A 57,671-nucleotide genomic window follows, 5' to 3' on the forward strand; every position below is an offset into this window, starting at 1 on the left:
CGCATCCGGCGACAGCTCGCCCGCATAGCCGCCGTGGAGCATCTCCGCGAACCCGCTGATCGAGGTCAGCGGGGTGCGCAGCTCGTAGCTCATGTTGGCGACGAACGCGGTCTTCACCCGGTCGGCCGCCTCCAGCGCGTCGTTGCGGTCGCGCAGCGCCTGTTCCATGCGCCGGCTGTCGGTGATGTCGAGCATCGTGAACAACGCGTTGCCATCGGGCAGCGGCACTGCGGCGAACTCGAAATGGCGCCCGTCCGACAGCGCGATATGCCCGGCGCGCTGCTGCCGGTCGGCAGTCGCGGCGCGGACCAGCTCGGCGATCTGGCGCGAACGGCGCGGGTTGGACAGGCGCGGCGCGACCTTCTCCGCAATCGCATCGACGCGCGGATGCCCGCTCAGGAACTCCTCCTCGAAATCCCACAGCGCGCGGAAGCGGTTGTTCCACAGCTGCAATCGGCCGTCGGCGGAGAAGACGCCCAGCGCCTCGAACAGATTGTCGAACGTCGCGGTGCGCACCCGCAGCAGCGTGTCACGCGCGCTGGCCAGCTGCACCTGCTCCGTGCGGTCCTCGAAGATCACCATCAGCCCGCCGTCGGGCAGCGGCTGCGCCACGACGCGCAGGTGCGTGCCGCCGGGCAAATGCCAATTCTCCTCGACCGCGGTGTCGGTCTGGACGAACCAGCCGCGCCGTTCCGCCTTCCATCCGGGGAAGTCGCGTACCTCGGGCACGCGGTTCGCCTCGCGCATGCGTTCGAGCACGCGATCGAACTCCGGCCGGTCGGCGAGCCATTCGCGCCGCATCGCGAACAGGCGGCGGAACGGCTGGTTGCAGAACACCATGCTGCGGTCGCGGCCGAATTGCGCGACGCCGGCGGACAGGCGATCGAGCATCGCACGCTGCGCATCGGCGAAGCGGCGCTCGCGCAGGTTCGCCTGTTCCAGTTCCTCGATATCGATCGCATAGCCGGCGACGCCACCGACCGGCAGCGGCACGTCGTGGATCATCAGCGAGCGGCGCGCGCCGCCGATCGTGGCGGGCAGGATCCGCTGTTGCGGGTGCGCCTCGCTGCGCGCCAGCGCCGCGCCGGCGGACGGCCCGCCCTGCCCCGAGCCGTCGACCAGCTCGACCGAGCGCGCCACCACATCGGCGGCATCCTGTCCCTCCACCGCCGCGACATAGGCGGAATTGACCATCGCGAGGCGAAGCTCCGCGTCGCGATACCACATCGGCAGCGGCGCCGCCTCGACCAGCCCGGTCAGCGCATCGAACGCGTCCGACAGCTCGCCGCATTCGACGCGCAGCTGCCGCATCTCGCCCTCGATCGCGGTCGAATCGTGCAGCCAGACGATCACCGACTCCGCGCGGCGCTCGCCCTGCGCGGTCAGGGTGCGCCCGCCGTCGCGGGCATGGATGCTGCGCACGAAGCCGCGCGCGGAGCGCTGGCAGGCGGCGATGTCGCGCGACAGCGCCTGCGCATCCGCGCTCTCGACGCCCCAGCCTGCGGCATCCAGTTCCTGCAGGTAGCGCGGCACGCCCGCCAGCCCCAGCCAGTCGGCGGCGCGGCGCGGCATGTCGACATGACCGTCGGGACCGATGACGATCGGCTGCATCGGCGCCGCGGCGAGCAGCGCCTCCAGCGCGTCGCGCGCCTGTGCGGCGCCCGCCGCGGCGGCGCGGGCGCGCAACCCGGTCACCAGCAGCACCGCGCCGGCGACGATCAACACCAGCAGGACGGCCCCGACCGCCGCCGCGATACCGATGGTGAGCGTCATGACTCGGAGGGCGAACGGCGATGTGACGGCATGACGCCTGTCTAGGGTCCATCCCCATGAGCGGCAAGGAAGACGCGCAAAGGTTCGTATCGCTTACCTATGTTGCTATCTCACATTGTGGCACGCGCAACACGTTTGTAATTTTTCATTCATGTTCTGCAACAACATGGCTTGGTCACCCGCTGTGCCGGTCATAGGGAAGCATCCGGATTATAGGACAGGGTCCATGTCCTGGTCCGCGTGCATTTCAAGGGAGGACCACATGCACCATCACCGTTGCCGCCTGCTCGGCTCGTCGCTGCTCGCCGGCATTGCGATGCTCGCGACGCCCGCCTGGGCGCAGGACAGCGCGCAGGGCGCGACCGTCGAGGCCGCCACGACGCAATCCGCCAACGACCCCGCCGCCTCGCCCGCCGATCCTTCGGCGCAGGGCAACGAGGCGGGCGCCGACATCGTGGTCACCGGATCGCGCATCCAGCTGCCCTCCGCCACCTCGGCCTCGCCGCTCCAGGTCATCAGCGCCGAGCAGATCCGCCAGTCGGGCGTCATCAACGTGCAGGACCTGCTGTTGCAGAACCCGGCGTTCGGCCAGCCGGGGATCAGCCGCACCAACTCCTCCTTCGCCACGCAGAGCGCGGGTGTCGCGACCGTCAACCTGCGCAACCTGGGCGAGGACCGCACTTTGGTGCTGGTCAACGGGCGCCGCTTTGTCTCCGGCGTGCCCGGATCGTCCGCGGTCGACCTGAACGTCATTCCGACGCAGTTCCTGCAGCGCACCGACGTGCTGACCGGCGGCGCCTCCGCCGTCTATGGCTCGGACGCGGTCGCGGGCGTCGTCAACCTCATCTACAAGACCGACTTCGACGGTATCCAGGCCGATGCGCAGGTCGGCATCTCGGAGCGCGGCGACGGCTTCGACCGGCAGTTCAACCTGCTGGCGGGCAAGAATTTCGCCGACGGCCGCGGCAACATCATGCTGTTCGGCGGCTATTCGAAGCAGGGCACCGTCCTGAAGCGCAACCGCGAGACCGAGGGCGGCTCCAGCGCGGTCGATTCGATCAGCCGCGGCGCCTATGTCAGCGGCGAGGACAGCGAGCTGTTCACCCCGCAGCGCCCGTATCTGTCGGGCTTCGCGCCGCAGGGCCGCTATTATGCCGGTGATTCGGTATTCACCTATGGCCAGGACGGCGCGCTGCGCGATTGCGTGTCGACCAACGGCACTGGCGGCTGCGTCAACGCCGACGGCAGCGTCGCGGGGCCGGACGGCTTCAACCGCAGCGACTTCCGTTACCTCGCGGTGCCGGTCGAGCGCTATGTCGCCGCGGGCCGCGCGAATTTCGAGGTGTCGCCGGCGCTGAACCTGTTCATCGAGGGCAATTACGCCAAGACCAAGGTCAGCACCGTGATCGAGCCGTTCCCGCTCGATTCGACCTTCAGCAACCCGCGCAACAGCGGGCAGATCCCGATCGAGACGATCGTCGGCGGCACGCTGTACCGCAATCCGTTCGTCCCCGACACGATCTTCAACGCCGCCACCGACACCGATGGCGATGGCTTGCGCGACATCTATTTCGACCGTCGCCTCGCCGACTTCGGCCCGCGCACCAGCCAGGCCAGCCGCGACCTGTTCCGCATCGCGGGCGGCGCCACCGGCTCGATCCTGAACGACAGACTGAACTACGAAGTCTATGGCATCTACGGCCAGACGACCGAGAACCAGCGCGGCAGCGGGCAGTTCAACACCGCCAACTTCTTCCAGGCGCTCAACTCCTACCGCGATCCGGCGACGGGGCAGATCGTGTGCGCCGACGCGGCCGCACGCGCGGCGGGCTGCGTGCCTGCGAACATCTACGGCCCCGGCACGCTGGCCAACACCGCCGGTTATCTGGCGGTGGACACCACGCTGTCGACGCGGGTGACGCAGACCGTGTTCGGCGGCAACGTGTCGGGCAAGCTGTTCTCGCTGTTCGGCGCCGACCCGGTCGGGTTCAGCATCGGCACCGAATATCGCCGCGAAACCAGCCGCAACGACTTCGACCTGCTGACCCAGCAGGGGTTGAACGGCAACAACGCCCTGCCCGCGACGCGCGGCAGCTTCCACCTGTGGGAAGGGTTCGGCGAGGTCATCGCCCCGCTGATCCAGGATCGTCCGTTCTTCCACTCGCTGACCGTGCGCGGCGCGGTGCGCGTGTCGGATTACAACACGATCGGCACGACGTTCAGCTACAACTACGGCGGCGAATGGGCGCCGGTAGAGGACATCCGCTTCCGCGTGATGCAGGCGCGCTCGGTGCGGGCGCCCAACATCAACGAGCTGTTCCAGGCGCCGCAGCAGAACTTCCCGAGCGTGACCGATCCCTGCATCGGGGTGACGGCGACCACCGCCGGCACGCTGGGCACGCAATGCCGTGCCGCGCTGGGGCCGAACGCGATCATCACGGGGCCGGACGGCTTCACCCCGTCGCAGGCGGATATCCAGGGCGTCACCAGCTTCGAATCGGGCAACCCGCTGTTGCAGGAGGAGAAGGGCGACAGCTTCACCGCCGGCGTCGTGATCGCGCCGCGCTCGATCAACGCGTTGCGCAACCTCGTCCTGACGGTCGATTACTTCAACATCCGCATCAAGGATGCGATCGTCCAGACGCCGCTGCAATATATCCTCAACCAGTGCTACCAGGCCGGGAACCAGGATTATTGCGGTCGCATCACGCGGCGTCCGGCCAATATCGGGCCGAACACCGCCGGCTCGATCGACCAGCTGACCACCAGCTTCCTGAACAGCGGCGGCGTGAAGACGCAGGGCATCGATACCACGGTGACCTGGCGCCAGAACCTGGCCGATATCGGGCTGGCGGGCGACCTGGGGCTGCGCGGATCGTACACGCACCTGATCTCCGGCTATACCGTGCCGCTGCCGGGTGCGGACCGCGACTATTTCGCGGGTGAGATCGGTGCGTCGCGCGACCGCTTCACGGTCAACGGCTCGTATGACCTGGCGGGCGCGGGGCTGACCGTGACGGGCACCTGGCTGAGCAAGGCGAGCCTCGACGACCAGCTGACCGGCGCGGCGCCGGGCACCAACCCGTTCTACGACGTGCGGGCGCAATTCTATCTCGATGCGCAGGTGCGCTTCCGGGTCGACGAGCGCTTCGAATTCTACGTCGGCGGGTACAATCTGCTCGACAACAAGCCGCCGTACCTGGCCGATATCGGCTCCGACGCGGGTCAGGACACGCTGACCAGCACCTACGATCCGCTGCTGCGGCGGTTCTATGCCGGTGTGCGCATCGGGTTCTGACCTGAAAGCCCCTCCCCTGAAAGGGAGGGGCTTTTTTTTACATTACGCCGCCGATACGCCGTCCACCGTCACGCGGTCGCCCGACAGTTCGCCGACCACGCGCACCCTTTTCTGGACATGGTCGACCGGCACGCGGTGCATCTCCAGCAGCCAGCGGCCGCCTGCGTCGCGTTGCAGCACGAAGGCGGCGCCGTCGCGCACCAGCAGCCCCGTCTCGTCCACCCTCGTCATGCTGCGCGACATGGGCGCGACGCGACCGCAGCACAAGCTTGCCAGCACCGCCCGCGTATGGCTAACGACGCGGCACGCGGCGGAGGGGCCTGTAGCTCAACGGTTAGAGCTGGCCGCTCATAACGGCTAGGTTGCGGGTTCGAGTCCTGCCGGGCCCACCGCCGCGAGCACCTCGTCCAGCGTCACCGGCGCATAGCCCGCGGTGCGCAACGCCGCGATCACCTGCCCCCACCAGTCATGGAACAGCGCCAGATCGCGCGCGTCGCGGACATAGGGCGTGTTGCCGGGCACCAGCGACGGCGAGTGGAACGTCAGCTGGAGCAGGTCGTGGCGCCGCGCCGCCGCGACCGCCACCGCGGCCCGCGCGGCGGCGGCGGTGGTGCCCTCCGGCGTCAGCGGGACGCGCGACAGCAAGCCGCCGCGCGACAGCAGGCCCCGCCCCCATGGCACCCGTCCCGCGGCACGGTGGAGCGCGACGCCGTGGCGACGCAGCGCGCCGGTATGGATCGTCGACAACGGCAGCTCGACGATCCCGCCGGGCAGATGGAAGGCATCCGGGCCGACCGCGCCGAAGTCGCACCCGCCCGCAGCGCGATAGTCGAAGCGCGCGCGCATCGAGGCATCGATACGAAACCCGCGCGACGCCAGCAGCGCCAGCGTCGCCGGCCCGATGCCGTAGCGCCCCGCGCGATAGATCAGCGGCCGGCGCCCGAACGCGCGCTCGACCGCATCGACCAGCTGGTCCAGCTTCGCCGCCTCCAGCGCGGGGGGCAGGTTGCCCGCGAACGAGGCGAGCTCGGACGGCACCTCGACATGCGGCGGATTGACCCAGGGGTGCAGTTGCGCGCCCACCGTGCTGCCGTCGGTCAGCAACGGGCGCAGCAGCGCCGCGGCGGCGGGATCGGCGGCGACGGGGTGATCGACCAGATACACCGGCGCGATGCCCTCGCCCGCCATCGCGCGGTGCCATGCCGGCAGCGCCGCGATCGCGCGGACGCTGCGCGCATGACCGGAGAAGGGGCGCGTCCAGTCGAACTCCTCCTCGACATCGACCGTGACCAGGAAGCGGCGCCCGAACGACGCCGGCCAGCGCACGCGCGCGGCGGGCGGCGTGGCGAAGCGCAGGCGATGCGCGACGATCCTGTCCCCGGTGACCGCGGGCGCCGTCACGGCGCGAAGGTGGATGCCTGCCCCATGCCGACGTTCAACGCCGCCGGCAGCGTCAGTGTCAAGCGATCCGCGGCGAAGGCCAGCCGCCCGCCCAGCTCCACCGCGAGGTTGCGCGCGAGTCGCAGCGCGAACCCGGCACCCAGCAGCGGCGTGCCCTCGTCCTCGCCCGCATCCTCGTCGTCGAGCGCCAGCAGCGTGGTTTCGTCGCGCCCCGCCAGCGCGGCCGGGCGCGCCACCGACAGCGCCAGCATGTCGCCCGCCGGCTCCACCCGCACGTCCAGCATCTCGCCCGGCGCGACCGCGGCGAGCACCGTCGCCAGCAGCCGCGACACCAGCCGCTCCGACGCATGCGGATCGCTCGCCCAGGCGGCATCGCTCGCGGGTGGCAGCGCCAGCCCGCCGCCACGCATCCCCGCCAGTGGTGCCAGATCGTGCGCCACGCGCGACAGCAGCGACGACACCATCACGCGCCCGGGGCGCAGGTCCAGCGCATCGCCCTCGATCCGCGCGGCGAGGTCGAGATCCTCGATCGCGCCGATCAGGTCGGAGACGTGGCGGCGGATCGTCGCCGCGCGATCGCGATAGGCGGGCGCGACCGGCCCCAGCAGCTCCTGCTCGATCAGTTCGGAGAAGCCCGCGATCGCATTCGTCGGGGTGCGCAGTTCATGGACCAGCCGGCGCAACCCCTCCGCGCCCGTCGGCGCATCGGCGCGCGGCGGCCGCGCGGCGGTCTCCTCGACACGCGGGCGGCGCGCGCGGCCGCGGAAGCCGAGGAAGCTGCCGGTGGCGCTGTCGAACACCGGCACGCCGGAGATACGCCAGTCGCCCGCCAGCGCCGATTCGCCGCCCACCTGCAACCGCGCATCGGCGAACCCGGCGCGCTTGCGGAAGGCCCCCGCCGCGACGCCGTCGACGCTGGGCGACGGCGCGGCGCCGTCGTGGTTGAGCGACAGGCCGATCACCGCGCCGCGCGGACCGGTATCGACCCAGCGGATCGTTCCCGCCACGTCGGTTTCGAAGCGGAAGGCGATGACCGCGGCGGGTGCGGGCGCCGGCGCGAGATCGGGCGCCGCGGCACGGTCGCGCTGGAACGCCTCGATCCGGTTCACCAGGTCCGCGATCTCGAAGCGCGGTGCGGCGGGGGGTGGCATGTCCTCCGCCACCGGGATCGCCGCCTCGATCGCGCGCAGCGGCGCCTCGATCACGGAAGCGGGCGGGGGCGCCGGCGCGGCCGGTTCGGCGGTGGTGGGGGGCGCGTCGTGCGACAGCGCGAAGTCGGTGCTGCCGAACGACTCAAGCGCGCGCACCACGATCGGGGGCAGGTCGCGGCGGGTGCGCAGCACGCTGCGCCCGTGCGGGCTGAGCCGCGGCAGCAGCGCCTCCCAATCCTCCGGCTCCAGCCGCGCCGCGCGCAGCACCGCGGAGGCGACCTCCGGCTCGTCCTGTGCGAAGATCGCGATCAGCGCGGCGGGCGGATCGGCCAGCGCCAGCCCGCGTGCGCTGGCGGCGCGCACCGCCACGGGGACCGACGACGCCAGCGTGCGGACGCGGTCGAGCAGTTCCGCCTCCGCCGGCGCACGGCCGCGCCCGATCAGGTCGACGAGCTGGCGAAAGGCCGCGCGCGCGCCGAACGACGTCGAGACATCGGCGGCCAGGACGGTCTTCAGGCTGTCGTCGAACCGCATGCGCGCGCTACCTTTCCGATCGGCCATACCGGGACCACGCCGGGCCGCGGGAGGTGCGACACGAAATGTCATATGGAGAGGTTAAAGGAGGGGAAACCCTCCTGTTTCGTCGCTTTGCCCCGCCTGTCGCAGCTTGGCACAATTGCGCTGTCACGTAATTTTCATGTAGCGCGTCTTTTCAAAGCTATCGCGATCGTGCGCGATACATATAGTGGGGCGTCATGGCACTGGATCGGATCGACCGCGAAATCCTCTCCCTCCTCCAGCAGGACGGGCGCATGACCAATGTCGAGCTGGCGGAGCGCGTCGGATTGACCGCGCCGCCATGCCTGCGCCGCGTCCGCGCGCTGGAGCAGGCGGGCATCATCCGCGGCTATCACGCGGAATGCGACGGCACGCGGCTGGGCTTCCCCATCACCGTCTTCGCGATGGTCAGCCTGCGCAGCCAGGCCGAGCACGATTTGGCCGCGTTCGAAAGCCATGTCGCGGCGATCGCGGAGGTGCGCGAATGCCATATGCTGAACGGGGAGATCGACTTCATCCTGAAGATCGTCGCTCCGGATCTGGAGAGCTTCCAGCGCATCCTGACGACGAAGCTGACGCCCGCACCCAATGTGGCGAGCGTGAAATCGTCGCTGACGATCCGCACGTCGAAGGCGGTGCCGGGCGTGCCGATCGAGTGACGTCAGGGGCAGGCGTTCGACACGCAGACGTCGTCACCCCGGGCTTGTCCCGGGGTCCAGGGTTCCGCGCGCCCCGGCGCCGTTGGGTCTGTGGAACCCTGGATGCCGGAACAAGTCCGGCATGACGGGGCGGGTGACGGCACGTCGCGTGCCTTCACCCACGAAAAAGGGCGCCCCCGCGGGACCGCCCCTTTCCATTCCGAACCGGCGGGTTACGCGACCGGCGGGTGGTCGAGGAAGTCGACCCACCATGCCGCGATGTCGGCGCGCGGCTGGCCCTTGACCAGCGCGAAGGCGGTCTTGGCGCCTTCCTTGTCGCCCGAGCGGGCGAGCGCGATGCCGAGGCGGGTGTTGACCGCATCAGCATCCACCCCGCCCTTGGTCAGCGCGACGCGATACAGCTCGATCGCCTGCGGATACTGGTCCGACCCCAGATAGGCGTCGGCGGTGCTGGCGGCGAGCTTGCCGTTGGCCGCCGCCTTGGCGCGGGTCGCCAGCGTCGCCAGCGAGCCTTCGTTGCTGATCGAGGTGTTCGCCGCGGTCAGCAGCCCGGCCGCATTCTGGCTGCCGGCCGGGATCTTGCCCGCGGCCTTGCCCTCGTTGATGAGCGTCTTGGTCTCCCAAGGCAGGCCCATGTCGAACGCCCACTGCGCGTAGATCTCGTAATCATACTGGTCGGCCAGCGACTTGCCGGTGCGCAGCAGGCGATACATGTCGACCTTCTGCGGCTTGTCGAGCGTCGCCACCGACTGCGGCTGGATGCCCCAGAAGACGACCATGTCGCGCCAGTTCTTCTGCGTCGGATAGGCCGCGAGATAGCGGCTGATCCACGCCTTCGTCTCGGCGGTCATCTTCTTCTGGTTGGTCTTGGCAATGGCATAGCGATAGATGTCCTCGCTCGGCTTCTGCCCGGCGGCGGTCTGCGCCTCCACCATCTTGGCCAGTTCGGCCGAACCGCCGGCGATGTCGCCCGCGTCCATCTTCAGCTTGACGATCTGCAGCGGCAGGTTGGGATCGTTATAGCCCAGCTGGCGCGCCTGCTCGAAGTAGGTCGCCGCGCCGGCATTGTCCTTCTTGTTCGCCGCGATCACGCCGCGCTGATAGACGTAGCGCGCCTTGTCGGCCTGCGGCGTCTTCGGGTTGGCGATCAGCGCATCGAGCGGCGCGACCAGCGCGTCGCTGCTGCCGCCCGAATCCATGCGGATCGCCTCCAGGTTCAGCCGCAGCGCGCCGGCGATATATTTCTCGTCCTCGCTCTTGGCCGCGGCCTCGACCGCGGCGACCAGCGGGGTGGCGGTGGCCACGTCCTTCGCCGCCAGCGCGGTCTGCGCCTGTGCGGCGGGGCCGCGCACCTCGTTGCTGAGCTTCAGCTGCGGGCCGCCCTGCTGCTTGTCGTTCTTCTTCTGCGCGACGGCAGGCTGCGCGGCCAGCACGGTGGCGCCGCCGGCCAGCAGCACGGCCATCAGGGCGTTCGAAAGGCTCTTCATCGACACGTCTCTCCAGAAAAGATCGTCACGCGTAACGCTTGCCCGCCGCTCTAGTGCCGGGCGCGTCGCTGTTCAAGAAAGCGAACGTTGCTGTCGTGCGATGCCGGACGGGCGCTGAACCGCGATTGAACGCCCGCGCGCGGCGCGATACGGGCGCGGGCATGATCGCCGTCCTCTCCCCGGCCAAGACGCTGGACCTCGACACCCCCGCCCCCTTCCCCGCCACGCCGGCGCGCTTCGCCGACGAGGCGGCGACGCTGGCCAGGGCGGCATCGCACCTGACGCAGAAGAAGCTATCGGAGCTGATGAAGATCTCGCCCGCGCTGGCGAAGCTGAACGCGGACCGCTTCCGCGACTTTGCCACGGCGGAGGAACGGCCCGCGCTCTACACCTTCGCGGGCGACGTCTATACCGGGCTGGAGGCGAAGACGCTCGACGCGCCGGCGGTGCATTATGCGCAGGATCACCTGCGGCTGCTGTCCGGGCTGTACGGGCTGCTGCGTCCGCTCGACGGGATGCGGCCCTATCGGCTGGAGATGGGGACGCGCTGGGCACCGCGGAAGACGAAGCTGACCGACTGGTGGGGCGATCGCATCGCCGACGCGCTGGCGCAGGACGTCGCGGCGGAGGGCAGCGGCACCGTCCTGAACCTCGCCAGCAACGAATATTGGGAGGCGGTGAAGGGCCGTCTGCCCGCCGCGGTGCGCGTGATCGCGGTCGATTTCCGCGAGGGCGACGGGCGCTTCGTCAGCTTCCACGCGAAAAAGGCGCGCGGCATGATGGCGCGCTATCTGGTCGAGCATCGGGTGGGCGACGTGGACGGCATGAGGGCGTTCGACACCGACGGCTATCGCTTCGACAAGGACGCGAGCGAGGACGATCGCTGGACGTTCGCGCGCACCGCGGCATGACGCGCGCGGTGGTCGTCGGCGCGTCGGGCGGGATCGGCGCGGCGCTGGCCGACGCGCTGGCGGAGGAAGGCGCCGACGTGCTGCGGCTGTCGCGCCCCGAACTGGACCTGGAGGACGAAGCGACGATCGCCGCCGCCGCGGCGCGGGCGGGCACGCCCGAACTGGTCGTGGTCGCCACCGGATTGCTGCACGAGGGCGAGCACGGGCCGGAGAAGGCGATCCGTGACCTCGATCCCGCATGGCTGGCGCGGCAATATGCGATCAATGCGATCGGCCCGGCGCTGGTCGCCAAGCATTTCCTGCCGATCATGCAGAGGACCGGGCGCAGCGTGTTCGCCGCGCTGTCGGCGCGGGTGGGCAGCATCGGCGACAACCGGCTGGGCGGCTGGTACGGCTATCGCGCGTCCAAGGCGGCGCTCAACCAGCTGATCCGCACGCTGGCGATCGAGGACCGGCGGCGCAACGAGCGTGGCATCGTCGTGGCGCTGCACCCCGGCACGGTCGATACGAAGCTGTCGCGTCCGTTCCAGCAGAAAGGGCGCGACCTGTTCCAGCCGGGGCGGGCGGCGGTGCAGTTGCTGGACGTGATCGACGGATTGAGGCCGGTCGACAGCGGGAAGCATTTCGCCTGGGACGGGGTGGAAGTGCCGGCGTAGGCCAGCGCCGCCCTCCGTTCGTGCTGAGGAGGCACTGAGCTTGTCGAAGGGCCGTCTCGAAGCACAAGCGCCGCGCGTACCCCTCGAGACAGGGCTTCGACAGGCTCAGCCCTTCCTCAGGGCGAACGGAGGGGGGAGGATACGGGGACGAACCCCAATCGCATGACCGATCGGTCATCTTCCCGCCATTCCCCCGACAAACGCATGCGCGCATAGCAGCATCGACGGCACCCGCCCAAGGGCGCCGCACCGACAGGAGCGAATGCCATGACCAAGACCCTGCCCTTCGCGATCCTCGCATCCGCCGCGCTGTTCTCCGGCGGCGTCGCCGTGGCGCAGACCGCGCCCGCCAAGACCAACACGCATGTCGTCCAGCAACAGGTGACGAAGAAGACCACCACCCCCACCGGCAAGACCGCCGCCGCAGTGACGACGCGCAAGACCGCGACCACCACCCGCGCCGCCGCCAACGGCCATATGGTCACCACCAGGACCAGCACCGGCAAGACCGTGACCTATGATTGCAGCAAGGCCGGCAACGCCGCCAAGGCCGCCTGCAAGAAGTGACGTCCAAGCCGGCCCATTGGGTTGGCAATACGCATGACGCTGGGCTAGTGCATGTGTGTACTCCCACACACATGAAAGCCCAGCGTTGAGCGACGACACGGTCCTGGCGGACCCCTCCGATATCGCCCCCATCTCCATCGTCGAGGAGATGAAGACCAGCTACCTCGATTATGCGATGAGCGTGATCGTGGCGCGCGCGCTGCCCGACGTGCGCGACGGGCTGAAGCCGGTGCACCGCCGCATCCTGTATTCGGCGAGCGAGAGCGGGTTCCTCTACAACCGCCCGTATCGCAAGTCGGCGCGCATCGTCGGCGACGTCATCGGTAAATACCATCCGCACGGCGACACCGCGATCTACGACGCCTTGGCGCGCATGACGCAGGACTGGTCGATGCGCGTGCCGCTGATCGACGGTCAGGGCAATTTCGGCTCGATGGATCCCGATCCGCCCGCCGCGATGCGCTATACCGAGGCGCGGCTGGCGAAATCGGCCAATTACCTGCTCGACGACCTCGACAAGGACACGGTCGACTTCCAGCCCAATTACGACGGGTCGGAGCGCGAGCCGCAGGTGCTGCCGGCGCGCTTCCCCAATTTGCTGGTCAACGGCGCGGGCGGCATCGCGGTCGGCATGGCCACCAACATCCCGCCGCACAATCTGGGCGAAGTGGTCGACGCCTGCCTCGCCTATCTCGACAATGGCGCGATCACGACCGAGGAGCTGATGCAGATCGTTCCCGGTCCGGATTTCCCGACCGGCGCGATCATCCTGGGGCGGGCGGGTGCGCGCTCCGCATACGAGACCGGGCGCGGCTCGATCATCGTGCGCTCGCGTCACACGATCGAGGCGACCAAGGGCGCGCGCAGCGACGGGCGCCAGTCGATCGTGCTGACCGAGATCCCGTTCCAGCAGGGCAAGAACGCGCTGGTCGAGAAGATCGCCGAGGCGGCGAAGGACAAGCGCGTCGAAGGCGTCAGCGACATTCGCGACGAATCGAACCGCGAGGGCGTGCGCATCGTCATCGACCTGAAGCGCGATGCGACGCCGGAGGTGGTGCTGAACCAGCTGTGGCGACACACGCCGGCGCAGGGCTCGTTCCCCGCCAACATGCTGGCGATCCGCGGCGGGCGGCCCGAGCTGCTCAACCTGCGCGACATCATCAGCGCGTTCGTCACCTTCCGCGAACAGGTCATCACGCGGCGCGCGAAGTTCGAGCTGAACAAGGCCCGCGAGCGCGCCCATATCCTGCTCGGCCTCGTCATCGCGGTCACCAACCTCGACGAGGTGGTGAAGATCATCCGCGGTTCCGCCAGCCCGGCGGAGGCGCGCGCGAAGCTGCTCGCGCGCGAATGGCCGATCGCGGAGATCGCGCCCTATCTTCGGCTGGTCGAGGCGCTGGAGACCGACGTCGCGGGCGACAGCTATCGCCTGTCCGAGGTACAGGTGCGCGCGATCCTCGACCTGCGCCTCCACCGCCTGACCGCGCTGGGGCGTGACGAGATCGGCGACGAGCTGAAGGGTCTGGCCGAGTCGATCGCGGAATTGCTCGCGATCCTGTCCGACCGGGTGAAGCTGTACGCCGTCATGCGCGAGGAATTCCGCGACGTGCGCGAGCAGTTCGCGACCCCGCGCCGCACCGAGATCGCGGCGGCCGCCGACGGGATCGAGGACGAGGACCTGATCGAGCGCGAGGACATGGTCGTCACCGTGACCATGGAAGGCTATATCAAGCGTACCCCGCTCGACGCCTTCCGTGCGCAGGCGCGCGGCGGCAAGGGTCGCGCCGGCATGGCGACGAAGGACGAAGACGTCGTCACCAAGCTCTTCGTCACCTCCACCCACACGCCGGTATTGTTCTTCTCCACGCTAGGCCGCGTCTATCGCATGAAGGTGTGGAAGCTGCCCGAGGGCGGCCCCGCCACGCGTGGACGCCCGATGATCAACCTGCTGCCGCTGGAACAGGGCGAGACGATCTCCACCGTCCTGCCGCTGCCGGAAGACGAGGCGGAATGGGGCAAGCTCCACGTGATGTTCGCGACCGCGCGCGGGTCGGTGCGGCGCAACTCGATGGACGCGTTCACCAACGTGCCGTCGAACGGCAAGATCGCGATGAAGTTCGAGGGCGAGGATGCCGATGACCGGCTGATCGGCGTCGCGCTGCTGGACGAGGGCGACGACGTGCTGCTCGCCACACGGCAGGGCAAGGCGATCCGCTTCGCCGCGGACGAGGTGCGCGAGTTCCAGAGCCGCAATTCCACCGGCGTGCGCGGCATCGCGCTCAAGCCGCAGGACGAGGTGATCTCGCTGTCGGTGCTGCATCGCGCGGGTATCGTCGATCAGGACGAGCGCGACGATTACCTGCGCCACGCACCGTGGAAGGCGGAAGATGCCGAGCGCACGCCACGCGCGATGGACCAGCTGCGGTTCGAGGAGCTGCGCGCCCGCGAACAGTTCGTGCTGACGGTGTGCGCCAACGGCTATGGCAAATTGTCGTCGGCCTATGAATATCGCCGCACGGGTCGTGGTGGTCAGGGCATCACCAATATCGACAATATCGGACGCAACGGGCCGGTCGTGGCCAGCTTCCCCGCCAGCAAGGCGGAGCAGCTGATGCTGGTGACCGATCAGGCGAAGATGATCCGCATGCCGCTCGCGTCGCTGCGCGTGATCGGGCGCGGGTCGGCGGGCGTGCGGTTGTTCAACGTGGCCCATGACGAGCACGTCGTCTCCGCCGCGCGGATCGACGAGGAGCCGGAGCCGGAGGATGCGGCCGAGGCGATGGTGGCGGACGAGCTGGCGGGCGATACGGCGGCGGTGCCGACCGACGATGCGACGATCGGCGACGATGCCGCCGCCGGGCCGGAGGACGGCGAGTGACGGAGTGCGCCCTCACCGCCTATAAGGTGCTGACCGCGGACCAGATGGCGGCGCTGGAGCGCGACGGCCGCTTTGCCGGGGCGCCGGTGGATGTCGCGGACGGCTATATCCATCTGTCGACCGCGGCGCAGCTGACCGAGACGGTCGACAAGCATTTCGCCGGGCAGGACGATTTGCATGTCGTCGCGGTCGACCTCGCCGCGCATGGCGAGGCGGTGAAGTGGGAGGCGTCGCGCGGCGGGCAGCTGTTCCCGCACCTCTACGAGCCGATGCTGCTGGAAACCGCGGTGGCGTTCGGCCCGCTGGAGCGCGATGCCAAGGGTGGGGTCAGGCTGCCAGTGGCGGGGTAATTCGCGTCACCCCGGCCTTGAGCCGGGATCCCGCTTTTACACACCGCCGCCGGAGAAGCGGGACCCCGGCTCAAGGCCGGGGTGACGTCACGCATCCGGGGCGACGGCGTCACGCATATAGATCCACCACCTCCCGCCCCTCGCCCACCGCCTGCAACAACAGCGTGCGGTGGCAGTGGCAGGGATCGCGCTCATAGCACAGCAGCGCGCTCGGCATCTCCGCGGCCAGCGCCAGCATCTGCGCCGCCTGTGCCTGCGCCTCGGGCAGGTCGAGCTGCGCGTCATAGACCTCGGTCAGCGTCGCGACATCGCCCTTCTTCGCCGCGTCGCGCCCGCGCTTGGGGGTGCCCAGCGCCTTGAGGTGGACATAGTCGATCCCCGCCGCCCGCAGCGTCGCGGCCAGCATCGACTTGGAGAAGCCCGGGCGCCGCGACAGCGGCAACGCACGCACGTCGATCACCCTGCGCACCCCGGCACGCGCCAGCGCGGCGAGGAAATCGTCAATGGCCGTGGCTTCGTAGCCGATGGTGTAGATCGTCATCGCATCAAGGTGATACCCGCCCGCTGACAAGACAAGCCGCAGCCGCTATCGCGCGGCCATGCATCATGACATCCAGGTGATCGGCGGCGGGCTCGCCGGATCGGAAGCCGCGTGGCAGCTGGCCGAGGCGGGGCTGAAGGTCCGCCTGTCCGAAATGCGCGGCGGCGGCGACACCACGCCCGCGCATCATGGCAGCGACTTCGCGGAACTCGTCTGCTCCAACAGCTTCCGCTCCGACGACGCCGACAGCAACGCGGTCGGGCTGCTGCATCAGGAGATGCGCGCGCTCGGCTCGCTGATCCTGCGCGAGGGCGATACGCATCGCGTGCCCGCGGGCAGCGCGCTGGCGGTGGATCGCGACGGCTTCTCCGCCGGGGTGACTGCGGCGATCACGGCGCATCCCAACGTCACGATCGTGCGCGAGCGGGTGGACGCCCTGCCGGACACGCCCGCGATCGTCGCCACCGGGCCGCTGACCGCCGCGACGCTGTCGGAAAGCATCGCGGCGGAGACGGGCAAGGACGCGCTCGCCTTCTTCGATGCGATCGCGCCGATCGTGCATCGCGACTCGATCGACATGGAGGTGGCATGGTTCCAGTCGCGCTGGGGCAAGGGCGACGGTACCGACTATATCAACTGCCCGCTCGACAAGGAGCAATATCACGCCTTCGTCGCCGCGCTGATCGCGGGCGAGAAGACCGAATATCGCGAATGGGAGAATGTCCCCTATTTCGAAGGCTGCATGCCGATCGAGGTGATGGCGGAACGCGGGGTCGAGACGCTGCGCTTCGGCCCGATGAAGGGTGTGGGGCTGGACCAGCCGAGTACCGGGCGCTGGCCCTATGCGGCGGTGCAGCTGCGGCAGGACAACGCGCAGGGCACGTTGTGGAACATCGTCGGCTTCCAGACGAAGCTGAAACATGCCGAGCAGGTGCGGCTATTCCGCACCATCCCGGGGCTGGAGAAGGCGGAGTTCGCGCGGCTGGGAGGGCTGCATCGCAACACCTTCCTGCGCTCGCCCGAGTTGCTGGACCCGACGCTGCGGCTGAAGTCGCGCCCCAATGTGCGCTTCGCGGGCCAGATCACGGGGTGCGAGGGCTATATCGAGAGCGCCGCGATCGGGCTGATCGCAGGCCGCTTCGCCGCGGCGGAGCTACAGGGGCGGACGCTGGCGCCGCCGCCGGTGGAAACCGCGCTGGGTGCGCTGCTGACGCATATCACCGGCGCGGCGGAGGCGGAGACCTATCAGCCGATGAACGTCAATTTCGGCCTGTTCCCGCCGATTCCGGGACGGACGAAGAAGGCGGATCGCAAGAAGATGTACACCGATCGCGCGCGCGGGGCGCTGGCGGGGTGGCTGGCGGCGGGGTGACGGGTCGGTGACGTGACGGGTCGACTCGGGCGCATCCGTCTCTACAGTCCCTTCGCATGGCCATCGGACTGGACAATGAAGGTTTCTCGGACGCGCTCGTGATCCTGGGGGCGGCGGGGCTGGTGATCCCCGCATTCGCGCGGTTTCGGATCAGCCCCGTCATCGGGTTCATCCTGGTCGGCGCGCTGGTCGGGCCGGCGGGGCTGGGCTCGCTGGTCCCACAAGCGTCGTGGCTCTATTATCTCACCATCTCCGACCCGGAATCGATCGCGCCGTTCGCGGAGTTCGGGATCGTCCTGCTGCTGTTCTCGATCGGGCTGGAGCTGTCGTTCCGGCGATTATGGACGTTGCGCAAGCTGGTGTTCGGCACCGGCGCGGCGGAACTGCTGGGATCCGCACTGCTGATCGCGGTGGCGCTCCACTGGCTGGGGCAGGATTGGGGCGGATCCGCGGGGCTGGGCCTCGCGCTCGCATTGTCCTCCACCGCGCTGGTGCTGCCGCTGGTCGGTACGACCGGGCCGGTCGGACGCGGCGCGTTCGCGATGCTGTTGTTCGAGGATCTGGCACTGGTGCCGATCATCTTCGCGCTGGGCGCGATGGCACCGACCGCGAGCGACCAGGGCTGGGTCGGCCTCGCCGGCACCGCGCTGCGCGGCGGGTTGACCGTGGTCGCGATGTATATCGGCGGGCGGCTGGTGCTGCCCCGCCTGTTCGCGCAGGCGGCACGGACGAAGAGCCCGGAACTGTTCCTCGCCGCCTCGCTGCTGGTGGTGATCGTCGCCAGCGTCGCCACCACCGCGGCCGGACTGTCGCCGATCGTCGGCGCGCTGCTCGCCGGGCTGCTGATCGCGGAGACCGAATATCATACCGAGGTCGAGATCATGACCGCGCCCTTCAAGGGACTGGCGCTGGGCGTGTTCCTGATCACGGTCGGCATGAGCCTGGACCTGAAGCTGATCCTGGCGAACTGGCCGTCGCTGCTGATCGCGGTGGTGGGCGTGGTCGCGTTGAAGGCGGTCGTCACCTATCTGCTGCTGCGCGTATCGCAGGCGCGGCGCGGGGTAGCGGCGGAGACGGGGCTGCTGATGGGCAGCCCGTCGGAGACGACGCTGATCGTGCTGGCGACGGCGGCACAGGCGCAGCTGATCCTGCCATCGACCGCCGCCTTCTGGCAGACGGTCACCGCGATCGGGCTGACCATCACGCCGCTGCTCGCCAAGCTGGGCAGCGCGATCTCGCGCAAGATCGAGCGGCAGGCGCCCACCCCGCCGGATGCGCTGGACCATGCCGACGGCACGCGCGCGGTCGTGTTCGGCTTCGGCCGGGTCGGGCGGCTGGTGGCGGACATGCTGGCGCGCCACGACCAGCCCTATGTCGCGGTGGAAGCGGACATCGACGCGGTCACCCGCGCGCGCGAGGCGGGCTATCCGATCGTGTTCGGCGACGTGTCGCGCGCCGAACTGATCGACCGGCTGGACCTCGCCAGCGCGCGCGCGCTGATCCTGACGATGGACGAGCCGGTGCTGACGGTGCGGCTGGCCAAGAAGCTGCGCGCGACCTTCCCCGAGCTGCCGATCATCGCGCGCGCGCGCGACACGGTGCACGCGGCCGAACTGTACAAGGCGGGCGTGACGGACGCGGTGCCGGAGACGCTGGAAAGCTCGCTGCAATTGTCGGAGGCGGTGCTGGTCGACCTGGGCGTGGCGATGGGGCCGGTGATCGCCTCGATCCACGACAAGCGCGACGAATTGCGCCAGACGATCCGGCGCGAGGCGATGCTGGAGCGCGAGCCGCGTATCCGCCGCGTGCGGCGAAAGGACGAGATCGAGGTGATGTGACGCACCACCGTCGCGATTCTGCCCCATATCGCCGTTAGCGGGGGCGCCATGAGCGAGAACGGAATGCCGCGGGTCGCCTTCTTCAGCGGTAACTACAATTACGTGCGCGATGGCGCGAACCAGGCGCAGAACCTGTTGGTCGGGCATCTGCTCGACCATGGAGTCGCGGTGCGCGTCTATTCGCCGACCACGGCCACGCCCGCGTTCGAGGCGCGCGGCACGGTGGTGGACGTGCCCGCGGTGCCGATGCCGGGCGGGCGCGGCGAATATCGGCTGGGGCGCGGGCTGCCGCGTGGCCCGCGGCGCGATCTGGAGGCGTTCGCGCCCGATCTGGTCCATGTCTCCGCACCCGAATTCCTAGGCCATGCCGCGGTCACCTGGGCGCGCCGCCACGACGTGCCGGTGGTGGCGACGGTTCACACCCGGTTCGAGACCTATTTCCAATATTACGGGCTGGCGGTGGTGCAGCCGCTGATCGTCGCGATCCTGCGCCGCTTCTACAATCGCGCCGATCGCGTGCTGGTGCCGACCCCGTCGATGGCGGAGGTGGTGCGCGGCTTCGGCGTGACGACGCCGATCGCGCTATGGGGGCGCGGGGTGAACCACCGCCGCTTCCACCCCGATCGCCGCAGCCTCGAATGGCGCCGCTCGCTGGGGATCGCCGACGACGAGGTGGCGATCGGTTTCCTGGGGCGGCTGGTGCTGGAAAAGGGACTCGACGTCTTCGCCGATGTGGTGGCGCAGCTGACCGCGCGCGGGGTGAAGCATCGCGTGCTGGTGATCGGCAAGGGGCCGGCGCAGGACTGGTTCGCGCAACAGGCGCCGCAGGCGGCGTTCGCCGGCTTCCAGAGCAACGACGATCTGGGGCGCGCGGTCGCGTCGATGGACGTGCTGTTCAACCCCAGCGTGACCGAAACATGGGGACAGGTGACGTCGGAGGCGATGGCGGCGGGCGTGCCGGTGGTGGCCGCGCGTGCGACGGGCGCGGTCGACCTGCTGGAGGATGGACGCACCGGCTTTCTGGTCACGCCGGGCGAAATCGCGGGCTATGCCGATGCGATCGAGCGGCTGGTGCGTGACCCGGCGTTGCGCGCGGCGATGGGCGCGGCGGCGCATGAGCGCGCGCAGGGATTTCGGTGGAACACCGCCAACGATGCGGTGTTGCAGGTGTATCGCGACGTGCTGGCGGAACGGGGGAAGTAGCTGCATCCGCGTCGCCCCTGCGCAGGCAGGGGCCTCCCCGTGGTGGGCGGTGCGTCCGCCAACCGGGAGATCCCAGCCTTCGCTGGGATGACGTCAACGCATCGCCCCTGCCTACGCAGGGGCGATGGATCAGCCCTCCTGCCAGTCGAACGTCAGCGGCGCCTCGCGAAAGGCGAAGCGGTCGAGGTGGCTCGACACCACCTCGCGCATCCGCGCCGCGTCCTCGCCCTCCGGTACGGTCAGCACGACGTCCAGCGTCGCGCTGTCGGCGCGCATCTCCAGCACCGCACCGTTGGGGAAGGCGATCCGCCCCTCCTGCGCGGAGAAGCCGACCTCCATCTTGTGGCTCCAGTGCTTGGCGAGCTGCTGGAGATAGCGGCTGGCCGAGGCGGTCGGCACGCGGGCGATCGAGACGCTCACTTCAGCCGCTCCACCTTCTGCGCCGCCTCGTCGATCAGCGCCGCGATGTCGTGCAGCGTGTCGGGCGAGGTGTCGGCGCGCGACGCGCGGTCCTGCACCGCCTGGCGCAGATTGCCCATCGCGCGGCGGATCGGCGCCCCCTCGCCCTTCGCGCGATGCGCGCCGATCGCCTCCAGCCGCGCGATCAGCGCCGCGACCGTCTCGGCCTGTTCGTCGAGATGCGCGCGACCCGCGTCGGTGACCGCGAAGCGCTTGCGCGCACCGTCGCTGGCCTGCGCCGCGATCTGCTCCATCTCGTCGAGCATCGTCAGCGCAGGGTACACCACGCCGGGGCTGGGGGCATAGGCACCGCCGGTCAGCTCTTCGATCGCCTTGATGAGTTCATAGCCGTGGCGCGGTTCGTCGGCGATCAGCTTGAGCAGCACGAGCCGCAATTCGCCGCCGTCGAACATCCGCCGGCTACGCCCGCCGCCGCCGCCACCCCAGCCACGGCGATGCTCGCCATCGTTGAGACGTTCGATCCAGTGGAAGAAGCGTTCGACGTCCATTTCCGGGCGGCGGCCGCGTTGGGCGTGATGATGGTGATGGCCGCGGCCACCGTGGGAGAAACGAAACATGTGAGCGACTCCGCGATGCGTCATGATGCCCTCAAGATATATCGTCGGCGGTGGAGTTCAAGATATATCTTCAAACAATCGCTCACCACCTCCACAACGTCACCCCGGACTTGTTCCGGGGTCCAGGGTTCCGCAAACCAGCCGATGGGTGGACGCGTGGAACCCTGGATGCCGGAACAAGTCCGGCATGACGTAAGGGCCGGGGTGACGAAGCGGCCTGCGACCGCCTATGTTCTCCCGCATGGCCGATCTGTTCGCGGGGTTCGAACCCTCCTCCCCTGCCGCCCCGCCCCCGGCCGACGCGCCGCTCGCCGACCGGTTGCGGCCGACCACGCTGGATGCGGTCGTGGGTCAGGAGCATCTGACCGGCGCGGACGGGGCGATCGGGCGGATGGTGGCGGCGGGGCGGCTGTCGTCGATGATCCTGTGGGGGCCGCCCGGAACCGGCAAGACGACGATCGCGCGGCTGCTGGCGGACGCGGTCGGCCTGCGGTTCGCGCCGATCTCCGCGGTATTCTCCGGCGTGGCGGACCTGAAGAAGGTGTTCGCCACCGCGCGCGACCACGCCCGGCTGGGGCAGCGCACCTTGCTGTTCGTGGACGAGATCCACCGCTTCAACCGCGCGCAGCAGGACGGTTTCCTTCCTTACGTCGAGGACGGCACCGTCACGCTGGTGGGGGCGACGACCGAGAATCCCTCGTTCGAACTCAATGCCGCCTTGCTCAGCCGCGCGCAGGTGCTGATCCTGCGCCGGCTGGACGATGCCGCGCTGCGCCGGCTGCTGGCGCGCGCGGAGGAGGAGATGGCGCGCCCACTGCCGCTGGACGAGGCCGCGCGCGATGCCTTGGTGGCGAGCGCGGACGGCGACGGGCGGTTCCTGCTCAACCAGGCGGAGACATTGTTCGCGGTTGCGCTGGACGCCCCGCTCGACCCCGCCGGTCTGTCGTCGTTCCTCCAGCGGCGCGTGGCGGTGTACGACAAGGATCGCGAGGGGCATTACAACCTCATCAGCGCGCTCCACAAATCGATCCGCGGGTCGGATCCGCAGGCGGCACTCTATTATCTCGCGCGGATGCTGACCGCGGGGGAGGAGCCGCTGTTCGTGCTGCGGCGGCTGGTGCGCGCCGCGGTGGAGGATGTCGGCATGGCCGATCCGCAGGCGCTGGTGCAATCCCTCGCCGCGAAGGACGCCTATGATTTCCTGGGCAGTCCGGAAGGCGAACTCGCGATCGTGCAGGCGTGCCTCTACCTCGCCACCGCGCCCAAATCGAACGCGGCCTATATGGCGCAGAAGGCGGCGTGGCGATCGGCCAGGGAAACCGGCTCGCTGATGCCGCCGGCCAACATCCTGAACGCGCCGACGAAGCTGATGAAGCAGATCGGCTATGGGCAGGATTATGCCTATGACCATGACGCGGAGGACGGGTTCTCGGGCGCGAACTACTGGCCCGACGAACTGCCGCCGCAACGCTTCTACGAACCGACCGGGCGCGGGTTCGAAAAGCGCGTTGCCGAACGCCTCGCATGGTGGGATGAACGCCGCCATGCCGACCGCGACTAGCCGCCTTCGCCCTTTCCCGTGTCTTCTGATCGCCTTGGCCGCAGCGCCTGCCACGCAGGCGCAATCGCCGCAATCGGTGCGGCAGGAGGATCGCGGCAGCTATGCGCGTGCGATCGCGGCCGGGTACAAGGCGGCGTTCATGTGCGCGGGCGTCTTCAACGCCGGGCGCAGCGAGCGGCAGATCGACCAGCTGGAGCTGAAGGGCATCTACCCCGAATATGATCGCATCGTGCCGACGCTGCCGGTGCGGTTCGACCGGCGCACCGCGAGCGTGACGGTGACGTTCGACACCCAGCTGCCGCCGCGCCGCGCGACATGGCGCGCGGGTCGGGGATGCACGCTGCATCCGATCGGCGACGTCTCGGCCACCAACATCGCCTATCCCGCCCCGCCCGCCTCCGCCGGCGCCGATCCGCGCCCCTGGCCGCTGGGCGATGCCGACATCGCGCCGCGCCCGTCGGAAGCGCTGGCGCGCGTGGTGGAGCGCGCCTTCGACGGCAGCTATGGTCGCGGCAGCGAGACGGTGAGCGTCGTCATCCTGCACGAGGGACGCGTGATCGCCGAGCGCTATCGCGAGGGGTTCGGCCCCTATACCGGCAACCGGACGTGGTCGGTGGCGAAGAGCATTGCGGGCACGCTGGTGGGCATTTCCGGCGTCGATCCGCGCCGCCCGGCGAACATCCCGGAATGGAAAAGCCCCTATGGCCCCGATCCGCGCGCGCGGATCACGCTGGACCAGTTGCTGCGCATGTCGTCGGGGCTGCACAGCGACACCGCGGGCAACCGCACCGATGCGATCTACTTCGGCGGCACGACCGTGACGGAGCAGGCGACGTCCTGGCCGCTGTCGTCGCGCCCGGGCGAACGCTTCCGCTATGCCAACAACGACATCATGCTGGCGGTGCGGTCGCTGCGCGCGTCGCTGGGCGAGGCGAGCTATCGCGCGCTGCCCGGGCGGCTGTTCGACACGCTGGGGATGCGCCACACCGTCGCGGGCACCGACTGGCAGGGCAATTACATCCTGTCGAGCGACGTCTATACCACCGCGCGCGACCTGGCGCGGCTGGGGCAGTTCTGGCTGCAGGACGGCGTGTGGCAGGGCCGCCGCCTGCTGCCCGCCGGCTGGATGCGCTATATGACCACGCCAGCGGGGCCGCAGCCCGATCGCGCGGAGGGCTATGGCGCCTCGATCTGGCTGTTCGGCGAGCGGCAGGGGCTGCCGGTCGGCAGCTATTCGGCGCAGGGCAATCGCGGGCAATATGTGATGGTCGTGCCATCGCACCGCGTCGTGGTGGTCCGCCGCGGCGAGGATCCGACCGACGCACGGTTCGACGTGGCGAAATTCACCGCGGACGTGCTGGCCGCGCGCTGAGCGGATGCGCGCGTTCGACACGTTCGTCGCGATCGACTGGTCGGGCGCAAAGGGCGCGCGCCACAGGGGGATCGCGGTCGCCGCGTGCCGGGCGGGCAGCGACGAGGCGCCCGGGCTGGTCGCCGCACCGGGCGGCGTGTGGTCGCGCACCGCGGTGCGCGACTGGCTGCTGGCGCGCGGTGCCGACTCGATGCTGGTGGGGTTCGACTTCAGCTTCTCCGCGCCGTTCATGGCGCGCGGCGCGCATCTGCCGGGCGAGGTCGAGACGCCCGATGCGCGCGCCTTGTGGCGCTATGTCGATGCGATGAGCGACGACGTGGATCTCGGCGCCGCCTCGTTCCTGGAGGCGCGGCGCGGGCGGCATTTCTATCTGGGCGCAGCGGACGGCGCGAAGCGCGACTTCCTCCACTGGCGCGCGTGCGAGGTGGCGGGGGACGGCAGCACCAAGCCGTCCACCGTCTATGACGCGATCGGCGCGGCACAGGTGGCGAAGGCCAGCTTCGCGGGAATGCGGCTGCTCCATCATCTGCGCGGGCGGGTGCCGATATGGCCGTTCGATCCGGTGCCGGACGATGGCGCGCTGGTGGTCGAGATCTATACCGCGATCGCCGCGCGCGCCGCCGGGATGCGCAAGGGCCGCAGCAAGATCCGCGACGCCGTGGCGCTCGATGCGGCACTGGCGCGGCTGGGCAGCGCCGCGCACCGCCCGCTCGCCGCCTATGACGACCATGCCACCGACGCGATCCTGACCGCGGCCTGGCTGCGCGCGAACGCGGGCGACACCGCCCTGTGGCACCCGCCCGCCCTGAGCCCTGCGGTCGCCGCGACCGAGGGCTGGACCTTCGGCGTCCGCTGACGCATGGAGGCGGCACGCCGGTTTAGCTCAGCTGGTAGAGCAGCGGTTTTGTAAACCGAAGGTCGCGGGTTCGATCCCTGCAACCGGCACCATTCGTCCGTCTCCTCAATCCGTCATTGCGAGCGCAGCGAAGCAATCCAGAGCGGCGCGGTGCGTGACCCTGGATTGCTTCGCTACGCTCGCAATTGTCTGTTGGCGATGGCGTTAGAGGGGTGTGTCCCGCATGATCGGGATGCCCGGCGCCGGGCGCGGACAGTCAGGCCGTCTCGCAACAGGGCGTCGCGCCCGTCGTCATCCTGCTCGGCTGTCCGCTTCCCGTCACGCCTGGTGAGTTGCCTGGGCCGCTCCTCGACGCCCGCAGACAATCACAGGCTGCCCGAAGGATAGCCCGTCATGACCGAGCCTGCCACCCTTTCCACCTGCTTCATCGGCTGCGACGTCGGCAAGGCGGCCATCCTTGTCTTCGACAGCACCACCTGCCGCTGCCACCAGATCGCCAACACCCCGGACGCGCTCGGCCGCTTCGCCGCCACGCTGCCACCCGGCTGCCTCACCATCGCCAACGCCAGATTACGTCACGAAGGCGCGGCGCAACTGAGTTGATGACGGGTGACGCGGCAAACGGCGCCCTCAGCCGAACACGACCGTCTTCTGCCCGTTGGCGATGATGCGATGTTCCGCCTGCCACAGCACGGCGCGCGCCAGCACCGCGCTTTCCACCTCCTGCCCCAGCGCGACGAAGCCCTCGGGCGTCAGCGCGTGGCTGACGTGGCGCGCGTCCTGCGCGATGATCGGCCCTTCGTCCAGGTCGGTGGTGACGTAATGCGCGGTGGCGCCGATCATCTTCACCCCGCGCGCGTGCGCCTGATGATAAGGCTTGGCGCCCTTGAAGCTGGGCAGGAAGCTGTGGTGGATGTTGATGCACCGCAGCGACAGATACGCGCACAATCGCGGCGACAGAATCTGCATGTAGCGCGCCAGCACCACCAGATCGACGTCGAGCGAATCGACCAGATCGATGACGCGCTGCTCCTGCGCGTCCTTCGTTTCCTTCGTCACCGGCAGGTGATGATAGGGCAGCCCGTTCCATTCGACGAACGAGCGCATGTCGTCGTGGTTGGAGAAGACGCCCACGATCTCGATCGGCAGCAACCCGGCACGCCAGCGGTGCAGCAGGTCGTACAGGCAATGGCCGAACCGCGATACCGCGATCAGCACGCGCGGCCTGACCGATCGATCGTGCAATTCCCAGTCCATCGCCATGTCGCGCGCCAGCGGCACGAAGTCGGCGCGCAGTCGCTCCAGCCCGACCGCTGCATCGCCATCGGGACGGAACTCGACGCGCATGAAGAAGGTGTCGGTCGACGGATCGCGATGCTGGCTCGATTCGCCGATCGTCATGTCATGCTCGACCAGAAAGCGCGACACGGCGGCGACGATGCCCTTGCGCTCCGCACAGCGCAGGACGAGGACATAGGAGGGGTGGGTCACGCGCGCATCCTTTTCACGTTCGACGGTCGCGTCCGCGAACCAGCGCGCCACCTATCCCGACTAGCTGACCGCGGCGTAACGATCGACCGTCAGCGCGTCACCCCCGACAACCATGCGAATGCGGGATCGGTGGTGAAGCGCCACGCGCGGCGCGGCCCCGCCATCACGTTCAGGTAATAAAGGTCGTAACCATGCGCCGCCGCCACCGGGTGATAGCCGCGCGGCACCAGCACGACGTCGCCGTCGCCGATCGTCATCGTCTCGTCCAGCGCGCGATCGTCGGTATAGACGCGCTGCATCGCGAAGCCCTCCGGACGGCGCAGCCGATGCCAGTAGGTTTCCTCCAGCTGAGTCTCGTGCGGCCATGCGTCGCTGTCGTGCTTGTGCGGTGGATAGCTCGACCAATGGCCGCCGGGGGTGACGACCTCCACCACCAGCAGCGATTCCGCGATGTCGCTGGTATCGGGCAAGATGTTGCGGACGAAGCGGGTGTTGGTGCCCTGCCCGCGCGTTTCCTCGCCGACCTGGTGCGGCGCGATCATCCGCACCGGCTTGCGCCCCGCTGCCGGTGCCGAACAGATCGCCAGCTCGACCGGCGTCTCCGCCGTCACGCCATAGGTCTGCCCAGCGGGCACATAGACCGACGTCGGCGCGCCGGAGAAGACGTCCTCGCGCCCGCCGATCGCGTCGAAGCGCGTGTCGCCCGCGATGATCGTCGCGCGGCCCGTGGCCAGCACCAGGCACGCCTCGCGCCCCTGCTCGCCGCCGACATAATGCTCGCCGGGGCGCAGCCGCACCACGCGGAAGCCGACATGCGTCCAGCCGGCGCTCGCGGGCGTCACGTCGATGACGACGCCATCGGCGTCCGGCGCGGAGGGGCGGACGAGGAGCGTCACGACGCCGACAATCCCGCCTGCGCCGCCGCGGCGCGCAGCGTCTCCAGCCCGCGCCGCTGGCAGGGCAGCGGCGGCGCGACGGCGGGATCCTGCTCCGCCTCGACCACGATCCACCCCGCATAGTCCATTGCGGCGAGCGAGCGGAAGAACGGGGCGAAATCGATGTCGCCATCGCCGGGCACCGTGAACATGCCGGCCACGACACCATCGAGGAAGCTTCCACCCGCCGCGCGCACCTGCGCATGGCGCGCGCGGCGCACATCCTTGCAATGGACGTGGGCGATGCGCCGCGGATGGTCGCGGACCAGCGCCGCCGCGTCGATCCCGGCGAGCGTCGCATGCCCCGTATCGATCGTCAGCCCGACCTGCTCATGCGTGGCGTCGAGCAGGCGGCACAGATCGTCGCCCGTCTCGACCACGGTGCCGAGGTGATGATGATAGGCCAGCCGCATGTCCCGCTCGGCGAGATACTCGGCGACGCGGTCGAGGCGGCGCCCAAACATGGTCCAATCGGCGGCATCGAGCCGTGGCGCGTCGGCCAGCCGCGCGGTACGATCGGCATGGATGGCGTTCGACGTCTCGGCCAGGACGAACACATCGCTGCCCATGCGCCGCAACAGGTCGAGATGCGGGCCGAGCATCGCGATCTCCGCCTCCGCCGAACGGGTCAGCAGGCTCGATCCGTACCAGCCGCCGACCAGCCGCAGGCGATGGCGCGACAGCAGCGATGCCAGCGCCGCCGGCTCGCGCGGGAAGGCATGGCCCAGTTCGATGCCGTCGAACCCGATCGCGCGCGCATCGTCCAGCACCTGTTCGACCGTCGTGCCCGCGCCCAGTTCCGGCATGTCGTCGTTCATCCAGGCGATGGGGCTCACTCCCCAGCTGATGACCACGCCCGCACTCCCTAGTCGTTGGCACTCATGCGCGGGCCGCCATGCCAGACCGGCGGGTCACGATAAAGGCGGACGTCGCGACGCTGCGGTCCGGTCGGCGTCGTAGCGGCGGCGTGCGGCGCGCACCTCGGCGCGGTCGGAGCGCTCCGCCACGGGCACGTCCCACCAATGCCCGCCGCTCGCGGTCGCACGCGTCGGGTCGGTCGCGATCACGACGACGCTGACCCCGTCGCGATTGCCCGCGCGTAACAGCGCGGCCTCCAGCGCGTCGATGCGATCCACCTGCTCCGCCGCCGCCCCCAGGCTGCGCGCATGCGCGACGAAGTCGATCGCCGGCATGTCCGCAGTACGGAGGTTGCCGAACGATGCGCCGCCGGTGCCGCGTTGCAGCCGGTCGATGCACCCGAACCCGCCATTGTCGAGCACGACGATCGTCATGCGGCATCGCATCGCGACCGCGGTCGCGATCTCCGAATTGAGCATCAGATAGCTGCCGTCGCCGACCATCACCGTCACGCGCCGCCCGGGCGAGGCCAGCGCCACGCCCATCCCGCCCGCGATCTCATAGCCCATGCAGGAAAAGCCGTACTCGGCATGATAGCCGCCGGGCCGCGATACCCGCCACAGCCTGTGCAGCTCGCCGGGCAGGCCGCCGGCCGCACAGACGATCACGTCGTCGCGCGCGGCACGGCGCCACACCGCGCCGATCACCTGCGCATCGGACGGCGGCGCATCGCGACCATCGTCGGCCAGCGCCTCCGACACCTCGTCGTCCCATGCGGCGATGGCGGCGGCGTGACGGTCGCGCCAGGCGGCATCGACCTGCCAGTCACGCAACGCCGCCGCCAGCGCGTCCAGTACGACCGCGGCATCGCCCAACACCGGGTGCGCGTCGTGCTTGGCCACGTCATGCGCCGCGACATTGACCTGGAACAGCATCGCGTCCGCGGCGAACAGCGTCCGCGATCCGGTGGTGAAGTCCTGCAATCGCGTGCCGATCGCGACGATCACGTCCGCCGCCGCCGCGGCGTCGTTGGCCGCTTGCGTCCCGGTCACCCCGATGCCGCCCAGCAGATGGGGGTGATCGCCCGCCAGCGCGCCCTTGCCCGCCTGCGTTTCGGCGACCGGGATCCCCGTTGCGGTGGCAAATGCCGCCAGCCGCTGCTCCGCGCGCGCATACAGCACGCCGCCGCCCGCCACGATCAACGGCGATCGCGCACCGCGCAGCGCCGCCACCAGCGCCGCCAGTTCCGCGGCATCCGCCGGCGCGCGCCGCCGCCGCCACGTCCGCGTGCGGAACAGCGCGGCGGGATAGTCGAACGCCTCGGCCTGCACGTCCTGGCACAGGCACAGGGTCACTGGACCGCAGGCGGCCGGATCCGTCAGCACCGCTATCGCGCGCGGCAGCGCGTCGACCAGCTGCTCGGGGCGCGTGATCCGGTCGAACAGCCGCGACACCGGGCGCAGGCAATCGTTGACCGTCACGGTCGGGTCCGAAAAGCATTCCAGCTGCTGCAACACCGGATCGGGTCGCCGGCTGGCGAAGACGTCGCCGGGCAGCAGCAGCAGCGGCAGGCGATTGACGTGCGCCACCGCCGCCGCCGTCACCAGATTGGTCGCACCCGGGCCGATCGAGCTGGTGCAGGCCATCGCCCGTTCGCGCCGATGCGCCTTGGCGAAGGCGACCGCGGCATGCGCCATCCCCTGCTCGTTATGCGCGCGCAGCGTCGGCAGCGCATCGCCGACCCCCGCCAGCGCCTCCCCCAGTCCGGCGACATTGCCATGGCCGAAGATCGCCCAGACGCCCGCGAAGAAGGGGACGACGCCGTCATCCGTCTCCACGCGCTGCGCGATCATCCAGCGGACCAGCGCCTGCGCCGCCGTCAGCCGCACGAACGACGGCTCCGTCATGCGTCAGCCGGCGCAGGACGCACGCGCGCGCCGCCAGGCATCCACCAGCATTTCGAAATTGGCCGCGATCCGCGCCACCGCAACATCCTCGTCGATCGTGCCGGCCAGCCAGTCGGCGGCGGCCTTGTGCCAGATCGTCCGGCCGACCGCAAAACCCTTCACGACCGGGCACGCCGCGGCGATCGCGAAGCGGTCGAGCAGCACCTCCGGCGTCGCGGACAGGCCGAGCAGCAGCACCCCGCGGCAATCGGGGTCGCGTGCCTGGATCACCCGCGCGATCGCCGCCCAGGCCGCGGGATCGTCGGACGGCTCCAGCTTCCACCAGTCGGGATAGACGCCCAGCGCGTAGAGATGGTCCAGTACCTCCGCGGTCGTGTGCGCATCGACCGCGCCATGCGCGGACACGATGACCTCCAGCAGCAATTCGTGTCGTGTCGCCCGGCACGCCTCATACAGCCGCATCAGCTCGCGATCCTGCGCCGCGCGAAGGTCGGCCGGATCGTCGACGCGGTAATAGACCAGGCATTTCACCACCTGCCGCACCGGCCAGCCGCGCAGGGTCACCGCCGGGTCCAGCCCCGCCTCGAACGTCAGCGGGCGCGAGCCCGGCAGTTCGATCGGGCGGCCGATCCAATAGGGCAGATCCTCCGCCGCCTCGAGCGCACGCGCGCCATCGCCGCCGTCCAGCAGCACGCCGAAGCCGCGATCCCCGCCGGCCAGCCGGTCGGTGGCGCGCAGCACCAGCGACTTGAAGTGCGCGACGCGCGGCCGGCTCGCCTCCCCCAGCCGCGCCACCAGCTCCTCGAAATGCGTGCGATGGTCGACCGCCAGCACCATCAGGTCCGCATAGGGTGCGCCGCGCTCCACCGCGCGATGCTGCCGCTCCAGCCGCTGGTCGTCGCGCACGCGATACGGCCGGTCGGTCGCGGCCATGAACGTCCGCATCTCTTCCCAGCCGGGCATCGCCGGCGCGCAACCGTGGCGCGACACGACCAGCGCCCCGCACGCATTGCCCCACGCGCCTGCCGTCTCCAGCGCCGCGCCGCGCAGCCATCCGCGCAGGAACCCCGCCATGAAGGCGTCGCCCGCACCCAGCGCGTTGAACATCTCGACGTGATGCCCCGGCACCGTCAGCGCATCGTCCAGCCGCGCCGGCACCTCGCCATCGACGATCGTGCAGCCCCTGACGCCGCGCTTCACCACGATCGTCGCCGGTGTCCGCTGCCGGATGGCGCGGAGCGCCGCGACGGTATCGGTGGCGCCGCCCAGGATATGAACCTCCTCCACGGTGCCGACGACCAGGTCGACCAGCGGCAGGACCGCCTGCAACGCCTGCGTGACGGCATCGTCCGCGACGAAGCGATCCTCGCCGCGGTCGCGTGGTGCCAGACCCCACAGGACCGGGCGATAGTCGATGTCGAACACGACACGCCCGCCCCCCGCCTTCGCCAGTCGCGCCGCCGCGATGCTGGCGCGACGCACGCCGGGCTGCGACAGATGGGTGCCGTTGATCAGCACCGCGTCCGCCGTCGCGATATAGTCGGGATCCACGTCCGCTTCGTCGAGTGCCGCGTCGGCGCAATTCTCGCGATAGAAGATCAGCGGGAAGGTGTCGCGATCGCGAATCCCCAGCACGACCAGCGCGGTCAGCCGCTCGCGATCGGTCAGCACGCCGCGCGTCTCCACCCCTTCGCGCACCAGTTGCTCGCGCACGAAGCGGCCCATGTGATCGTCGCCCACCCGCGTCAGCAACCCGGCGCGCAGGCCCAGCCGGACCGCGCCGATCGCGGTGTTGGTCGGGCTGCCGCCGACATATTTGGCGAAGCTCGCCATGTCCTCCAGCCGCCCGCCGACCTGCTCGCCATACAGATCGACGCACGATCGCCCGATGGTGATCAGGTCCAGCGGGCGCGATGGCGGCGGGGTCATGTCGCGTCTCCCGGCGTGCGGGCTTGCCGAACGCGGATGGTGGGTGGAAAGAGCATGCGGCGGTGAAGGGAGCGAGCGTGCATCAGATCGCGTTGATCGGCGTGGGACGGATCGGGGCGATCCATGCGGCGTCGATCGCCGCTCACCCGCGCCTCGCGCTCGCGTGCGTGGCCGATGCGGTGCCCGCCGCGGCACAGGCGCTGGCGGCGCGTCATGCCACGGAGGCCGTCGACGTCGACACCGCGCTGGCGATGCCCGGCATCGCCGGCATCGTCATCGCCAGCCCGACCGCGACGCATGTCGACCTGATGCTGGCCGCCGCGCGCAACGGACAGGCGATCTTCTGCGAAAAGCCCGTCGACCTCGACCTCGCCCGCGCCTGGTCCGCGGCGGAGACGCTCGATCGGATGGGCGCGCGCGCGCTGATCGGCTTCAACCGCCGCTTCGACCCGCATATCGCCAGCCTGCGCGACCGGCTGCGCGAGGGCGCGATCGGCGCGGTGGAGGCGGTGCATATCGTCAGCCACGATCCCGCGACGCCGCCGATCGACTATGTCGCGACGTCGGGCGGGCTGTTCCGGGACATGGTGATCCACGATTTCGACATGGCGCGCTGGCTGATCGATGCACCCATCACCGGCGTGTTCGCGCATGCCGCCTGCCTCGTCGATCCTGCGATCGCGGCGGCGGGCGACGTCGACACCGCACGCACCATCCTGACCACCGCCGACGGCCGGATGTGCACGATCAGCTCCAGTCGTCGTAGCGGCTACGGTTATGATCAGCGGATCGAGGTGTTCGGCAGCGGCGGCCTGCTGCGCGTCGACAATGTCGCGCAGACCATGGTCGAGCATTGGAGCGCGAAGGGGCGACGGTACGCCCCGATCCAGCATTTCTTCCTCGACCGCTACGCCGAGGCCTATCGCCGCGAGATCGCGCATTTCGCGGACATGCTCGACGGCGCCGCGCCCGCGGTCGATCATCATGACGGCGTCGCGGCACTGGCGCTGGCGGAGGCGGCGCAGCGCTCCATCGCGTCGGGACGGATGGAGCCGGTGTAGCGACGGGATCACGCCAGCACGCCGGGGCGGCGCGCCGCCAGGTCCAGGATCATCTCGCCGAACAGCGCATTCGCCCAGGCGAACCACGGCCGCGTGAAGCGCGTCGGATCGCTCGCGGCGAACGCCTCGTGCATGAAGCCGGTGCCCGCGTGGCTGGTCTTGAGCACCTGGAGGCAGCGGCGGATGACGGCATCGTCGTCGCTGCTCATCGCGCGCACGATCAGCGACATCGGCCAGATCATGCCCAGCCCGACATGCGGCCCGCCGATCCCCTCCCCCGCGCGGCCGGTGAAGAAATACGGATTGTCCGCGCTCCAGCACCTCGCCTCGGTGCGGCGGAACGTCGCGTCGTCGCGCTCGACGCAGCCCAGCAGCGCCAGCGACGACAGGCTGGGCGCATTGGCATCGTCCATGAACAGTGCGTTGCCATAGCCGTCGATCTCATAGGCCCATATCGCGGCATCCCCCTCGCCAATCAGCGCGTGGCGACGCAGCGCGGCGTTGACCTCGTCCGCCAGGGCCAGCGCCTGCATCGCCAGCGCCGCATCGCCGCGCACCTCGTGCGCCAGTTCCGCCAGCCAGCGCAGCGCGGCGACCGCGAACAGATTGGCCGGGACGAGAAACGGATAGACGCACGCATCGTCGGAGGGCCGGAACATCGAATGGATCAGCCCGACCTTGCGCGTCGGTGCGCCATGGCCGTCGAGGATCAACGTGTCGGTCGCGCTCTCCGCCGCACGCTGGAAGCGATAGGGGCTGCCACCGTCCTTGCGCTGCTCGGCGCGAAACGTCGCGACGATCCGCCGCGCCGCCTCGCCCCATTGCGCGTCGAACGGCGTGCCGTCGCGCGTCGCGCGCCAATATCCGTGTGCGAGGCGGACGACATGGCAGAGCGAATCGAGTTCCCACTTCCGCTCCGCCACGCCGGGCGTCATCGTCGTCAGGTCGTCCTTTGCCCATGACAGCGGCGTCGCATCGGTCGCCGAGCGCGTGAAGGCATTGGCATAGGGATCGATCAGAATGCAGCGCGCGTGCCGCCCGATCAGCCCGCGGAGCAACCGGCGCAGCGCCGGATCGCGCCGGGCGAGCGGCAGATAACCATGGACCTGTGCCGCGCTGTCGCGCAGCCACATACAGGGAATGTCACCGGTGATGACGAACGTATCGTCGCGCCCGTCGACCGTCCCGATCTCCACCGTCGTGTCGAGCGTATTGGGATAGCAATTGGCGAACAGCCAGGCGAGTTGCGGATCGCCGATCCGCGCCGCGACGCGCATGATCTGCGCCTCCACCGCACGGCTGACGAAGCGGCGCTCCGCCAGTGGCGGGCGGCGCGTCGGCAGCGGCGTCGCCAGCGCACGGGCGGCGGGCATCGTCGCGCAGGCCGCCGCGGCGGCGCCCGCGATCACGGCGCGCCGGGTACAGTCAGCGGGCGGAACGGCGGTCATACCGGACGTTAGCACAGGCGCGAAACATATCTAGCATTTTTCCACTTTATAGAATATTCGGTCCATATCAGCCCCGGAGGACCGATGAGCGTTTCAGCCGATACCAGCACGCGCATGTTCGTCGAAGCGCGCGACAGCGGCCCCGCGGTCGCCCGTATGCTGGCCGCCAATGGCGCGGCGATCGAGACGCTGGCGGAGCGGCTGCGCGCCCTGCCGCCGCGGATGATCGTCACCTGCGCGCGCGGATCGTCCGACCATGCCGCCACCTTCGGCAAATATCTGTTCGAAACGCTGCTGCACGTCCCGGTGATCTCCGCCGCGCCGTCGACCGCATCGGTCTTTGCCGCGCCGGCGGGCGGCGGCCCCGACACGCTGTTCATCGCGATCTCGCAATCGGGGCGCAGCCCGGACCTGCTGGCGACGGTGGAGGCGTATCGCACCGCCGGTGCGCAAATCGTGGCACTGGTCAACGACGAGGCGTCGCCGCTGGCGGCGGCATCCGACGTCGTCGTCCGGCTGAGCGCCGGACCGGAACGCTCGGTCGCGGCGACCAAGTCGTGCATCGCCGCGATGGCCGCGCTGCTGGCGCTCGCCGCGGCCGTGTCGGGCGACACGACGATCCGTGCCGCGGTGGAGGCGTTGCCGCTGTGCCTGCGCGATGCCTTCGAACAGGATTGGGGCGCGATGGTCGACCGGCTGGCGGGCGCGCACAATCTGTTCGTCGTCGGGCGCGGCTATGGCCTGGGCATCGCGCAGGAGATGGCGCTGAAGCTGAAGGAGACCTGCGCGCTTCATGCCGAGGCGTTCAGCGCCGCTGAGGTGCGCCACGGACCGATGACGATCGTCGGCGCAGGCTTCCCGATCCTCGCGATCGCCGGCTCGGACGCGGCCGGGCGCAGCGTCACGACGGTGGCGGAGGAGTTCGCGGCGCGCGGGGCGAACGTGCTGCTGGCCGATCCTGCCGCTGCCGGCGGCGACCTGCCGGCCAGCGCCGCGCACCCCGCGATCGAGCCGATCCTCATGCTCCAGAGCTTCTATCGCGCGGCCAATGCGCTGTCGCTGCGCCGCGGGCTGAACCCCGATGCGCCGCCGCACCTCGCGAAGGTCACGCAGACGGTCTGACCGCGCCGAACGACGGCGGGCGGTCGGCCGCACGGCGGCCGAAGGCGGTGTTGGGACGTGCCCCCATCCGGAACACCAGCCGCCCGCCCCTCGCCAGTTCGTCATGCGCGATCCAGCTCTTCGTCCAGGGGCGACCGTTCCACGTCACCTCCTGCACATAGACCGCCGCCGCCGATACGCCGGGCGCCTCGATCACCAGGCGCCGCCCGGCGCCCAGCGTCACGGTCGCGCGACGATGCAGCGGCGCGCCGAAGACATAGACGCCGCTGACCGGATCGACCGGATACAGGCCCAGCGCGCTCATCACGTACCAGGCGCTCATCTGCCCGCAATCCTCGTTGCCCGCCAAGCCGTCCGGCGCGGCGCGATACTGGCCGGCGAGCAGCATCCGCACGCGCGCCTGCGTCTTCCACGGCGCCCCGCAATAGGCGTAGAGATAGGCGACATGGTGGCTCGGCTCGTTGCCGTGCGCATATTGGCCAACCATGCCGGTGATGTCGGGCACCGTGTCGCCCGCGATCCCGCCCTCCGCCGCGAACAGCGCATCCAGCTTCGTCTCGAACGCCGCATCGCCGCCGAACAGGTCGATCAGGCCATAGACGTCATGCTGGTTCAGGAAGGTCGCCTGCCACGCATTGCATTCGGTGAAATCGCGCCAGTGCGCGGTGTCATGCCCCAGCGCGCGCGGATCGAACGGTTCCGCCCAGGCGCCGTCCGCCAGCCGCGGCCGCATGAAGCCGGTCGCGGGGTCGAACAGATGGCGATAGTTCCGCGAGCGTGCGCGCAGGCGCGCGGCATCTTCCGTCGCCCCCGCATGCTCGGCGATGACCGCCATCGCCCAGTCGTCATAGGCATATTCCAGCGTCTTGCTGGCCGCCTCCTGCACCTTGTCGGCGGGGATGTAGCCGAGCGTGCGATACGGGCGCAGCCCGCGCGCCTCGCTGCGGAACGCCAGATCGCGGAACGCCGGCCAGATCGCGGCGGCGTCCAGCCCGGGCACGCGCTTGACCAGGGCCTCGGCGATCACCACCGCCGAATGCCAGCCGATCATGCAATGCGTCTCGATCCCCTGCAGCGGCCATACCGGCGGGCCGGCCGGCGTCTCCAGCGTCATGCGCGCGAGGCCGCGCACCAGATCGGCATTGCGCTCCGGCTGGATCAGTCCCAGCAGCGGATGCAGCGTGCGATACGTGTCCCACAGCGAATAGGTGCTGTAATTGTGCGCCCCCGCGGGCAGCCGATGCACCGCGGTGTCCATGCCGCGATAGCGCCCGTCGCTGTCCGAGAACAGCGTCGGCGCCAGCATCGCGTGATAGGCGGCGGTGTAGAAGATGCGCGCCTCCGCCGCGCTCGCTCCCTCGATCGCCAGCCCGGCGAGCGCGCCATCCCAGGCGGCGCGGGCATCGTCCGCCACGCGGTCGAACTCCTCCTGCGCGCCCTCCGCCGCCAGGTTCGCCAGCGCGCCCTCGACATCCACGCCCGACAGCGCGACGCGCACGACCAGCGGCGCGTCGCCCGCGTCGGGGAACATCAGCGCCGCCTTCAACGCCGCGCCGGCGATGCCGCCGTTCGGATCGGGGTCGACGGGGCGGTCGTTGCTGAAGAAGTGCGCGTCCGCGAACGGTCGCGACACGCGCAGCGCGAAATGGATGACGCGGCCATTGGCCCATTGCTGCACCCGTCGCGATCCCACCAGCGTGTCGCGCCCGACCAGCCGCAGCGAGGCGTCGGTGACCGGCGTCGGCCTGGGCGGATCGACGCCGACGCTGGCGGGATCCGGCTCGTCGCGCGCGCCATGCGCGAGATCGACCAGCAGGTGCCCGGCGCCGGGAAAGCGATAGCGATGATAGCCGACGCGATCGGTGACCGTCAGCTCCGCGGCGATGCCGCTGTCGGGAAAGCGCACCGCATAATAGCCGGCGCGCGCCTGCTCGTCGTCATGGCGGAAGCGCTGGCGATAGCTGCCCTGCGGCCGCTCCAGCGTGCCGGGATCGAGCACGACAGGGCCGACGCGTGGCACCAGCAGCACGTCCATCAGGTCGCCGACGCCGGTGCCCGACAGATGCGTGTGCGAAAAGCCCAGCATCGTCGCGTCGTCGTGATGATAGCCCGAACACGCATCCCAGCGCGCATTGTCGGTATCGGGGCTCAGCTGCACCATCCCGAAAGGCCGCACCGCGCCGGGATAGGTATGGCCGTGCCCGCCGGTGCCGATGAAGGGATCGACGAAGCGGCTGTTCCCCGCCGCGCGCGCCGGCGCGACACCCGGTGCCGCGAGGGACGGCGCCGCGACCGCGCCCGCGACCCCGGCCAATCCGCCGATCACCACGTCGCGGCGCGTCGCCTTCCCCTTCATCCGTCCTCGCCCTTCCCTACAGTCGCATCGTCGCGGTCAACAGCGAGGTCGTCCCCGAGTTGACGATGTCGGACACCGCCAGGCTGTCCTTCCCGATATGCGCCCAATAGCTGTAGGTGTTGAACAGGTTGGAGATCGAGAGGTCGAGCTTCACCCGCTCCGTCACCGCATAGCCCGCGTGCAGGTCGACGCGGTTGATCGGGCGCACCCAGACATCGTCCCAGCTCGCGCCCTTGCCCAGCGTGTCATAGACCGAGACGTAGCTGCCGCTGTGATCGTAGTTGATGTCGAACGTCAGCGGCCCGCTCTCGTAGAAGAGCTGCGCATTGGCGAGCAGGTCGGGCGCGTTCTGGATACGGTCCATCCGCGTGCCGTCGCCCAGCACGTCGACCTTCGTCCACTGCCGCGTGATGTTCCCCGCCACGCCGAAGCCGGAGAGGAAACCGGGCAGCGCCGACAGCTTCTGCCGCGCCGACAGTTCGATGCCATAGACGTCGCCCGAGCCGCCGTTCGACGGCTTGTAGGTGATCGTGCCCGAGGTGACGCCCAGGTTGCTGCCGGTGACGATGCCCGCGCTGCTGCCGGCGTCGTAGATGTAGTTGCGCAGCCGCTTGTAGAAGCCGGCGAGCATCACATGACCACCCTGGCCGAAATCCCACTCGCCCGACGCATCGAGGTTGAGCGCGCGGATCGCCTTCAGGTCGGGATTGCCCTGCGTCACGGTGGTGACATTGCCGGACTTGCTGGTGCTCGTTCCGCCGCCGAGCTGGAGGAACGGCGGCCGCACGTAGCTGGTCCACACCGCGGCGCGATATACCGCACCACGAGCCGGGCGGTAGTTCAGCGCGAGGCTGGGCAGGAAGGCGTCGAAGGTCGCCTTATTGCCGGCGAAATGGCCGGTCTGCGTCACGCCCTCCACCGTCGGCGTCACCCAGAAGACGTTGTCGATGATGCTGTGCTCGTACCGCGCGCCGGTGATCACCTCCAGATCGCCGAATTGCAGGTTGGCGAGCGCATAGGCGGCATAGATCCGCTCCTTCGCCCTCTGCGTGTTGCAGTTGAAGCTGTTGACCGGGTTGCTGCCGCAGGTGTCGATCGTCGCGTCCGTCGCGCCGCCCAACTTGTCGAACAACGCGAACAGCTTGCCCTGGTCGATCTCCGGCACCGCCCAATTGTAGCGGCCCGGCCACACGCTCGGGACTTGGAGATGATGCCCAGGTCGCCGAACGTCGTGGCACTGCCATAACCGGGCACGGTATAGTCGCGGTTGGTGACGGTGCGGTTGCTTTCCTCGACGCGGAAGCCGCCCTTGACGTAGCGCAGCGTGGCGCTGTCGTCGAAGTCGTAGCGCAGGTCGACGCGGCCGCCGCCCTTCTTCTGCGTACTGGTCTGCGGCGTGTATTCGGGTGCCCCGCCCGCCGCCGGCATGCCCGGGATGTTGTTGAGCAGATTGTAGATGTTCTGCGGCAGCAGCGGCACGGGATAGCCGTTCGCATAGCCGAACAGCGTCGACCCGCCGAACGGCGTGCCGTTGCCGTCGCTGCCCAGCGTGCGCGCCGCCACCTCGATATGGTTGGGCCGCGCATTGCCGCCCCAGCTGTAGAAGAGGTTCGGCGCCACGGTCAGCGCGCCGATATGCTTCTCGCCGCCGATCTGCGCGGTGCCCAGCGTGGCGCGCGCCGGGTTCGTCTCGTACCAGAAGCGCGTCGACACGTTCGACAGGACCGGCGCATACAGGCCGTTGCCGAGCGGCGTGCCGTCGGACCCGGTCTGCTTGTTCATCGCCACGATCTGGGTCAGGTGGCTGTTCTGCTCGGTATTCGCGCGCGCATAGGTGACGCGGGCATAGAGCGAGGTGTCGTCGTCCGGCCGCCAGTCGAACGTGGCGTTGCCGCCGTAGCGTTCGGTCGAACCCGACGACATGCCGAAATTGGCGCCGGTCAGGATCAGGTTGGCGGCCGGATCGAGGTTGGCGGGGCTGGAGCCGTCGGCGTTCTGGACCGCGAAATCGTAGCCGAAGTCGCAGCAGCCCGACGCCTGGATGCCGCCGACCAGGCTGTTGGCATAGTTGCGCTTGTCGTAGAAGCCGCTGACATAGACGCCGAACTCGTCCTGCGCGCCGAAGCGGGTCGAGATGTCGCCGCCGACGTTGAAGCCCAGCCCGTCCTTGCCATAGGCGCGCGCGCGGCTTTCCAGCCGCCCGCCGACCGTGACGCTGCCGCGGGTCTTGGCGCTGTAATCGAACGCGGACGGGGTGCGGAAGTCGATCGTGCCGCCGATCGCATCGCCCAGCATATCGGGCTGCGACGTCTTGTTGAGCACGATCGTCTGCAACCCCGACGGCGGCAGCAGGCTGAGCTGCACGCCGCGGCTGTAGGGATTGCCCTGCGCCACCGACACGCCGTTGATCAGGTTGATGTTATATTCGGAGTTGAGGCCGCGGATCGACACGAACATGCCCTCGCCGCGCGAGGCGCCATCGACGCCGCCGGCGAAGGCGGAGCCGGTGTTCATGACGTTGATGCCCGGCAACAGCCCCAGCGCCTCCGCCACATTGTGGACCGCGGTATGCGCCAGGTCGTCGGCCGACAGCACGCTGACGGTGTTGCTGGACCGCATCTGAAGATTGGTCGCGTCGTAGCGGTTGCCGACGACGACGATATCGCCGGAGCCGACCGGGGTCGCATCCGGCGCGACGTCGGGCGCCTGTGCCGGCGCCGAGGCATGGGTGGCGCGCTCCGCCGCCTCCTGCGTCGTGGCGGCCGGCGCCTCCTGCGCCACGGCCCAGCCCGGGAACGCCCCGATCATCATCATTGCCCCGCCCAACAGACGGACACGCATGCGGCTCAGCTTCATCTTGTCACCCCCCAGGTGGCTATTAGAGCATCATTGCCGCGCAAAAAATGATAATGTCAGACGATTGTCAATATGCATATTCCATTTTCACGAAATCTAATTCGGTAATTTCATTTCATGGTGGCCCGCGCCGTCACGAAGCGTCGAGGTCCGCCGTCTTCGCGCGCTGCGGGCGGCGCTCCTTGTCGTAGGCGAGCCCGACGACCAGCGCCTGCGCGACGCACAAGGATGCCGCGAGCGAGCGGAACCCGCGCACCTCCGACTCGCGCACGATCAGCGTCTGCGTCGCATGGCGCGCGATCGGGCTGGCGAGGCTGTCGGAAATGGCGAGGATGCTCGCCCCCGCCGTCGCCGCGGCCTCTACCGCGCTGACCGTCTCGGGTGCATAGGAATGGTAGCTGATCGCGATCAGCAGGTCGCGCGACGACATGGCGCGGAACTGCTGGTACGACAGCCCGCCGACGCCGTCGAGCAACACCGTCGGCTTGCCCGCCTGGGGAATGGCGTAGGCGAGATAGGCGGCGACCGGGAAGGCGCGCCGCATCCCCGCGAGATGGACGATCTGTGCCTTGCGGATCAGCGCGACCGCCTCGGCCAGCCCCTCCTGACCGATCGTCATCCGCGTGTTCTGCAACGCCAGGATGTCGCCCTCGGTGAATTCGTCGATCAGCGAGCCGACGCCATGCGCCGACACCGACTGGTCGACCGAGGCATTGAACTGGTGGACGCGCTCGCCATAGCCCAGCGTCGCATTGTTCGCGAGCAGGCTCTCGCGCAGCAGCCGCTGCATCGGCCCCGCGCCGGTGAACCCCAGCGACTTGGCGAAGCGCACGATCGCCGACGGCTGCGTCCCGGACCGCGCCGCGATCACGCTCAGCGGTTGCAGCGCCATGTCGTCGGGATGATCGAGCACGTAGCGCGCGACATGCTGCAGCCGCTTGCTGAGGGTATCGTGGCGCGCGAGGATCGCCTGGCGCAGCTCCGCCGCCGTCTGCGGCAGCGGGGTATCGGGATCGGCCATGCTAGTCTCCGAAGGAAACCCGCGACCATAAAAGCGGCGTTCCCGATTACAACGCCAATTTCTGAAACGTAATTTCCATATTGACTTCTCAATGGCATTATCTTTTTAGTATCGGCCAGCGCGGGGGTGGCACGATGAACGACGCATCGCAGATGTTGGGAGGCCGTCCGGCCCCGGCGACCGCCGCCCGGCCGGCTCGCGCATGACGTCCGCGTCGCTCTCTGATCGCGTCGCAACCCCGCCGCGTTCGCTGGGATTGGCGGGCGGCCTGTCGGCCAACCTCCTCAACATGATCGGCGTCGGTCCGTTCATCACCATCCCGCTGGCGCTGGCGGCGATGGGCGGACCGCAGGCGCTGCTCGGGTGGCTGCTGGGCGCGCTGCTGTGCGCCTGCGACGGGCTGGTCTGGGCGGAGCTGGGCTCGACCCTGCCGCGCTCGGGCGGGCCGTTCCACTATCTGCGCGAGGCCTATGGGCCGGCGCGCCTCGGTCGCCTCTTCGGCTTCCTCTATCTGTGGCAGACGTTGCTGATCGGTCCGATGTCGATCGCCTCGGGAACGGTCGGGCTGGCGCATTATGCGACCTTCATCTGGCCCTCGCTCACCGGCTGGGGCGTCGCCGCGCTGGCGGGCGCGATCTGCCTGCTCAACACCGGGCTGCTGTGGCGCGACGTGCGATCGATCCAGCGATTGTCGATCGCGGTCAGCGCGATCGTCATCGCCGCCTGCCTGTGGATCATCCTGAGCGGCGCGCTGCATTTCGACGCCGGCCGCGCCTTCTCCTTCCCGCCCGGCGCGTTCACGCCCACCACCGCCTTCTGGACCGGGCTGGGCGCGGCGACGCTGATCGGCGTCTATGATTATGGCGGCTACAATGCGGTGTGCATGCTGGGCGGCGAGGTGCGCGACGCGCGCCGCACCATCCCGCGCGCGGTGCTGATCTCGATCCCGCTCGTCGCCCTGCTGTACGTCGGCCTGAACCTGTCGATCATCGGCGTGCTGCCGTGGCGGCAGGCGATGAAGAGCGAGGCGGTGGTCGCGGACTTCATGCAGGCGATCTACGGCTCGGCGGGCGGCGTCACCGTCGCGGTGCTGATCCTGATCGCCAGCTGGGGATCGGCGCTGATCGTCCTCTTGGGCTATTCGCGCGTCCCCTATGCCGCCGCGATCGAGGGCGAGTTCTTCGCCCCCTTCGCCCGGCTCCACCCGCGCGGCCGCTTCCCGACCGTCTCGCTGCTGTTCATGGGCATCGCCTCCGCCGCGGCGTGCCTGGTGTCGCTCGACAATCTCATCGCGGCGCTGATCGTGGTGCAGACGCTGTTCCAATATACCGCGCAATGCTTCGCCATCGTCCTGCTGCGCCGCCAGCGCCGCGGCGATGCACAGGGCGCGTTCCGCATGCCGCTCTACCCGCTGCCGCTGGTCGTGACGCTGATCGGCTGGCTGTTCATCGTCGGCACCAGCCGCGCGGTCCATATCGTCGGCGGCATCGCCGCGATGGCGATCGGCACCGCGGTGTTCCTGGCGATCGCACGGACGCGCGGCACCTGGCCCTTCGCGCCCGACGGGAGCGCTTCGCAATGACCCAACCCTATGACGTCGCCGTCGTCGGCGAGATCTACGTCGACCATGTCTTCAGCGGCTTTCCGACCTGGCCCGCACCGGGCGAGGAAGTCGTCACCGATGCCTATACGCGCGAGATGGGCGGCGGCGCGGCGGCGACCGCGTGCGGACTGGCGAAGCTGGGCCGCCGCGTCGCGCTGGTCGGGCTGGTCGGCGCCGACGACGTTTCATGGTTCCGCGAGCGCCTCGCCGCCTACGGCGTGGCCGCGGACGGCCTGATCGTCGGCGACGGCGCGACCGGCACCACGATCAGCGTCTCGACCGCGCAGGATCGCTCCTTCTTCACGCATATCGGGGTCAACCGGCAGGTCGCGGCGCTCGCAGCCGGCGACGGGCTGGCCACGCTGCGCCGCGCGCGCCACGTCCATTTCGCGATGCCGCTGCCCCGGTCTGTGGCGGATGCGGTGCTGCCGGTCCTGGCCGCCGCGGGCATCTCCACCTCGCTCGACATGGGGTTCCAGCCGGCCTGGCTCGCCGATCCGCTCAACGCGCCGACGCTGGCCGCGGTCGATCACCTGATGCCGAACGAGAAGGAAGCGGAGCTGATCTGCGGCAGCCCCGACCCCAGCGTCTATCTGGCCCATGCGCGACGCGCTGGCCTGCGCCACCCGATGCTGAAGCTGGGCGCGCGCGGTGCCGCCGCGCTGGTGGGCAACACCCTCGTGCGGGTCGCACCCCCCAAGGTGGCGGCGGTGGACGCGACCGGCGCAGGCGATGCGTTCGACGCCGGCTTCATCGATGCGCTGCTCGACGACGGCGACGCGACCGCGCGGCTGCGACGCGGCTGCCTGACCGGCGCGCTGTCCACCCGCGCGCCGGGTGCGCTCGCCGCCCTTCCCGATCCCCACGAACTCCGGAGCTTCCATGACCGCACCTACTGACCGCAAGCTGACGCTGATCGGCGGCGGCGGCGTCCGCACCCCCCTCGTCACCTTCGGCGTCAACGATGCGGCCGAGGCGCTCGGCGCGCGCGAGCTGGTGCTGTGGGATCCGGATGCCGATCGCCTCGCCATCATGGCGGCGCTGGGCCGCGCCATCGTGCGGGCGGAAGGCGGCGACCTGATCGTGCGCGAGGCCCGCTCGATCGAGGATGCGGTCGAGGGTGCCGCTTTCGTCATGAACTCGATCCGCGTCGGCGGCATCGCCGGGCGCGCCGCGGACGAGCGCACCGCGATCGAGCACGGCTTCCCCGGGCAGGAGACGACCGGTCCCGCCGGCGCGGCGATGGCGCTGCGCACCGTGCCGATCGCGATCGGACAGGCACAGCTGGTCGAGCGGCTGAGCCCCGATGGCTGGATCGTCAATTTCACCAACCCCGCCGGCCTCATCACCCAGGCGATCAGCGACCATACGAATGCCAAGGTCGTCGGCATCTGCGACACGCCGACCGAGCTGTTCCACAATATCGCGCACGCGCTGGGCGCGACGCTGGCCGATGTCGAGTGCGACTATGTCGGCCTCAACCATCTCGGCTGGGTGCGCGGCATCCGCCTGCATGGCGAGGACGTGTTCGACCGCGTGCTGGCGGACGACGCCATCCTCGACAAGCTCTATACCGCGCCGGTGTTCGACAAGGCGATGATCCGCGCGCTGCGGCTGATCCCGACCGAATATCTGTTCTTCTATTACGAGCGCCGCCGCGCGCTGGCCAACCAGTGCAAGCACGGGTCGAGCCGCGGGACGGAGGTGGAGGCGCTCAACGTCGAGCTGATCGCCACGCTGCGCGATCGCCTCTCCGCCGACGACGGCGCGGGCGCGATCGCCGCCTATGCCGCCTATCTCAACCGCCGTTCCGGCTCGTACATGAAGCTGGAGGCAGAGGGCGGGTCGGCGTTCGATCCCGAATCGACCTTCGACATCGATCCGTTCCGCGTCGCCAGCGGCTATCACCGCATCGCGATCGACGTGATGAGCGCGCTGACCGGCGCGAAGCCGGCGACGATCGTCGTCAACACCCACAACAAGGGCGCGCTGCCCGACCTGCCCGAACGGTCGATCGTCGAAACCTCGTCGCGGATCGAGCGTGACGCGATCACCCCGCTGCCGATCGCACCGTTGCCCGATCCCGCGATCGGGCTGGTCCATGGCATCAAGGCGTATGAGCGCGCCGCGATCGAGGCGGCGCTGACCGGCGAGCGCCCGACCGCGCGCAAGGCGCTGCTGATCCACCCGGCGATCGGCGAATGGGATCCCACCGGCGCGCTGCTGGCGGATCTGCTCGATCCGACATGCCAGCATTGCTGAGCCATCGCGGCGCGGCGATGCTGGCGCTGCCCCTGATCGGGGCGGCACCGGCATCGTCGCCCGCCCCCACGATCGCGATCGCGGTCGACGCCACCGACGTGGCGCACGGCATCGTCAGCGTGGTCGAGACGCTGCCCGTCGAGCGCGCCGGCGCGATGGTGCTGCGCTATCCGCAGTGGATCCCGGGCACGCATCACGCCGCCGGTCCGATCGCGCGGCTGTCCGGCCTTCGCTTCATGCAGGACGGCCGGACGCTGCCATGGCGCCGCGATCCCGCCGACTCCTATGCCTTCCGGGTGGAAACCTCCACCGGGTTGCCGGTGGTCGCGACGTTCCGCTATCTCTCGCCGACCGCGTCCGCGCAGGGCGATATGACGATGACACCCGCGATGACGATCCTGTCGTGGCACACCGTATCGCTCTACCCCGCCGGGCGCGGCGTCGCCGACCTTCCGGTGCGCGCCAGCGTGACCTTCCCGACCGGCTGGCGCTCCGCCAGCGCCTTGCGTCCCGGCCTGTCGGACGATCGCGTCGCCTATCCGACGGTCAGCTACGAAACGCTGGTCGACTCGCCCGTGCTGGCCGGACGGCACATGCGATCGGCCGACCTCGCGGCCGGCATCCGGCTGGACATGGCGGCGGACCGGGCGGAGCAGCTCGCCGCCTCGCCCGATCAACTCGCGCGCCACGCCGCGATGGTGCGGCAGGCGCTGGCCGTCTTCGGCCGCCCGCCGTTCGATCGTTACGACTTCCTGCTGTGGCTGTCGGACACGATGGACAATCAGGGGCTGGAGCATCGCCGCTCCTCCGAAAACGGCGTTCCGGCCGGCTACTTCACGCAATGGCCGCGCATGGCGGCGCGGCGCAACCTGCTGGCGCACGAGTTCACCCATGCGTGGAACGGCAAATATCGTCGCCCCGCCGGCCTGCTGACGTCCGATTATGCGCAGCCGATGCAGGGGAACCTGCTGTGGATGTACGAGGGCCAGACCCGCTTCTGGGATCAGGTGCTTCAGGCACGCGGCGGCATGGTGTCGCGGCAGGATACGCTGGATGCGCTCGCCCGCGTCGCGGCCTATTACGCGCAGGCGCCCGCGTTCGACTGGCGCAGCATCGAGGATACCACCAGCGACGTCCTGTCCCCGGACGCGCGCACCTGGCCCGACGAACAGGGATCGTCGGATTATTACGAAGCCGCCAAGCTGGTGTGGCTGGAGGCGGACCAGTTGATCCGGCACGATACCGGCGGCCGGCGATCGCTCGACGATGTCGCCCGCCGCTTCCTGGCGGTCGAGCGCGCGGATGCGCCGACCTCGACCTATGGTCGCGCCGACATCGTCGCGGCCCTGTCCGCGGTCATGCCCTATGACTGGGACGGCTTCCTGCGCACCTATGTCGAGACGCCGCATCGGCCGCCGCTCGGCTGGATCGAGCGTGGCGGCTATCGGCTGGCCTTCGTGGCCGAGCCGACGCCCTTCTGGCGCTCGATCGAGTATCGCAACGGGGTGGTTGACCTGCGCCATTCGATCGGCTTGTCGGTGTCGTCGGACGGCACGGTGCATGATGTCGCGTGGAACGGCCCCGCGTTCCACGCCGGCCTCGCCCCCGGCGCCTCCATCGTCAATATCGGGCACGACCGCTTCTCGGCCCACGCGCTGCTGCGCGCGATCGCGGCGCGTCGGCCGTTGCGGATGACGGTGCGCCAGAGCGGCGAGCGACGCGCCGTCACGATCGGCTGGACCGGCGGGTTGCGCTATCCGACGCTCGTCCCCGCGCACGCCGCGCGCCGCGGGAACTGGACAGGATGCTCACGCCGCTGTGACCGACCGCCGCGCCTTCCTCGCCGCCGGGATCGCGGCGGCGACTGTCCCCGCCGCGATCGCGCGTGCGCTGGCGATTCCCGCCGACGTGCGCAGCGGGACGATCCGCGATGTCGACCATGTCGTCATCCTGATGCAGGAAAACCGCGGCTTCGATCATTATTTCGGCACACTGCGCGGCGTGCGCGGCTTCGGCGATCCGCTGCCCATTCCGCTGCCGGACGGGCGCGACATCTGGTCGCAGGAGGCAGCCGGCGGGCGGCTGGTCGCGCCGTTCCATCTGTCAACGCAGGCGCACTTCGACGTCATGCGGGTCGCGGGCACGCCGCACACCTGGCCCGACGCACAGGCTGCGTGGGACCATGGCCGGATGAGCCGCTGGGCCGCGGCGAAGACCGATCGCGCGATGGGCCATTATGCGCGCGCCGACCTGCCGTTCCAGTTCGCGCTCGCCGAGGCGTTCACGCTGTGCGACGCCTATCACGCCGCGATCCAGACCGGCACCAACACCAACCGCCTGATGCTGTGGACCGGCACCAACGATCCCGCCGGCGCCCATGGCGGCCCCGCGATCGGCAATTCGCACGACAGCCTGCCCGTCGCGGGCGGCTGGCCCGAACCCTATCGCTGGACGACCTATCCGGAGCGGTTGCAGGCGGCCGGCGTCGACTGGCGCATCTATCAGGACGTGGCCGACAATTTCACCGACAATCCGCTGGTCGGGTTCGCCGCCTATCGCGACGCGCCGCCGGGATCGCCGCTGCACGATCGCGCGATGACCACCCACGATGTGTCGCGGTTGCGCGCCGACGTGCGCGCCGGAACGCTGCCGCAGGTGTCGTGGATCATCGCCGACGCCGCCGCGTCGGAACATCCCGATCCGTCCAGCCCGGCGCAGGGCGCGGCCTATACCGCCGCCGTGCTCGACGCGCTGACCGCCAATCCGGCGGTCTGGGCGCGCACCGCGCTGTTCGTGATGTTCGACGAGAACGACGGCTTCTTCGACCACGTCCCGCCGCCTGCCCCGCCCTCGCCCGACGCCTCCGCGCCGGGCGGCTTCGCGGGCGCATCGGTGGTCAACACCAGCGGCGAATATCATCGCGTCGCCAGCGTCGCCGATGCGAAGGCGGACGATCCGGCCTGTCGCGGGCGTCCCTATGGCCTCGGCCCGCGCGTGCCCTGCTATGTCGTCTCGCCGTGGAGCCGCGGCGGCTGGGTCACATCGCAGGTGTTCGACCACACCTCGGTGATCCGCTTCCTCGAACGACGCTTCGGGGTGATCGAGCCCAATATCTCGGCGTGGCGACGCGCCGTCTGCGGCGACCTGACCGGCGCCTTCGACTTCGCACATCCGCACCGCGCGCCGTCGCCGCGCCTGCCCGATCCGCGCCCCGTCGCCGCGCGCGCCGCCGCGCTGGCGACGCAGCCGCGCCCCGATGCCCCAACCGCAGGCACGCGCCCGACGCAGGAGGCGGGCGTGCGGCGCTCGCGCGCGCTCCCCTATGCGCTCGACGCCCGCGTCGCCGCGGTGGAGAGCGACGCGGTCCGGCTCGACCTTCATTGCACCGGCGCGCCGGCCGTGATCCACGTCTATGATCGCCTGCGCCTCGATCGCGTGCCGCGGCGCTACACGCTGGCCGCCGGCGCGCCGCTCGCCGCGGTCTGGCCGCTCGACGCCACAGGGCGCTACGATCTGTGGCTCCTGGGTCCCAACGGCTTCCATCGCCATGTCGCGGGTGACCGCCGCGCGCGCGCCGTCGCATGGCGGTTCGATCCGTCGGGAAACACCCTGTCGGTCACCGCCGCCGCCGGGCTGGACGTACGATCGCTGCGCCATCCCGCGGCGCATCCCGGCTGGCACAGCGATGGCGGCACGGTGCGGCTGCCGCTCGGCGCGACCGGGGGCTGGTACGATATCCTGATCACCGACCCTGCCGACCCGACCTTCCGGCAGCGGCTGGCGGGACGACACGAGACCGGCGCGCCGTCCTGGTCGGAGCCGCCGCTCACCGGCGAGATGCCGGCATGAGCGGGCCATCGCGCCGTCATGTCCTCGCCGGGTCGGCGGCCGTGCTGGCCGCCGGTCATGCGCCGTCGCTCGCGCGCCCGGCGCCCCTGCTGACGAACGCGCCGTCGCCGCGCGAAACGCTGTCGCTCGACACCGGGTGGCGTTTCCACGAAGGCGACCTGCCCTTTCCCCCGATCCTCGATCACGAGGCGGCCTATGCCCATGCCAAGGCCGGCAATGCGGGCGGCGCCGCGGCGGCCGATTATGACGACAGCGACTGGACGGCGCTGTCGATCCCGCACGACTGGGCGCTGGGACAGCCGTTCGACCGCACCGCCAACATCGACCAGGGGTTCCGCCGCCGCGGCATCGGCTGGTATCGCCGGACCTTCGCGCTGGACGACGCGGATCGCGACCGCCACCTCGAACTACGCTTCGACGGCATCGCCACCCATTGCACCGTCTGGATCAACGGCACGCTGGCGCACCGGCATTTCAGCGGCTTCACCGGCTTCACGATCGATCTCGGCGCGTTCGCGCTGTTTGGCGACGACCTCAACACGCTCGCGATCCGCGTCGATGCGGAGGCGACGGAGGGCTGGTGGTACGAGGGTGCGGGCCTGTATCGCCACGCCTGGCTGGTCAAGCGCGACCCGGTCCACATCGCGACCGATGGCGTGCATTGCCATCCGCGGCGCGACGGCACCGCCTGGCACCTCCCGGTCGCCGCGACGATCGCCAACACCGGCGCACGCGCCGCCGACATCACGGTCGAGGCGACGCTGTTCGATCCGGACGACCGCCCGATCGCGCGGCAACGGACGAGCGTGTCGGTCGCGCCATCGGCCAGCACGGTCGCCGCGGCGACGATCGCGGTGACGGCGCCTGCGCTCTGGTCACCGGATCGCCCCACGCTGTATCGGCTGCACACCGCGGTGATCGCGAACGACCGCATTACCGATGCGGTCGACACGACGATCGGCTTCCGCACGCAACGCTTCGATGCGCAGCACGGCTTCTTCCTCAACGATCGACCGCTGAAGATCCGCGGTGTCTGCGTGCATCAGGACCATGCCGGGGTCGGCGTCGCGGTGCCCGACAGCCTGTGGGACTTCCGCCTGCGGCGGTTGAAGGAGATGGGCGCCAACGCGATCCGCTGCGCGCACAATCCCCCCGCCGCCGAGCTGCTCGACGCCGCCGACCGGCTGGGCATGATGGTGATGGACGAGCATCGCGAACTCAGCGCCGCGGACGACGCGCTCGACCGGCTGGCGTGGCTGATCCGCCGCGATCGCAACCATCCCAGCGTCATCCTGTGGTCGCTCTGCAACGAGGAATCGTTGCAGGCGAGCGCGACCGGCGTGGCGATGATCCGGCGGATGAAGGCGGTGGTGCGCACGCTCGACCGCGACCGCCCGATCACCGCCGCGCTCAACGGCGCGATGTTCGCGCGGCCCAATATCGCCGACGAACTGGACGTGGTCGGCTTCAACTACGGCACCGCGCACTACGACCGCTACCATGCCGCCTTCCCCGATCGCGCGCTGCTAAGCTCGGAGGACACCTCCGCCTATATGACCCGCGGCGCGCTCGCGACCGATCGCGCGGCGCATGTGCTGGCCGATGACGACAGCGAACATGCCGGCTGGGGCCTCAGCCACCGCGAGGCATGGCGGTCGATCGCGACCCGCCCGTTCATGGCGGGCGGCTTCGCCTGGACGGGGTTCGACTATCGCGGCGAACCGACGCCGTTCGACTGGCCGAGCACCGGCGCATCGTTTGGCGCGATGGACCAAAGCGGCTTCGCCAAGAGCGCCTTCCATATCCGCCGCGCGCTGTGGACGCCGGACCAGCCGGTGCTCGAACTCTCGCCGCACTGGACATGGCCCGGCCGCGAGGGACAGGCGATCGCGCTGCTGGTCGTCGCCAATGCCGACCGCGTCGTGCTGCGGCTAAACGGGCGCATCGTCGCCGATGTCGCGGTGGACCCCTTCGCGATGGCGCGCGTCACCATCCCCTATGCGCCGGGGCGGCTGGAGGCGATCGGCTATCGCCGCGGGCTGCCCGTGATCCATCGCCGGGTCGAAACCGCAGGCGTGCCGGTCGCGTTGCGCCTCGTCCCCGATCGCACCGTGCTGGCGGGGGACGGCCGCGACACCGTCCCGGTCACGATCGAGGCGGTCGACGCGCAGGCGCGCGCGGTGCCGGTGGCGCAGCACGCCGTGCATCTCCACGTCGAAGGCGGCAGGATCCTGGGCGTCGGCAACGGCGATCCGAACAGCCATGAAAGCGACCTGCCCGCACCCGGTGGCGGCAGCGCGTCACGCCGGCTGTTCAACGGTCTGGCGCAGGTGCTCGTCCAGACGGACGGCGGGCACCGGCTGACGCTGTCGGCGCGCGCGGACGGCCTGTCCATGGCGCAGGTGACGCTCGCGGTCACGCCACACACCATCCCCACCGTCGCGCCACAAGAGGGACGCCAGCGCCTCACCGAATGGCGTCAGGCACCCGCCAGCGCCACGCCGCCCGACATCGCCCGCCCGATCGCGGAGGGCGACATGAACAGCTGGGCCTGGCTGAAGCCGGGATCGGTCGAGACGGGCGATCCGGCCGCGCGCTACGTGCTGATGCACACCGACTTCGTGCCGCGCCGCCACGTCGCCGCGACCGGCGGGCAGCTCGTCTTCGCCGCGCTGGCGGGTGCGGCGCAGCTGTGGATCGACGGCCGGCTGGTCCATCGCAAGACGGACCCCGCCGCGCGCCGCGTCGAGCTGCCGTTCCCGTCCGGTGCCGCGTCCCGGACGCTCCGCCTCCTGTTCGACACCGGCGGACAGGCGATCCCGTTCGGCCTCGCCGGCAGCGTCACCGTCGCCTGACACCCTTTTCGAAAGATCCCTTGCCGTGCCTTCTTCCCGCGTGTCCGTCGGCCTCGTCCATCTCGTCCTCGCGATGGGCGGCTTCGCGATCGGCACCACCGAATATGCGACGATGAGCCTGCTGCCGTTCTTCTCGGCCGGGTTGCGGGTGGACGAGCCGACCGCGGGGCACGTCATCAGCGCCTATGCGCTGGGCGTGGTGGTCGGCGCGCCGCTGCTGGCGGTGATCGCCAGCCGCTTCAGCCGGCGCCATGTCCTGGTCGGGCTGATGCTGCTGTTCGCGCTCGGCAATCTGCTCAGCGCGCTGGCGCCCAACTATCCGGCGATGCTCGCCTTCCGCTTCGTCAGCGGGCTGCCGCACGGTGCCTATTTCGGCATCGCGTCGCTGGTCGCGGCATCATTGGTCCCGCGCGAGCGCCGCACGCAGGCGGTGGCGCATGTCATGATGGGGCTGACGGTGGCGACGATCGTCGGCGTGCCGCTCGCCAACTGGCTCGGGCAGGCATGGGGCTGGCGCTGGGGGTTCGGCATCGTCGCCGCGATCGCCGCCGCTACTGCGGTGTCGATCGTCCTCGTCGCGCCGCACGATCGCCCCGACGACCGCGGCGGTGCGCTGGCCGAGCTGCGCATCCTGCGCGATCCGCGCATCTGGCTGACGCTGGCGATCGGCGCGATCGGCTATGGCGGGCTGTTCTGCGTCTATACCTATCTGGCCTCGACGCTCATCGCGGTGACGGGCGCGTCGAAGGAGGCGGTGCCGGTCGTGCTGACGATCTTCGGCGTCGGCATGACGCTCGGCAACGTCATCGTGCCGCGCTTTGCCGACCGCGCGCTGATGCCGACCGCGGCCGGCCTGCTCCTCTGGAGCGCCGTCGTGCTCGCGCTGTATGTGGTGGCGGCGCATGCCTTCTGGTCGATCGCGCTGACCGTCTTCGCGATCGGGCTCGGCGGCGGGCTGGGCACCGTGTTGCAGACGCGGCTGATGGATCAGGCAGAGGGCGGCCAAGGCCTCGCCGCCGCGCTCAACCATTCCGCCTTCAACTTCGCCAATGCGCTGGGACCATGGGCCGGCGGGCTGGCGATCGCCGCGGGCTATGGCCTGACCGCGACCGGGTGGGTGGGCTGCCTGCTGTCGCTCGCCGGGCTTGCGATCTGGGCGGTCGCGTGGCTGGACGACCGCGCGGGCGCGGATGGCCGGTTCGCGGGCGCGTCGACGCAGGCGTAGCGCGCCGTCGTTCCCTCCGCCCGTCAGGCGACGCGGCGGACCTGGATCAGCCGGTCATTCTCGTCCGGCCCCTGGGCCAGCGCCATCGCCGGCGGTACCTCGCTGAGCGTCGCGAGGAAGATCGAGCGGTTCAGCCAGTCGTAGCGACCGACCGGCGCGGTGAATTCCGGCACCAGCCGGTATTTCGGCCACTGACCCGATGGCTGCGGATAGGCCAGCCCCTTGTTGTGGATCAGGATGGTGACGCCGTCGTCGGTCTTCAGCCGATATAGCGCGTCCACCACCTCGACGCCGTCCGGCCGCGTTACCGGAAAATCGCCGCCGCCCGGCACCACCTTCCCCCGAATGTTCGGCCCCTCGAAGCGACCGCCGATGATCGGCCAGATCTCCGTCCGCGCGCCATCCTTGCTCGCGCTGGCCCCCGGGCCGACCGGCTCGGGGGCGCTGCAGGTGACGATCAGGTTCATGACCAGTTCCAGCCGCAGCGGGTCCATGTCGCGCAACGCACCGCCGCCGGTCGCCCCCATCGCGAGCGCCGGCGCGGCTGCGGCCCCGCCGGCGAGCAAGGCGCGGCGCGAGAAGGCAGGAAGGTCGTCCATGATGCACATCCCGGGATAGAGGGTCAGCGGGCCGCCGTGGCGAGCGGATCGGGTCGGCACGGCTGTTTGAGCACGCTGCCGCAGCGCGGGCGCGACGGCGGCACCTTGCGGCCATCGAGCACGCCCAGCACCAGTGCCGACGGATGCGCCGCATCGTGCCAGACCTTGTTGGTGGACGGCAGCGAGACCGGCGCGAAGCCATAGCCGCCCCAGGCGCTCGGCGTGTCGATCCAGATCCGGATGCGCGATCCGGCGCGGAAAACATGGCCGAACTTGTTCAGCTCGACCCGGCCCAGCACCGGCTCTCCCGGCGTCAGCGGCACCATCGTCTCGGGCCGATCCAGCGGGAAGGGACGGAGCGCCGTCGCCTTGCCGTCATCCTGCATCCGGTCCGACAGGCGCAGCCAGCCGCGCTGGACGAACATCTCCTGCCCGTCCGGCCGCACCTCCGTCAGCGTCACCTGCAGATCGGCATCGCTCGCCGTCGCCGACACCCACAGATCGGCGCTGGCCGGGCCATAGGTCAGCAGCGTGCGATCGAGCGGCGGCGAGGTGTAGGCCAGGCTGCCGCGCCGCCAGTCGGCCGGCAACGCCCCCCAGCGATCGGCGTCGAAATCCACGTCCACCGCCACGCCGGGCCGCGGATAGTCATACGCGTCGGGCGTGCCCGCGCCCGCCGCCGTATCGCTCAACAGGCCATCCGCGCCCAGCGCGAAGCGGACCGCGCGTGCGGCGATCGGATAGCGCGCGCCCTCGACCGTGAAGCCGGGCTGCACCGCTTCCTGATAGGCATGCCAGTCCCCGCCCGCCGAATGGCTCTCCAGCCACGCCTCGACATGCGGGCGCTTCTCGAACCCGTTCGCCGTCCCCTTCACGAAGCGGTCGAGGAACGCCAGCAGCGTCGCCCGGAAGCGCGTCGATTCGTACAGATCGTGCCCGCCGTTGGTCTGCACCAGCCACAGCCGCGCCGGATCGAGCGTTTCGTGATAATGACCCTGGCGTGAGGTCACCGCCTCATCCTGAAACGCCTCCATCGACAGCACCGGCACGTCGATGTTCGCGGTGCGCGCCGCCAGATGGCGTTCCTCGATATATTCGTCGCGCAACGGGTGACGGATGAGGATACCGGGGACGCTGTTCGCCTCGGCAGTGCGCAGGTTCGTGGCGACCTGCGTCAGACAGCGCTGGTCCCCCTCCGCCTCCGCGCTCGTTCTGACGGAGGCCCAGCGGTCGTGCAGGAATTCCCACCAGCCCGACACGAACGCCGGCGCCGGCACCCCGCCCGGCGCCCAGCTGTCCAGCCGCGCATCCCCCAGCACCATGCCCGGCGCGATCGCCTTCAGGTGCGGCGGCCGCTCGGCGGCGGTGGCGATCTGCGACATGCCCGCCCATGACCAGTTGGCCATGCCGACCGCGCCGTCCGACCATGGCTGCGCGGCGATGAACTCGATCGCGTCGCGCCCGTCGCGGCCATAGTCGCGCCCCAGGAAATCGAACACACCCTCCGAACAGGCGGTGCCGCGCGCATTGACGCCGAACAAGGCATAGCCATGCTCGACCAACGTCCGGTCGAGGTTGACCGACATCGCGGTATTGTCCGCCAGATAGGCCGCCCCGCCGATCGCACCGGGATCATAGCCGCTGTAGTTGACGATCGTCGGGAACGGCCCCTTCCCCTTCGGCAGCAGCACGCTGTAGCGCAGCCGCGTGCCGTCGCGGGTGATGAGGTAACCGGTCAGCCGCTGTGACCAGAACGGCCGGTGCTGGACGGTCTTCGGCTGATAGCTGGCGACGGGCGGGACTTGCGCCGTCGCCACGTTCGCACCCGCGATCAGCATCGCGGCCAACGCCATTCCTGCGCTCCGGCGGATCATGCCGTCAGCGCCCCGGGGTCCAGGCGGAAATCGCCTGCATCGCGGTGATCGCCTCGCCATACAGTGCGTCCTGCTCCGGCGGGAAATAGCTGAGCTTCACGACGACCGTCTGCGTATCGGGATCGATGAAGATGAACTGCCCCTGGAGGCCCAGCGCATAGAAGGCGTTGGAATTGGTGACCGTCCACCATTGATAGCCATAGCCGCCCATCGGCCCTTCGGGACCGGCCGGCCTGGTCGCCTCCGCGATCCATTGCGGCGAGACGACGCGGTGGCCGTTCGCCATGCCCTTGTCGAGGATCATCTGGCCGAACCGTGCATAGTCGCGCGCGACGGCGTTATAGCCGGCACCCGTGAACTCGCGGCCGACGCCCGGCGGCCCGTCCATGATGAAGAAGCCGTTCGCCTCGGCGCCCAGCGGCTCCCACAATTTTTCCGCCATGTAATGCGCGATCGGCCGCTCGGTCACGCGCTCGACCAGCCAGCCGAGCACCGCGGTGTCGATCGTCTTGTATTCGAACACCGTGCCGGGCGCATTCTTGCGCTTGAGCGTGCGCGCCGCATCGGCGAAGCGGCGAACGTTCTGGATCAGCGCCTGCTCGTGATTCTCCGACGCGATACCGGGCGCCCCGTCATACCGCTCCTCGTAATCGACGCCCGATTTCATCTCCAGGATCTGCCGGATCGTCACCCCGTTATAGGCGCCCGCCTTCAACTCCGGCAGATACTTCACGACCGGATCGTCGAGCGAGGCGATCTTGCCGTCCGCCAGCGCGAAGCCGACCATGGTGGAGGTGAAGGACTTGGCCATCGACCACGACATGAAATGCGTCGTGGCGTCGGTGCGGTTGCGGTACGTCTCGGTGACGATACGACCGTTCTTCATCACGATCAGCGCGTTGGTGAAGGTGCGGTCGAGGAAATCGTCGAAGCCGTAGCTCTTTCCCTGCC

At 69.8% G+C, this 57,671-nt stretch carries 44 protein-coding genes, 2 tRNA genes and 1 pseudogene (2 of these 47 only partly in view); 25 read left to right on the plus strand and 22 right to left on the minus strand.

The annotated features are described in order from the left end of the window. On the minus strand, positions 1-1,773 hold the 5' portion of the coding sequence (locus PGN14_RS07480) for a sensor histidine kinase (RefSeq protein ID WP_335298849.1). 561 nt of this gene lie to the left of the window's left edge; 1,773 of the gene's 2,334 nt are visible here — the first part of the coding sequence; the start codon lies at positions 1,771-1,773; its stop codon lies off the left edge, out of view. A gap of 262 nt (positions 1,774-2,035) precedes the next feature. Here PGN14_RS07480 and PGN14_RS07485 point away from each other — a divergent pair, with 262 nt between their 5' ends. Continuing rightward, entirely contained in the window at positions 2,036-5,071 is a 3,036-nt protein-coding gene (locus PGN14_RS07485) for a TonB-dependent receptor plug domain-containing protein (protein WP_335298850.1), read from the plus strand. A 42-nt stretch (positions 5,072-5,113) separates the two neighbouring features. On the opposite strand, the gene PGN14_RS07490 is transcribed toward PGN14_RS07485, so the two are convergent. Beyond that, positions 5,114-5,302, minus strand: a complete 189-nt coding sequence (locus PGN14_RS07490) for a DUF5818 domain-containing protein (protein ID WP_335298851.1) — start codon at positions 5,300-5,302, stop codon at positions 5,114-5,116. Between the two features lie 85 nt (positions 5,303-5,387). Here PGN14_RS07490 and PGN14_RS07495 point away from each other — a divergent pair. Beyond that, positions 5,388-5,460, plus strand: a tRNA-Ile gene (locus PGN14_RS07495). Here PGN14_RS07495 and PGN14_RS07500 read toward each other — a convergent pair. Next, positions 5,429-6,472 carry a WalW protein gene (locus PGN14_RS07500; RefSeq protein WP_335298852.1) on the minus strand — a complete coding sequence of 348 codons (1,044 nt, stop codon included), beginning with the start codon at positions 6,470-6,472 and terminating at the stop codon, positions 5,429-5,431. The two genes, PGN14_RS07495 and PGN14_RS07500, sit on opposite strands and share 32 nt — an antisense overlap. Then, positions 6,469-8,157: a HAMP domain-containing sensor histidine kinase gene (locus tag PGN14_RS07505; RefSeq protein ID WP_335298853.1), complete on the minus strand. Its 1,689-nt coding sequence runs from the start codon at positions 8,155-8,157 to the stop codon at positions 6,469-6,471. Before PGN14_RS07505 ends, PGN14_RS07500 begins: the two co-directional genes overlap by 4 nt. A gap of 221 nt (positions 8,158-8,378) precedes the next feature. Between PGN14_RS07505 and PGN14_RS07510 the strand changes: the two genes are divergently transcribed. Beyond that, positions 8,379-8,840: an Lrp/AsnC family transcriptional regulator gene (locus tag PGN14_RS07510; protein ID WP_335298855.1), complete on the plus strand. Its 462-nt coding sequence runs from the start codon at positions 8,379-8,381 to the stop codon at positions 8,838-8,840. Positions 8,841-9,052: 212 nt separating this feature from the next. Here the strand turns inward: PGN14_RS07510 and PGN14_RS07515 are convergent, their stop codons facing one another. Next, a complete protein-coding gene (locus PGN14_RS07515; RefSeq protein WP_335298857.1) occupies positions 9,053-10,327 on the minus strand; it encodes a hypothetical protein in 1,275 nt (424 codons plus the stop codon). A gap of 161 nt (positions 10,328-10,488) precedes the next feature. Between PGN14_RS07515 and yaaA the strand changes: the two genes are divergently transcribed. From yaaA to PGN14_RS07540, 5 genes are all read left to right on the plus strand, one after another. Then, positions 10,489-11,238, plus strand: a complete 750-nt coding sequence (gene yaaA, locus PGN14_RS07520) for a peroxide stress protein YaaA (protein ID WP_335298858.1) — start codon at positions 10,489-10,491, stop codon at positions 11,236-11,238. Continuing rightward, on the plus strand, positions 11,235-11,894 hold the full coding sequence (locus PGN14_RS07525) for an SDR family NAD(P)-dependent oxidoreductase (RefSeq protein WP_335298859.1): 660 nt from the start codon (positions 11,235-11,237) through the stop codon (positions 11,892-11,894). Before yaaA ends, PGN14_RS07525 begins: the two co-directional genes overlap by 4 nt. Positions 11,895-12,161: 267 nt before the next feature. After that, the gene (locus PGN14_RS07530) at positions 12,162-12,461 is read left to right on the plus strand and encodes a hypothetical protein (RefSeq protein WP_335298860.1); all 300 of its coding nucleotides are present in this window, start codon (positions 12,162-12,164) and stop codon (positions 12,459-12,461) included. Between the two features lie 85 nt (positions 12,462-12,546). After that, positions 12,547-15,339 carry a DNA gyrase subunit A gene (gene gyrA / locus PGN14_RS07535; protein ID WP_335298861.1) on the plus strand — a complete coding sequence of 931 codons (2,793 nt, stop codon included), beginning with the start codon at positions 12,547-12,549 and terminating at the stop codon, positions 15,337-15,339. Then, positions 15,336-15,689 carry a DUF952 domain-containing protein gene (locus PGN14_RS07540; RefSeq protein ID WP_335298862.1) on the plus strand — a complete coding sequence of 118 codons (354 nt, stop codon included), beginning with the start codon at positions 15,336-15,338 and terminating at the stop codon, positions 15,687-15,689. Before gyrA ends, PGN14_RS07540 begins: the two co-directional genes overlap by 4 nt. A gap of 109 nt (positions 15,690-15,798) precedes the next feature. Here the strand turns inward: PGN14_RS07540 and PGN14_RS07545 are convergent, their stop codons facing one another. Further along, entirely contained in the window at positions 15,799-16,230 is a 432-nt protein-coding gene (locus PGN14_RS07545; protein ID WP_335298863.1) for a DUF488 domain-containing protein, read from the minus strand. 58 nt (positions 16,231-16,288) lie between these two features. Between PGN14_RS07545 and trmFO the strand changes: the two genes are divergently transcribed. The 3 genes from trmFO to PGN14_RS07560 are packed head-to-tail and all read left to right on the plus strand — an operon-like array spanning position 16,289 to position 20,643. Continuing rightward, positions 16,289-17,602 (plus strand): methylenetetrahydrofolate--tRNA-(uracil(54)-C(5))-methyltransferase (FADH(2)-oxidizing) TrmFO, encoded by a 1,314-nt coding sequence (trmFO, locus tag PGN14_RS07550; protein ID WP_335298864.1) that lies wholly within the window; start codon positions 16,289-16,291, stop codon positions 17,600-17,602. 56 nt (positions 17,603-17,658) lie between these two features. Continuing rightward, a complete protein-coding gene (locus PGN14_RS07555) occupies positions 17,659-19,440 on the plus strand; it encodes a cation:proton antiporter domain-containing protein (RefSeq protein ID WP_335298865.1) in 1,782 nt (593 codons plus the stop codon). A 48-nt stretch (positions 19,441-19,488) separates the two neighbouring features. Next, positions 19,489-20,643, plus strand: coding sequence for a glycosyltransferase family 4 protein (locus PGN14_RS07560; RefSeq protein ID WP_335298866.1), 1,155 nt, complete (start codon positions 19,489-19,491; stop codon positions 20,641-20,643). A gap of 129 nt (positions 20,644-20,772) precedes the next feature. On the opposite strand, the gene PGN14_RS07565 is transcribed toward PGN14_RS07560, so the two are convergent. Then, a complete protein-coding gene (locus PGN14_RS07565) occupies positions 20,773-21,063 on the minus strand; it encodes a DUF2218 domain-containing protein (RefSeq protein WP_335298867.1) in 291 nt (96 codons plus the stop codon). Further along, positions 21,060-21,611 carry a PadR family transcriptional regulator gene (locus PGN14_RS07570; protein WP_335298868.1) on the minus strand — a complete coding sequence of 184 codons (552 nt, stop codon included), beginning with the start codon at positions 21,609-21,611 and terminating at the stop codon, positions 21,060-21,062. The genes PGN14_RS07565 and PGN14_RS07570 overlap by 4 nt, the downstream gene beginning before the upstream one ends. Before the next feature lie 310 nt (positions 21,612-21,921). On the opposite strand from PGN14_RS07570, the gene PGN14_RS07575 reads away from it, so the two are divergent. The 5 genes from PGN14_RS07575 (at position 21,922) to PGN14_RS07595 (ending at position 26,072) form a co-directional block, all read left to right on the plus strand. Continuing rightward, positions 21,922-23,241 carry a replication-associated recombination protein A gene (locus tag PGN14_RS07575; protein WP_335298869.1) on the plus strand — a complete coding sequence of 440 codons (1,320 nt, stop codon included), beginning with the start codon at positions 21,922-21,924 and terminating at the stop codon, positions 23,239-23,241. Positions 23,242-23,275: 34 nt separating this feature from the next. Next, the gene (locus tag PGN14_RS07580; RefSeq protein ID WP_335298870.1) at positions 23,276-24,613 is read left to right on the plus strand and encodes a serine hydrolase domain-containing protein; all 1,338 of its coding nucleotides are present in this window, start codon (positions 23,276-23,278) and stop codon (positions 24,611-24,613) included. A 4-nt stretch (positions 24,614-24,617) separates the two neighbouring features. Next, positions 24,618-25,469, plus strand: coding sequence for a hypothetical protein (locus PGN14_RS07585; protein ID WP_335298871.1), 852 nt, complete (start codon positions 24,618-24,620; stop codon positions 25,467-25,469). A 16-nt stretch (positions 25,470-25,485) separates the two neighbouring features. Next, positions 25,486-25,561, plus strand: a tRNA-Thr gene (locus PGN14_RS07590). A 301-nt stretch (positions 25,562-25,862) separates the two neighbouring features. Then, positions 25,863-26,072 carry a hypothetical protein gene (locus tag PGN14_RS07595; RefSeq protein WP_335298873.1) on the plus strand — a complete coding sequence of 70 codons (210 nt, stop codon included), beginning with the start codon at positions 25,863-25,865 and terminating at the stop codon, positions 26,070-26,072. A 27-nt stretch (positions 26,073-26,099) separates the two neighbouring features. On the opposite strand, the gene purU is transcribed toward PGN14_RS07595, so the two are convergent. The 5 genes from purU to PGN14_RS07620 form a co-directional block, all read right to left on the minus strand. Continuing rightward, a complete protein-coding gene (gene purU / locus PGN14_RS07600) occupies positions 26,100-26,960 on the minus strand; it encodes a formyltetrahydrofolate deformylase (RefSeq protein WP_335298875.1) in 861 nt (286 codons plus the stop codon). An 89-nt stretch (positions 26,961-27,049) separates the two neighbouring features. Beyond that, on the minus strand, positions 27,050-27,856 hold the full coding sequence (gene iolB / locus PGN14_RS07605) for a 5-deoxy-glucuronate isomerase (RefSeq protein ID WP_335298878.1): 807 nt from the start codon (positions 27,854-27,856) through the stop codon (positions 27,050-27,052). Then, complete coding sequence (iolE, locus tag PGN14_RS07610; RefSeq protein ID WP_335298879.1) at positions 27,853-28,731, minus strand: myo-inosose-2 dehydratase; 879 nt, start codon at positions 28,729-28,731, stop codon at positions 27,853-27,855. The genes iolB and iolE overlap by 4 nt, the downstream gene beginning before the upstream one ends. 75 nt (positions 28,732-28,806) lie before the next feature. Further along, on the minus strand, positions 28,807-30,660 hold the full coding sequence (gene iolD, locus PGN14_RS07615) for a 3D-(3,5/4)-trihydroxycyclohexane-1,2-dione acylhydrolase (decyclizing) (RefSeq protein WP_335298880.1): 1,854 nt from the start codon (positions 30,658-30,660) through the stop codon (positions 28,807-28,809). 3 nt (positions 30,661-30,663) lie between these two features. Beyond that, entirely contained in the window at positions 30,664-32,589 is a 1,926-nt protein-coding gene (locus PGN14_RS07620) for a bifunctional 5-dehydro-2-deoxygluconokinase/5-dehydro-2-deoxyphosphogluconate aldolase (protein WP_335298881.1), read from the minus strand. A gap of 77 nt (positions 32,590-32,666) precedes the next feature. On the opposite strand from PGN14_RS07620, the gene iolG reads away from it, so the two are divergent. Next, positions 32,667-33,650, plus strand: a complete 984-nt coding sequence (iolG, locus tag PGN14_RS07625; RefSeq protein ID WP_335298882.1) for an inositol 2-dehydrogenase — start codon at positions 32,667-32,669, stop codon at positions 33,648-33,650. An 8-nt stretch (positions 33,651-33,658) separates the two neighbouring features. Here the strand turns inward: iolG and PGN14_RS07630 are convergent, their stop codons facing one another. Continuing rightward, a complete protein-coding gene (locus PGN14_RS07630) occupies positions 33,659-35,098 on the minus strand; it encodes a glycoside hydrolase family 125 protein (RefSeq protein WP_335298883.1) in 1,440 nt (479 codons plus the stop codon). Between the two features lie 84 nt (positions 35,099-35,182). Between PGN14_RS07630 and PGN14_RS07635 the strand changes: the two genes are divergently transcribed. Further along, entirely contained in the window at positions 35,183-36,220 is a 1,038-nt protein-coding gene (locus PGN14_RS07635) for an SIS domain-containing protein (protein ID WP_335298884.1), read from the plus strand. Here the strand turns inward: PGN14_RS07635 and PGN14_RS07640 are convergent. From PGN14_RS07640 to PGN14_RS07655, 4 genes are all read right to left on the minus strand, one after another. Continuing rightward, the gene (locus tag PGN14_RS07640) at positions 36,204-38,576 is read right to left on the minus strand and encodes a GH92 family glycosyl hydrolase (protein WP_335298885.1); all 2,373 of its coding nucleotides are present in this window, start codon (positions 38,574-38,576) and stop codon (positions 36,204-36,206) included. The two genes, PGN14_RS07635 and PGN14_RS07640, sit on opposite strands and share 17 nt — an antisense overlap. A gap of 16 nt (positions 38,577-38,592) precedes the next feature. Next, the gene (locus PGN14_RS07645; protein ID WP_335299191.1) at positions 38,593-39,672 is read right to left on the minus strand and encodes a TonB-dependent receptor domain-containing protein; all 1,080 of its coding nucleotides are present in this window, start codon (positions 39,670-39,672) and stop codon (positions 38,593-38,595) included. Further along, positions 39,555-41,417 (minus strand): TonB-dependent receptor plug domain-containing protein, encoded by a 1,863-nt coding sequence (locus PGN14_RS07650; protein WP_335298887.1) that lies wholly within the window; start codon positions 41,415-41,417, stop codon positions 39,555-39,557. The genes PGN14_RS07645 and PGN14_RS07650 overlap by 118 nt, the downstream gene beginning before the upstream one ends. Before the next feature lie 148 nt (positions 41,418-41,565). Next, positions 41,566-42,453, minus strand: coding sequence for a MurR/RpiR family transcriptional regulator (locus tag PGN14_RS07655; RefSeq protein WP_335298888.1), 888 nt, complete (start codon positions 42,451-42,453; stop codon positions 41,566-41,568). 202 nt (positions 42,454-42,655) lie between these two features. Between PGN14_RS07655 and PGN14_RS07660 the strand changes: the two genes are divergently transcribed. The 4 genes and pseudogenes from PGN14_RS07660 to PGN14_RS16850 form a co-directional block, all read left to right on the plus strand. Next, complete coding sequence (locus tag PGN14_RS07660) at positions 42,656-44,035, plus strand: APC family permease (protein ID WP_335298889.1); 1,380 nt, start codon at positions 42,656-42,658, stop codon at positions 44,033-44,035. Continuing rightward, positions 44,032-44,955: a carbohydrate kinase family protein gene (locus PGN14_RS07665; protein WP_335298891.1), complete on the plus strand. Its 924-nt coding sequence runs from the start codon at positions 44,032-44,034 to the stop codon at positions 44,953-44,955. Before PGN14_RS07660 ends, PGN14_RS07665 begins: the two co-directional genes overlap by 4 nt. Beyond that, positions 44,939-46,318: a family 4 glycosyl hydrolase gene (locus tag PGN14_RS07670; RefSeq protein WP_335298893.1), complete on the plus strand. Its 1,380-nt coding sequence runs from the start codon at positions 44,939-44,941 to the stop codon at positions 46,316-46,318. Before PGN14_RS07665 ends, PGN14_RS07670 begins: the two co-directional genes overlap by 17 nt. Before the next feature lie 17 nt (positions 46,319-46,335). After that, positions 46,336-47,466 (plus strand): annotated as a pseudogene (locus PGN14_RS16850) (M61 family metallopeptidase); the annotation flags it as partial. A 293-nt stretch (positions 47,467-47,759) separates the two neighbouring features. Here the strand turns inward: PGN14_RS16850 and PGN14_RS07675 are convergent. Beyond that, positions 47,760-48,047 (minus strand): hypothetical protein, encoded by a 288-nt coding sequence (locus PGN14_RS07675; protein ID WP_335298894.1) that lies wholly within the window; start codon positions 48,045-48,047, stop codon positions 47,760-47,762. Positions 48,048-48,136: 89 nt separating this feature from the next. Between PGN14_RS07675 and PGN14_RS07680 the strand changes: the two genes are divergently transcribed. The 3 genes from PGN14_RS07680 (at position 48,137) to PGN14_RS07690 (ending at position 54,247) form a co-directional block, all read left to right on the plus strand. After that, positions 48,137-50,167, plus strand: coding sequence for a phosphocholine-specific phospholipase C (locus PGN14_RS07680; protein WP_335298895.1), 2,031 nt, complete (start codon positions 48,137-48,139; stop codon positions 50,165-50,167). Continuing rightward, complete coding sequence (gene galA / locus PGN14_RS07685; protein ID WP_335298896.1) at positions 50,164-53,022, plus strand: beta-galactosidase GalA; 2,859 nt, start codon at positions 50,164-50,166, stop codon at positions 53,020-53,022. Before PGN14_RS07680 ends, galA begins: the two co-directional genes overlap by 4 nt. Before the next feature lie 73 nt (positions 53,023-53,095). Continuing rightward, complete coding sequence (locus PGN14_RS07690) at positions 53,096-54,247, plus strand: MFS transporter (protein WP_335299192.1); 1,152 nt, start codon at positions 53,096-53,098, stop codon at positions 54,245-54,247. Positions 54,248-54,270: 23 nt separating this feature from the next. Here the strand turns inward: PGN14_RS07690 and PGN14_RS07695 are convergent, their stop codons facing one another. The 3 genes in view from PGN14_RS07695 to PGN14_RS07705 are tightly spaced (at most 25 nt apart) and all read right to left on the minus strand, a layout consistent with a single transcriptional unit that may run on beyond the window. Further along, on the minus strand, positions 54,271-54,846 hold the full coding sequence (locus PGN14_RS07695; RefSeq protein ID WP_335298898.1) for a DUF3237 domain-containing protein: 576 nt from the start codon (positions 54,844-54,846) through the stop codon (positions 54,271-54,273). 23 nt (positions 54,847-54,869) lie between these two features. After that, positions 54,870-56,699: a CocE/NonD family hydrolase gene (locus PGN14_RS07700; RefSeq protein ID WP_335298900.1), complete on the minus strand. Its 1,830-nt coding sequence runs from the start codon at positions 56,697-56,699 to the stop codon at positions 54,870-54,872. Positions 56,700-56,724: 25 nt separating this feature from the next. Next, positions 56,725-57,671: the 3' portion of a serine hydrolase domain-containing protein gene (locus PGN14_RS07705; protein ID WP_335298901.1), read on the minus strand. Its footprint extends 349 nt past the window's final position; the window shows 947 of its 1,296 coding nt (coding positions 350-1,296); its start codon lies beyond the right edge, outside the window — the gene reads right to left on this strand; the stop codon is at positions 56,725-56,727.

The organism is Sphingomonas adhaesiva (assembly GCF_036946305.1).
GTDB lineage: Bacteria > Pseudomonadota > Alphaproteobacteria > Sphingomonadales > Sphingomonadaceae > Sphingomonas > Sphingomonas adhaesiva_B.

Coding starts and splice junctions, on each gene's coding strand:
- PGN14_RS07485 (WP_335298850.1), top strand. CDS start 2,036: ATGCACCATCACCGTTGCCGCCTGCTCGGCTCGTCGCTGCTCGCCGGC.
- PGN14_RS07490 (WP_335298851.1), bottom strand. CDS start 5,302: ATGACGAGGGTGGACGAGACGGGGCTGCTGGTGCGCGACGGCGCCGCC.
- PGN14_RS07505 (WP_335298853.1), bottom strand. CDS start 8,157: ATGCGGTTCGACGACAGCCTGAAGACCGTCCTGGCCGCCGATGTCTCG.
- PGN14_RS07510 (WP_335298855.1), top strand. CDS start 8,379: ATGGCACTGGATCGGATCGACCGCGAAATCCTCTCCCTCCTCCAGCAG.
- PGN14_RS07515 (WP_335298857.1), bottom strand. CDS start 10,327: ATGAAGAGCCTTTCGAACGCCCTGATGGCCGTGCTGCTGGCCGGCGGC.
- yaaA (WP_335298858.1), top strand. CDS start 10,489: ATGATCGCCGTCCTCTCCCCGGCCAAGACGCTGGACCTCGACACCCCC.
- PGN14_RS07525 (WP_335298859.1), top strand. CDS start 11,235: ATGACGCGCGCGGTGGTCGTCGGCGCGTCGGGCGGGATCGGCGCGGCG.
- PGN14_RS07530 (WP_335298860.1), top strand. CDS start 12,162: ATGACCAAGACCCTGCCCTTCGCGATCCTCGCATCCGCCGCGCTGTTC.
- PGN14_RS07545 (WP_335298863.1), bottom strand. CDS start 16,230: ATGACGATCTACACCATCGGCTACGAAGCCACGGCCATTGACGATTTC.
- trmFO (WP_335298864.1), top strand. CDS start 16,289: ATGCATCATGACATCCAGGTGATCGGCGGCGGGCTCGCCGGATCGGAA.
- PGN14_RS07555 (WP_335298865.1), top strand. CDS start 17,659: ATGGCCATCGGACTGGACAATGAAGGTTTCTCGGACGCGCTCGTGATC.
- PGN14_RS07560 (WP_335298866.1), top strand. CDS start 19,489: ATGAGCGAGAACGGAATGCCGCGGGTCGCCTTCTTCAGCGGTAACTAC.
- PGN14_RS07570 (WP_335298868.1), bottom strand. CDS start 21,611: ATGGACGTCGAACGCTTCTTCCACTGGATCGAACGTCTCAACGATGGC.
- PGN14_RS07575 (WP_335298869.1), top strand. CDS start 21,922: ATGGCCGATCTGTTCGCGGGGTTCGAACCCTCCTCCCCTGCCGCCCCG.
- PGN14_RS07585 (WP_335298871.1), top strand. CDS start 24,618: ATGCGCGCGTTCGACACGTTCGTCGCGATCGACTGGTCGGGCGCAAAG.
- PGN14_RS07595 (WP_335298873.1), top strand. CDS start 25,863: ATGACCGAGCCTGCCACCCTTTCCACCTGCTTCATCGGCTGCGACGTC.
- iolD (WP_335298880.1), bottom strand. CDS start 30,660: ATGACGGAGCCGTCGTTCGTGCGGCTGACGGCGGCGCAGGCGCTGGTC.
- PGN14_RS07620 (WP_335298881.1), bottom strand. CDS start 32,589: ATGACCCCGCCGCCATCGCGCCCGCTGGACCTGATCACCATCGGGCGA.
- PGN14_RS07630 (WP_335298883.1), bottom strand. CDS start 35,098: ATGACCGCCGTTCCGCCCGCTGACTGTACCCGGCGCGCCGTGATCGCG.
- PGN14_RS07635 (WP_335298884.1), top strand. CDS start 35,183: ATGAGCGTTTCAGCCGATACCAGCACGCGCATGTTCGTCGAAGCGCGC.
- PGN14_RS07640 (WP_335298885.1), bottom strand. CDS start 38,576: ATGAAGGGGAAGGCGACGCGCCGCGACGTGGTGATCGGCGGATTGGCC.
- PGN14_RS07650 (WP_335298887.1), bottom strand. CDS start 41,417: ATGCGTGTCCGTCTGTTGGGCGGGGCAATGATGATGATCGGGGCGTTC.
- PGN14_RS07655 (WP_335298888.1), bottom strand. CDS start 42,453: ATGGCCGATCCCGATACCCCGCTGCCGCAGACGGCGGCGGAGCTGCGC.
- PGN14_RS07660 (WP_335298889.1), top strand. CDS start 42,656: ATGACGTCCGCGTCGCTCTCTGATCGCGTCGCAACCCCGCCGCGTTCG.
- PGN14_RS07665 (WP_335298891.1), top strand. CDS start 44,032: ATGACCCAACCCTATGACGTCGCCGTCGTCGGCGAGATCTACGTCGAC.
- PGN14_RS07670 (WP_335298893.1), top strand. CDS start 44,939: ATGACCGCACCTACTGACCGCAAGCTGACGCTGATCGGCGGCGGCGGC.
- galA (WP_335298896.1), top strand. CDS start 50,164: ATGAGCGGGCCATCGCGCCGTCATGTCCTCGCCGGGTCGGCGGCCGTG.
- PGN14_RS07690 (WP_335299192.1), top strand. CDS start 53,096: ATGGGCGGCTTCGCGATCGGCACCACCGAATATGCGACGATGAGCCTG.
- PGN14_RS07695 (WP_335298898.1), bottom strand. CDS start 54,846: ATGGACGACCTTCCTGCCTTCTCGCGCCGCGCCTTGCTCGCCGGCGGG.
- PGN14_RS07700 (WP_335298900.1), bottom strand. CDS start 56,699: ATGGCGTTGGCCGCGATGCTGATCGCGGGTGCGAACGTGGCGACGGCG.